This window comes from Paraburkholderia panacisoli (assembly GCF_008369935.1).
In the GTDB taxonomy this organism is placed as follows: Bacteria; Pseudomonadota; Gammaproteobacteria; order Burkholderiales; family Burkholderiaceae; genus Paraburkholderia; species Paraburkholderia panacisoli.
Genome location: NZ_VTUZ01000008.1, coordinates 115344 through 173014, shown reverse-complemented (window position 1 = coordinate 173014; position 57671 = coordinate 115344). Strand labels below are relative to the sequence as shown.

At 63.6% G+C, this 57671-nt stretch carries 47 protein-coding genes (1 of these 47 only partly in view); 35 read left to right on the top strand and 12 right to left on the bottom strand.

Annotated features, from left to right (window positions below; genetic code table 11):
- The 4 genes from FVF58_RS14465 to FVF58_RS14450 all read right to left on the bottom strand — a co-directional run.
- Window positions 1-1282, bottom strand: partial view of a methyl-accepting chemotaxis protein gene (locus FVF58_RS14465; protein ID WP_149670593.1) — the 5' portion only. 692 nt of this gene lie to the left of the window's left edge; 1282 of the gene's 1974 nt are visible here — the first part of the coding sequence; it begins with the start codon at window positions 1280-1282; its stop codon lies off the left edge, out of view.
- Window positions 1283-1486: 204 nt separating this feature from the next.
- Window positions 1487-4165 carry a heavy metal translocating P-type ATPase gene (locus tag FVF58_RS14460; protein ID WP_149670592.1) on the bottom strand — a complete coding sequence of 893 codons (2679 nt, stop codon included), beginning with the start codon at window positions 4163-4165 and terminating at the stop codon, window positions 1487-1489.
- Window positions 4166-4308: 143 nt separating this feature from the next.
- On the bottom strand, window positions 4309-5025 hold the full coding sequence (locus FVF58_RS14455; protein ID WP_149670591.1) for an FMN-binding negative transcriptional regulator: 717 nt from the start codon (window positions 5023-5025) through the stop codon (window positions 4309-4311).
- A gap of 38 nt (window positions 5026-5063) precedes the next feature.
- Window positions 5064-5342: a hypothetical protein gene (locus tag FVF58_RS14450; protein WP_149670590.1), complete on the bottom strand. Its 279-nt coding sequence runs from the start codon at window positions 5340-5342 to the stop codon at window positions 5064-5066.
- A 28-nt stretch (window positions 5343-5370) separates the two neighbouring features.
- Here FVF58_RS14450 and FVF58_RS14445 point away from each other — a divergent pair, with 28 nt between their 5' ends.
- Complete coding sequence (locus FVF58_RS14445; RefSeq protein ID WP_149670589.1) at window positions 5371-6798, top strand: DUF1254 domain-containing protein; 1428 nt, start codon at window positions 5371-5373, stop codon at window positions 6796-6798.
- 268 nt (window positions 6799-7066) lie between these two features.
- A complete protein-coding gene (locus tag FVF58_RS14440; protein WP_149670588.1) occupies window positions 7067-10849 on the top strand; it encodes a DUF748 domain-containing protein in 3783 nt (1260 codons plus the stop codon).
- A gap of 3 nt (window positions 10850-10852) precedes the next feature.
- Here FVF58_RS14440 and pdxR read toward each other — a convergent pair whose 3' ends face one another.
- The gene (gene pdxR / locus FVF58_RS14435; protein WP_149670587.1) at window positions 10853-12400 is read right to left on the bottom strand and encodes a MocR-like pyridoxine biosynthesis transcription factor PdxR; all 1548 of its coding nucleotides are present in this window, start codon (window positions 12398-12400) and stop codon (window positions 10853-10855) included.
- 283 nt (window positions 12401-12683) lie between these two features.
- Here pdxR and FVF58_RS14430 point away from each other — a divergent pair, with 283 nt between their 5' ends.
- From FVF58_RS14430 to FVF58_RS14395, 8 genes are all read left to right on the top strand, one after another.
- Window positions 12684-13781 carry an ABC transporter ATP-binding protein gene (locus tag FVF58_RS14430; protein ID WP_149670586.1) on the top strand — a complete coding sequence of 366 codons (1098 nt, stop codon included), beginning with the start codon at window positions 12684-12686 and terminating at the stop codon, window positions 13779-13781.
- Between the two features lie 109 nt (window positions 13782-13890).
- Entirely contained in the window at window positions 13891-14940 is a 1050-nt protein-coding gene (locus FVF58_RS14425) for an ABC transporter substrate-binding protein (protein WP_149670585.1), read from the top strand.
- Window positions 14941-15251: 311 nt separating this feature from the next.
- Entirely contained in the window at window positions 15252-16520 is a 1269-nt protein-coding gene (locus tag FVF58_RS14420; protein WP_188130823.1) for an ABC transporter permease, read from the top strand.
- Between the two features lie 15 nt (window positions 16521-16535).
- Window positions 16536-17375 (top strand): ABC transporter permease, encoded by an 840-nt coding sequence (locus FVF58_RS14415; RefSeq protein WP_149670583.1) that lies wholly within the window; start codon window positions 16536-16538, stop codon window positions 17373-17375.
- 166 nt (window positions 17376-17541) lie between these two features.
- A complete protein-coding gene (locus FVF58_RS14410; RefSeq protein ID WP_149670582.1) occupies window positions 17542-18621 on the top strand; it encodes an OmpA family protein in 1080 nt (359 codons plus the stop codon).
- Between the two features lie 95 nt (window positions 18622-18716).
- A complete protein-coding gene (locus FVF58_RS14405) occupies window positions 18717-19352 on the top strand; it encodes a response regulator transcription factor (protein WP_149670581.1) in 636 nt (211 codons plus the stop codon).
- A gap of 12 nt (window positions 19353-19364) precedes the next feature.
- On the top strand, window positions 19365-19781 hold the full coding sequence (locus FVF58_RS14400) for a hypothetical protein (RefSeq protein WP_149670580.1): 417 nt from the start codon (window positions 19365-19367) through the stop codon (window positions 19779-19781).
- Entirely contained in the window at window positions 19778-20734 is a 957-nt protein-coding gene (locus FVF58_RS14395; protein WP_149670579.1) for a hypothetical protein, read from the top strand. The genes FVF58_RS14400 and FVF58_RS14395 overlap by 4 nt, the downstream gene beginning before the upstream one ends.
- A gap of 105 nt (window positions 20735-20839) precedes the next feature.
- Here FVF58_RS14395 and acnA read toward each other — a convergent pair whose 3' ends face one another.
- The 6 genes from acnA to FVF58_RS14365 all read right to left on the bottom strand — a co-directional run bounded on the left by acnA (window position 20840) and on the right by FVF58_RS14365 (window position 29090).
- Window positions 20840-23557 (bottom strand): aconitate hydratase AcnA, encoded by a 2718-nt coding sequence (acnA, locus tag FVF58_RS14390; RefSeq protein ID WP_149670578.1) that lies wholly within the window; start codon window positions 23555-23557, stop codon window positions 20840-20842.
- Window positions 23558-23598: 41 nt separating this feature from the next.
- Entirely contained in the window at window positions 23599-25050 is a 1452-nt protein-coding gene (locus FVF58_RS14385) for a bifunctional 2-methylcitrate dehydratase/aconitate hydratase (protein ID WP_149670577.1), read from the bottom strand.
- A gap of 25 nt (window positions 25051-25075) precedes the next feature.
- On the bottom strand, window positions 25076-25582 hold the full coding sequence (locus FVF58_RS14380) for a hypothetical protein (RefSeq protein WP_149670576.1): 507 nt from the start codon (window positions 25580-25582) through the stop codon (window positions 25076-25078).
- Window positions 25583-25686: 104 nt separating this feature from the next.
- Complete coding sequence (prpC, locus tag FVF58_RS14375) at window positions 25687-26856, bottom strand: bifunctional 2-methylcitrate synthase/citrate synthase (protein ID WP_149670575.1); 1170 nt, start codon at window positions 26854-26856, stop codon at window positions 25687-25689.
- A 52-nt stretch (window positions 26857-26908) separates the two neighbouring features.
- Complete coding sequence (locus tag FVF58_RS14370; RefSeq protein WP_149670574.1) at window positions 26909-27925, bottom strand: HpcH/HpaI aldolase/citrate lyase family protein; 1017 nt, start codon at window positions 27923-27925, stop codon at window positions 26909-26911.
- Window positions 27926-28106: 181 nt separating this feature from the next.
- Complete coding sequence (locus FVF58_RS14365; protein ID WP_149670573.1) at window positions 28107-29090, bottom strand: malate dehydrogenase; 984 nt, start codon at window positions 29088-29090, stop codon at window positions 28107-28109.
- Window positions 29091-29673: 583 nt separating this feature from the next.
- On the opposite strand from FVF58_RS14365, the gene FVF58_RS14360 reads away from it, so the two are divergent.
- The 7 genes from FVF58_RS14360 to gltA all read left to right on the top strand — a co-directional run bounded on the left by FVF58_RS14360 (window position 29674) and on the right by gltA (window position 35585).
- The gene (locus FVF58_RS14360) at window positions 29674-30474 is read left to right on the top strand and encodes a GntR family transcriptional regulator (protein ID WP_149670572.1); all 801 of its coding nucleotides are present in this window, start codon (window positions 29674-29676) and stop codon (window positions 30472-30474) included.
- Between the two features lie 155 nt (window positions 30475-30629).
- The gene (gene sdhC, locus FVF58_RS14355; RefSeq protein ID WP_149670571.1) at window positions 30630-31046 is read left to right on the top strand and encodes a succinate dehydrogenase, cytochrome b556 subunit; all 417 of its coding nucleotides are present in this window, start codon (window positions 30630-30632) and stop codon (window positions 31044-31046) included.
- A gap of 3 nt (window positions 31047-31049) precedes the next feature.
- Entirely contained in the window at window positions 31050-31418 is a 369-nt protein-coding gene (sdhD, locus tag FVF58_RS14350; protein WP_149670570.1) for a succinate dehydrogenase, hydrophobic membrane anchor protein, read from the top strand.
- A gap of 4 nt (window positions 31419-31422) precedes the next feature.
- Window positions 31423-33198: a succinate dehydrogenase flavoprotein subunit gene (sdhA, locus tag FVF58_RS14345; protein ID WP_149670569.1), complete on the top strand. Its 1776-nt coding sequence runs from the start codon at window positions 31423-31425 to the stop codon at window positions 33196-33198.
- Window positions 33199-33222: 24 nt separating this feature from the next.
- Window positions 33223-33927 (top strand): succinate dehydrogenase iron-sulfur subunit, encoded by a 705-nt coding sequence (locus FVF58_RS14340; protein WP_054034792.1) that lies wholly within the window; start codon window positions 33223-33225, stop codon window positions 33925-33927.
- Window position 33928: 1 nt separating this feature from the next.
- Window positions 33929-34201, top strand: coding sequence for an FAD assembly factor SdhE (locus FVF58_RS14335; RefSeq protein WP_042329019.1), 273 nt, complete (start codon window positions 33929-33931; stop codon window positions 34199-34201).
- 82 nt (window positions 34202-34283) lie between these two features.
- Window positions 34284-35585, top strand: a complete 1302-nt coding sequence (gltA, locus tag FVF58_RS14330) for a citrate synthase (protein WP_149670568.1) — start codon at window positions 34284-34286, stop codon at window positions 35583-35585.
- A 156-nt stretch (window positions 35586-35741) separates the two neighbouring features.
- On the opposite strand, the gene FVF58_RS14325 is transcribed toward gltA, so the two are convergent.
- The gene (locus FVF58_RS14325) at window positions 35742-36842 is read right to left on the bottom strand and encodes a helix-turn-helix domain-containing protein (RefSeq protein ID WP_149670567.1); all 1101 of its coding nucleotides are present in this window, start codon (window positions 36840-36842) and stop codon (window positions 35742-35744) included.
- A gap of 145 nt (window positions 36843-36987) precedes the next feature.
- Between FVF58_RS14325 and FVF58_RS14320 the strand changes: the two genes are divergently transcribed.
- The 18 genes from FVF58_RS14320 (at window position 36988) to FVF58_RS14235 (ending at window position 57668) form a co-directional block, all read left to right on the top strand.
- On the top strand, window positions 36988-38238 hold the full coding sequence (locus FVF58_RS14320; RefSeq protein ID WP_149670566.1) for a DUF1479 domain-containing protein: 1251 nt from the start codon (window positions 36988-36990) through the stop codon (window positions 38236-38238).
- Window positions 38239-38435: 197 nt separating this feature from the next.
- The gene (gene leuC, locus FVF58_RS14315; RefSeq protein WP_149670565.1) at window positions 38436-39845 is read left to right on the top strand and encodes a 3-isopropylmalate dehydratase large subunit; all 1410 of its coding nucleotides are present in this window, start codon (window positions 38436-38438) and stop codon (window positions 39843-39845) included.
- A 5-nt stretch (window positions 39846-39850) separates the two neighbouring features.
- Complete coding sequence (locus tag FVF58_RS14310; protein ID WP_149670564.1) at window positions 39851-40009, top strand: entericidin A/B family lipoprotein; 159 nt, start codon at window positions 39851-39853, stop codon at window positions 40007-40009.
- An 83-nt stretch (window positions 40010-40092) separates the two neighbouring features.
- Window positions 40093-40746, top strand: coding sequence for a 3-isopropylmalate dehydratase small subunit (gene leuD / locus FVF58_RS14305; RefSeq protein ID WP_149670563.1), 654 nt, complete (start codon window positions 40093-40095; stop codon window positions 40744-40746).
- A 72-nt stretch (window positions 40747-40818) separates the two neighbouring features.
- A complete protein-coding gene (leuB, locus tag FVF58_RS14300; protein ID WP_149670562.1) occupies window positions 40819-41886 on the top strand; it encodes a 3-isopropylmalate dehydrogenase in 1068 nt (355 codons plus the stop codon).
- Between the two features lie 357 nt (window positions 41887-42243).
- Window positions 42244-43365, top strand: coding sequence for an aspartate-semialdehyde dehydrogenase (gene asd / locus FVF58_RS14295; protein ID WP_149670561.1), 1122 nt, complete (start codon window positions 42244-42246; stop codon window positions 43363-43365).
- A gap of 169 nt (window positions 43366-43534) precedes the next feature.
- Complete coding sequence (locus FVF58_RS14290; protein WP_246217054.1) at window positions 43535-45910, top strand: motility hub landmark protein FimV; 2376 nt, start codon at window positions 43535-43537, stop codon at window positions 45908-45910.
- Window positions 45907-46719 (top strand): tRNA pseudouridine(38-40) synthase TruA, encoded by an 813-nt coding sequence (gene truA, locus FVF58_RS14285; protein ID WP_149670559.1) that lies wholly within the window; start codon window positions 45907-45909, stop codon window positions 46717-46719. The genes FVF58_RS14290 and truA overlap by 4 nt, the downstream gene beginning before the upstream one ends.
- Window positions 46716-47429: a phosphoribosylanthranilate isomerase gene (locus FVF58_RS14280; RefSeq protein ID WP_149670697.1), complete on the top strand. Its 714-nt coding sequence runs from the start codon at window positions 46716-46718 to the stop codon at window positions 47427-47429. The genes truA and FVF58_RS14280 overlap by 4 nt, the downstream gene beginning before the upstream one ends.
- Window positions 47430-47488: 59 nt before the next feature.
- Window positions 47489-48682, top strand: coding sequence for a tryptophan synthase subunit beta (gene trpB / locus FVF58_RS14275; RefSeq protein WP_149670696.1), 1194 nt, complete (start codon window positions 47489-47491; stop codon window positions 48680-48682).
- An 11-nt stretch (window positions 48683-48693) separates the two neighbouring features.
- A complete protein-coding gene (locus FVF58_RS14270; protein WP_149670558.1) occupies window positions 48694-49602 on the top strand; it encodes a DNA-methyltransferase in 909 nt (302 codons plus the stop codon).
- Window positions 49603-49648: 46 nt separating this feature from the next.
- Window positions 49649-50461 (top strand): tryptophan synthase subunit alpha, encoded by an 813-nt coding sequence (gene trpA / locus FVF58_RS14265; RefSeq protein ID WP_149670557.1) that lies wholly within the window; start codon window positions 49649-49651, stop codon window positions 50459-50461.
- Window positions 50462-50539: 78 nt separating this feature from the next.
- The gene (gene accD / locus FVF58_RS14260) at window positions 50540-51412 is read left to right on the top strand and encodes an acetyl-CoA carboxylase, carboxyltransferase subunit beta (RefSeq protein WP_149670556.1); all 873 of its coding nucleotides are present in this window, start codon (window positions 50540-50542) and stop codon (window positions 51410-51412) included.
- A 279-nt stretch (window positions 51413-51691) separates the two neighbouring features.
- On the top strand, window positions 51692-53002 hold the full coding sequence (gene folC, locus FVF58_RS14255; protein ID WP_149670555.1) for a bifunctional tetrahydrofolate synthase/dihydrofolate synthase: 1311 nt from the start codon (window positions 51692-51694) through the stop codon (window positions 53000-53002).
- A 29-nt stretch (window positions 53003-53031) separates the two neighbouring features.
- Entirely contained in the window at window positions 53032-53955 is a 924-nt protein-coding gene (locus FVF58_RS14250) for an SPOR domain-containing protein (RefSeq protein ID WP_149670554.1), read from the top strand.
- Window positions 53956-53962: 7 nt separating this feature from the next.
- A complete protein-coding gene (locus FVF58_RS14245; RefSeq protein ID WP_149670553.1) occupies window positions 53963-54457 on the top strand; it encodes a CvpA family protein in 495 nt (164 codons plus the stop codon).
- 173 nt (window positions 54458-54630) lie between these two features.
- On the top strand, window positions 54631-56181 hold the full coding sequence (gene purF / locus FVF58_RS14240) for an amidophosphoribosyltransferase (protein ID WP_149670552.1): 1551 nt from the start codon (window positions 54631-54633) through the stop codon (window positions 56179-56181).
- A 296-nt stretch (window positions 56182-56477) separates the two neighbouring features.
- Window positions 56478-57668 (top strand): O-succinylhomoserine sulfhydrylase, encoded by a 1191-nt coding sequence (locus FVF58_RS14235; protein ID WP_149670551.1) that lies wholly within the window; start codon window positions 56478-56480, stop codon window positions 57666-57668.
- The last annotated feature ends 3 nt before the right edge of the window (window positions 57669-57671 follow it).

Here is a 57671-nt window from a genome sequence, read left to right as displayed (position 1 = left end):
CGGCGATATTGCCGCTGCCGGTGGCGATCTTCTCGGTGCCCTCCGACATATCCGCCGATGCATTACGCACCTGCGAAACGATGCGCGCGAGCCCTTCGCCGATGCCATCGATCGACTGCATCAGGCGGCCGATTTCATCGGCGCGCGCGTTGCCGTGCTTCGCCACGCGCACACTCAGATCGCCCGACGCGAAACGCTCGGAGGCGCGTGCCGCTTCGTCGAGCGGGCGGCTCACGAGACGCCGCACCGCGATCAGGAAAACGATCGCGAATACGCCGACCAGCGCGAAGCCGATCAGCAGGAATTGATTGCGGCTCGCGACGACCTCGGCCATCACCTCGTCGCGCGGCGCGACGCCGCCCACCAGCCATTGCCATTCCGGCACCGTGATGAAGGACACGAATTTGTCGCGCGCTTCGTGCTCGCCGAGCGTCGCGTCGGCAGAGCGGTAATCGAACTGGCCTTGCTTCATGTCGAGCATTTGCTGATATGGCGCGCTGGCGTCGTCCGCCTTCTGGCCGGCGGCGGCCGGATGCACGATCAGCTTGCCGCGATCCACGCCCTTCGACGCGTCGAGCACGAAGTAGTAGCCGCTTGCGCCGATCTTCAGATTGCGGATGCCGTCCTGCACCGACTGGATCTCCTGGTCCACGTTCACGCCGACGAACAGCGCGCCGATCACGCGGCCGCTCGCGTCGGTGATCGGCCGGTACTGCGTGATCAAACGTTTGCCGAACAGCGCGGCCAGTCCCGTATAGGACCGGTTCGCGAGCAGCGGGGCATAGGCCGGCCCCTTGCGGTCGAGCAGCGTGCCGATCGCGCGGGAGCCGTCCTGTTTCTTCAGCGAGGTCGTCACGCGCACGAAGTCGTCGCCGCTGCGCGCGAACACGGTGGCGACCGCGCCGCTGCGTTCGAGAAACTGGTCGGGGATCGTGAAGTCCAGGTTCAGGAGTTTGTCCCCGGCCTTGATGGTCGGCGTCGCGATGCCGCCGATGTCGACCTTCTGCGTGTCGTCGAGCGAGTAGTCGGCGGGCAGGAAGCTCGCGAACAGCGACATCGAGCGGTCCACTTCAGCCGACAGCGCCTTGTCGAACAGCGTGATCATCGCGGCGATCGAGCGGTCTTTCTCTGCCATGCGTTCGAGCACCTGATCGCGGACCTGCACGCCGGCCGCGCGCGTGAGCGCCCACGTGAACCCGGCGAAAAGTAACGCCACCAGCACGCACGAGAGAACGGCTAGCCGGGCGCCAACGCTGACGCGGCGTGAAGAGAGAAAATCCATGGGCAGTCGCAGAGTAGAGGGGACAGGCGAGTGCGCGGGCCATGCGTAGGCATGGCCCGCTTCGATATCTCGTTTACGGCTGCGGCGGCTGCCACCTTTAGGGGCACTGAAAGTAGTTCGTAATTGGACGTGGCGCTTTCAACGCTTAACGCGGCGCGATGCGGGCTTGCTTGACGCTCGGGTCTTTTGATGCCCGAAGCGCCCTTAACGCTGCGAGCGCTCCGACGCGCCGCTCCACGTGCGCAGCAGCAGCGCATTGGTCACGACGCTGACGCTCGAAAACGCCATCGCCGCACCCGCGAGCATCGGATTCAGCAAACCGAAAGCGGCCAGCGGAATCCCGATCAGGTTGTAGACGAACGCCCAGAAAAGGTTCTGCTGGATCTTGCGCCAGGTCTTGCGCGAGATGTCGATGGCATCGGCCACGAGCGCCGGATCGCCGCGCATCAGCGTGATGCCCGCCGCGTGCATCGCGACGTCGGTGCCGGTCGCCATCGCGATGCCGATGTCGGCGGCGGCGAGCGCGGGGGCGTCGTTGATGCCGTCGCCCGCCATCGCGACGATGCCCGCGCGGCGGATTTTCAGATCTCGGATCACGCGGGCCTTGTCGTCGGGCAGCACTTCGGCGTGGAATTCGTCGATGCCGAGCGCCTTCGCGACGCCCGCCGCGCTGCCGCGGTTGTCGCCGGTAATGAGCACGCTCTGGATGCCCATCCGCGCCAGCCGCTCGATGGCGGCGCGTGCGGTTGGTTTGACGGTGTCGCCGAAAGCGATCAGTGCGAGCGCCTGCGACGCCTGCGGACCGCGCTGCATCAACCACGAGACGGTGTTGCCCGCGGCTTCGAGTTCGTGAGCGCGCTCGGCCAGCGCGGGCGGCAGATCGATGCCGAGTTCGTTGAGCCAGCGCGTGCTGCCGAGCGCAAGCGTGCGGCCCTCGACGTCCGCTTCGACACCACGTCCGGCGACCGCTCGGGCGGCCGTGGCTCGAGGCGCGTGTGGATGAGCGAGTGCGGTCGCGCCGCTGTCATGCATGGATGACATGTCGGTGACGATCGCTGTGGTTTCCGCTGTCAGTGACGCGTGCGTTGCCGCCGCCGTCACCCCGCCTGCCGCAACCGGCTGCGCTGCTTCATACGCGTGCACCACCGCGCGCGCCAGCGGGTGATCGCTGTGCCGCTGCACCGCGGCGGCCAGCGCCAGCGCGTCGTCGCGACCCATCGCGCCGACCGGCTCGAACGCCGTCACCGACGGCTGGCCGAGCGTGAGCGTGCCGGTCTTGTCGAACGCGACGATCGCCACCCGATGCGCGGTTTCCAGCGCCTCGGCGTCCTTGATCAGCACGCCGTGCCGCGCCGCGACGCCGGTGCCGGCCATGATCGCCGCCGGCGTCGCCAGCCCGAGCGCGCACGGGCAGGCGATCACCAGCACGGCAACCGCGTTCAGGATCGCGGTCTCGCCCCCTGCTCCGGCGATCAGCCAGCCGATCAGCGTCAGCGCGGCGATCGCCAGAATCGCCGGCACGAAGATTTCGCTGACCCGGTCGACCAGCCGCTGGATCGGCGCCTTCTCCGCCTGGGCGCTTTCGACAAGCCGAATGATCCGCGCGAGCGTCGTTTCGGCGCCGATCGCGGTGGTCGTCACGGTAATCGCGCCTTCGCCGTTGATCGAGCCGGCAGTGACCGCATCGGCGGGCTGTTTCGGCACCGGCAGACTTTCACCGGTGATCAGCGATTCGTCGATATGCGTGCGGCCTTCGAGCACTGCGCCGTCGACCGGCACCCGTTCGCCCGGACGCACGATCACCACCGTGCCGACCCGCACTTGCGCGAGCGGCACCTCGCGCTCGCCGCCGCCGTCGGCGCGAATGCGCGCGCGCTCGGGGCGCAGCGCGTTCAGTGCGCGGATCGCGTCCGTAGTCTGGCGCTTGGCGCGCGCTTCGAGCCACTTGCCGAAGCGCACCAGCGTAATCACGACCGCGGATGCTTCGAAGTACAGATGCATCGTGTCGCCCGGATGCATTGCGAGTTCGTAGAGGCTGATGCCGTAAGCCGCCGACGTGCCGAGCGCCACCAGCAGGTCCATGTTGCCTGCGCCGGCCCGCACGGCGCGGTAAGCCGCGCGATAGAAGCGCGCGCCGAACACGAACTGCACGCCCGACGCGAGCGCGAATTGCAGCCATGGCGGCAGCATCGCGTGCATGCCGAACCATTCGCCGACCATCGGCGCAACGAGCGGCAGCGTCAGCGCTGCGCAAACGAGTACGGCTGCCAGTTCGCGGCGCGACTCGTTGCGTTTGCGGTCCGCAGCGCTCGGGGCGGTGGCGGCGGTCGCGGTGGTGACGTGGCCGGCTGCGTCGGCGGCCACCGCTGTGTCTGGCGGTGCGATCGAGGTCGCGTCGTAGCCGGCTTTCTTGACAGCGGCGATCAGCGCATCCGCACCGGAAGTCGCGTCGTTCAGATCGACGCTGGCGGTTTCGGTCGCCAGATTCACCGATACGCGCGTGACGCCCGGCACTTTGGCGAGCGCCTTTTCGACGCGCAGCGCGCACGATGCGCAGGTCATTCCGCCGATCGCCAGTTCCGTCGTGCGCGCGGCTTGAACCGGCGCGGCATCGGCGGGGGCGGATGGCGTGGCTTCATAGCCCGCCTTGCGCACGGCGGCTGTGAGCGTTTCGGGCTCGACGGAGGAGTCGCTTTCGACGCGCGCACGCTCCGTGGCGAGATTCACCGACGCACGCGTGACGCCCGGCACTTTGGCCAGCGCCTTTTCAACACGCAGCGCGCACGACGCGCAAGTCATCCCGCCAATCTCGAGTTCGGCGAGTCGGGCGGGGGCGGGAGAGGCGGCGGCGTCGGCGCGCCGCGGATCAGCAAGGTCGGGCATGGTGGGTAAGGCTCTTGGCGGCATTGGGCCGCATCGCGAATCCAGTATCGACCTTCCCATCGCTGGAAGGTCAAGAACGGAAGATGCGGTGACGATCCATCACGCGACGCGGGCCGCCGACCCGGCGTCGCGAACGCATTCGTTCAGAAAGCCGGCGGCGCGTCCAGCATGGCCTGGCCGACTGCCTGCTGCTGTTCGCCCGCGCGCGCCAGCAGCGTGTCGGCCGCGCCGCGACGGTCGGCGGCGTCCTTGTTCTGGCCGAGCTTCCATTTGCCGACCAGCCGCGTCACTTCGATCTCGATGCCGACGATCGCGCCGAGCATCTGCGTGATGAAATCGGCGGGTGCGTCGCCCATCTTCCAGGGCACCGGCTCGCCGGCTTCCATCCTGCGGGTGAGCCGCGCGACGAGGCCGCGCACGAACGACTCGTCGTCGCGCACGACGATCCGGCCGTGCGCGTGCACCACCATGTAGTTGTAGGTCGGCACCTGCCGATGTGTTTCATGCTTGCTCGGATACCACGTCGGCGATATGTAGGCGGCCGGCCCCTGGAAGATCACGAGGGCGTCGGGATGCAGGGCGGCTTCCTTCCAGACCGGGTTCGCGCGGGCGACATGGGCGCGCAGGATGCAGCGGGTGCGGAGTGTTGCGTCGGCCCCTACGGGGACAGCCTGCGCGTCGCCGCCTTCGCGGTCCGGCTGTGCGTCGCTCACTTCGGGGACTAGCTGCGCGTCGAATGGCAAATGATTCGCGTCGAGCCCATTCGGGCCGATCGTAATCAACGCGCCGAACGGATGCTCGACGATCAGGCGATGGAGAACCTCTGGACGGTTCTCTTCGAAAGGGACGGGCATATACATTGACGCGCTCCGGATGCGAAAGGCGAAAGGGCGAAAAGTTAAAAGGCCAAAAGAGCAAAAGGACGCAACGGCGTCGACGAGTCGGCAAACCTGGCCCGCGCCACGCGAGCCCCAGCACGAATGTGTTTAAAAATGTCGACCGTACCGCAAATAGACCCCGTGCGTGCGCGATAAAGCGTCATCGCATCCTTTGCGCTTGCCTGGTGAGCAAGGATACGATACAACCCGAAGTTGTCGGCATCGCGAACCGCGGACTGGCTGCGCTGGGCTTTGGGAGGCCACGCATGCAGGCATCGCTGCGCGTCGGCATCTCCCATAGGACCGCACGTTCCGCCACCCGAACGAATGATAAAAAATCGCCGAAAACCGCTTTCGATTCACTGGACCTGCGGATCGCTCGCAGGCCTCGCATTTCTGGCCGGTTGCGCGTCGATCCCGTCCGCGACGCCAAAGACCACCGGCTGGATCAAGGATGAAGTCGCCGATTCTTACGTATTCGGTTATCCGCTGGTGCTGATGGGCGTCGCGCGCGACGCGGCGGTCGGCACCGAGCCGGGCCAGGCGCCCCTCAACACGTTGCGTCACGCGCAGGCATTGCCGCCGATCGGCGCTGCCAATCCCCCGCAGCCGGGCGTCGACACGCTCGATTCGACCGGCTGGCTCGACCTCGGCAGCGAGCCGGTGATCGTCGCGTTGCCGGATTCGCACGGCCGCTATGTCGATGCCCGCGTGCTCGATATGTGGACCAACGTGGTGTGGTCGACCAGCTCGCAGTTCGCGGCCGGCGCGAAGGGCATCAAGGCGCAAGCCATCGCGTTCGTCGGCCCGGGCTGGCAAGGCGATTTGCCCAAGGGCGTGAAGCGCGTGGACGTGCCGACCCGCAATGCATGGGTGAGCGTGCGCGTCCAGTCGAGCGGCGCGCGCGACCTCGCGGCGATCCGCAAGTTGCAGCGCGCGATTCGCGTCGAGCCGCTGAGCGTCTACACGAGCGACACGGGCGACACGGGCGCGGCGCCGGGTGCGCCGCCGCGCGGCAACGCCGCCAATACCGCGACGGGCACCAACGGCACGCCGGCCGCGCAAGTTGCCGCGCTCGACGCGAAGGGCTTCTTCAGCCGTCTCGCGGACGCGTTGCCTGACAATCCGCCGACGCCAGCCGACCCGCACGCGCTGACCATTCTCTCCGACCTCGGTGTGATGCCCGGCGAGCCGGTGAAGCTGCCGAGCGCGTCCGCCGCCATCGCGGCGGGTCTCGCCGACGGTCATGAGCGCGTCGCCACCGCGCCCCCGAATTTGCTGACCGGCAATGGCTGGAGCTGGTTCGGCGACGGCGTGGGCAACTACGGTCCCGACTACGCGCTACGCTCGTATGCCGCGAGTGCGCAGCTGGGCATGGGCACGCGGGACGACGAAGTGCGCGCGGTCGTCACGCAGGACAGCGACGGCCATCCGCTGAACGGCGCCAATCGCTACGTGATCCACTTCGCGCCGAACCAGTTGCCGCCGGTGCGCGGCTTCTGGTCGATCACCGCCTACACCAGGGACGGCGCATTGGGCGAAAGCGCGCCGTCGCGTCTCGCAGTCGGCGACCGCAATGGCGCGCACCGCAATCGCGACGGCTCGCTCGATGTGATCGTGTCGTCCACGCGCGCGCGCAACGGCAACTGGTTGCCGGCGCCGCGCACCGATCTGCAACTGGTGTTGCGTCTCTACGCACCGAAGCCGCAAGCCACCGACGGCAGCTGGCAACCGCCGGCCGTCGTGCGTCAATGAAATGTGTCAATGAAATGTGCCGGCCAATGCGTGGCGGTGCATTGCGCGTCAGTGAGATGACAGCCACGCGCGCATGACGTATCGAATGTCGCATTTCCGCGCGTGCCGCTGCGACGGAAATGCGCAGGAAATGCGGCGCTATCGCGCGGCCCGAATTCTTAAGCGCAGCTGACATTCCTATCCGCCACCACGTTCACGACTTATACTGCCGCTTTACGGGATTTTCGTTTTCGCGGCGGGCTTGCCGCCGCATTACCCAATACCGAGCATGGCAAGCCTTAATAGAGCATCACTCGTTTCTTCCATGCAGACCGTGCGCGAGGTGGCGCAGTCACGCCGTACCCGGCGTGTCCTGATAGGTCTGCTGATCTTTCTCCTTCTGTTCGGTCTGCTGGGTTTTTTCGCGGCACCGCCGCTGATTCGTCACGTCGCCGAGCAACAGCTCAGCAAGCAACTCGACCGCCCCGCCACGATTGGCCGCATTGCGCTCAATCCCTATACGCTCAGATTCGAAGCCGACAACGTGCATATCGGCGAGCGCGGCGGCGCGGGCGATTTCATCGACATCTCGCGGCTTATCGTCAAGCCGTCATGGAGTTCGCTGTTTCGCGGCGCGCCGATCGTCGACGAAGTGCAACTCGACTCGCCGCGCTTTCATATCGTTCGCTACGACGCGCAGCGCTTCAACTTCACCGACCTGATCGAGAAGTTCGCGAAGCAGCCGGCCAAGCCCGAAAGCAAGCCGACGCTGTTCTCCGTGTCGAACATTCGTCTCGAGAACGGCCAGATCACGTTCGACGACAAACTGCTCGGCGCGACTCACGTGATCGATCAATGGAAGCTCGGCATCCCGTTCATCGCCACGCTGCCTTCGAAAACCGATATCTTCGTCGAGCCGTTGCTGCGGGCACGCATCGACGGCAGCCCGCTTGCAATCGACGGCAGGACCAAGCCGTTCGCGGCGTCGCGCGAATCGGAAGTGTCGTTGCGTTTCGACGGGCTCGATGTGCCGCGCCTGATGTCGTATGCGCCGGCCAAACTGCCGGTGATCGTGCAATCCGGCAAGCTGTCCGCCGATCTCAAGCTCAACTTCGTGATGTCCAACGACGCGCCTACGCTGCGCGTGGCGGGCACCGTCGACATGAACGAGGTGGACGTGCGTGATCAGGGCAAGGCGCCGTTCTTCGCGGCGCGCGCGGTGCACGTGGACGCCGCGATGCTGGAGCCTCTGAAGAGCCTCTATCGCTTCGACGAGATTCGCATCGACGCACCGAACGCCAGCCTCGCGCGTGACAAGGACGGTGTACTGAGCGTCGAGCGGATGTTCGCACCGGCGCCTGCCGCAGGGGGCGCGGCGGCTGCTGCGGCAAAACCGGCGGCGAGCACACCGGCCGCTGCATCCGGCGCGAAGGCGAACGCCAACGCTAACGAAAAAGCCGCGGCGCCTCTAGACGTATCGATCAAACGCTTTGTGCTCAACGACGGCACGGTCAACGTGCACGACGCCGCGGCTTCGCGCCCAGTCGATGTCGGCCTGCAAAAACTCGCGGTGACGCTGAACGATTTTTCGACGCTCGCCAGCGCGCCCGCGCACTACACGCTGAACACCGACTTCAAGGACGGCGGCGGTTCGCTCGGCGTCGACGGCCAGGTGGGTCTCGCCGCGAAGACGGCCAGCGCGAAGCTCGATCTGAAGTCGTTGAAGCTGCCGCTATTGCAGCCTTATCTCGACACCGCGACCGCCGCGCAAGTGACGGACGGCGCGCTGTCCGTGACGACGAACATCGACGCGAACTGGGCGAAGTCGCCGGTGGCCGTGATGGTCGCCGATACCCAACTGGACCTGCAATCGCTGAAGCTGGCCGCGCGCGGCGACAAGCAGCCGGTGATTTCGCTCGCGCAAGGCAACGTGGTGGTCAAGCAGGTGGACGTGACCGCCCGCACGGCGGATGTCACTAGCGTCGCCACGACCGGCCTGGCAGTCGACGCGCAGCGCCTGAAGGACGGCAGCATCAACTTCGCGTCGCTCGCGGGTCCGCACGAAGCCGCGCAGCAGCGCACCGCGATTCACGCGGCCAAAAAGGCCCACGCCGAAGGGCCCGCCTGGCACTACACGATCGGCGAGTTGACGCTGAAGGACGCGACCGCCAATTTCACCGACAACACCACGCCGCAGCCGGTGAAGCTGAGCATCACGCCGCTGCAACTGAAGGTGCAGCAGATCAGCGACGACTTGAGCCGTCCGCTGCCGGTCGATCTGCAAGCCACGCTGAACAAGAAGGGCACGCTCGGCGTGAAGGGCGACGTCACCGCGACGCCGCTCAAGCTGGCCGTCAAGGTGAACGCGAACCGCCTCGACGCGGCGGCCTTCGAACCGTACTTCGGCAGCAAGCTGAATGCGGTGATCGCGAGCGCGCTGCTCAATGCGAACGGCGATCTCGCGGTGACTCAGGCAAAGACGTTGAAGGCGAGCTATCACGGCGACATGGCGCTCGTCGACGTGCGGATGCTCGACAAGGCGACCTCGGACCCGTTCGCGGGCTGGGGCTCGCTCGCGTTGTCCAACCTGAAGGCCGACTACGATGAGCACGGCACGGCGGTAGACGCGGGCCGCGTGACCTTCACGAAGTTCTATGGCCGCGTGCTGCTCGACGCGCAAGGCAAGCTCAATCTGAAGGACGTGGTCGCGCATGAAAGCGGCGCCGCGCAATCGCTCACGCGCGACAAGAGCGGCGCCGAGCCGGTGCCGTTGACGCCGCCTGCGGCATCGGCGGCGGCCGAGGCGTCCGCGCCCGCGCAAGCTTCTTCGGCGACGCCCGCCGCGCCCGCCACCGTTACGGCCGCCACGCCGCCGCAAAGCCCGGTCAAGCTGCACTTCGGCCAACTGGTGCTGCAACAGGGCCGCGTCACGTACACGGACAACTTCATCAAGCCGAACTTCACCGCGAACCTGGTCGGCATTCAGGGCACGGTCGGCGCGTTCGGCACGCAATCGACCACCTCTGCGCCGGTCGACGTCGCCGCGAAGCTGGCAGCCAACGGTCCGCTGTCGATTCGCGGCACCGTCAATCCGCTGATCGCGAAACCGGCGCTCGATCTGACCGCGAGCGCGCACGATATCGAGCTGACCAACCTCACGCCGTATTCGTCGAAATACGCCGGCTATCCGATCACCAAGGGCAAGCTGAACGTCGACCTGCACTACAAGCTCGACAACGATCAGTTGAACGCAGACAACCACCTGTTCATCGACCAGCTCACGTTCGGCGACCACATCGACAACGATACGGCGACCAAGCTGCCGGTGCGTCTCGCGATTTCGCTGCTGAAAAACTCGCGCGGCGAGATCGACGTGAATCTGCCGGTGTCGGGTTCGCTGTCGAATCCCGAGTTCAGCGTCGGCGGCCTGATCTGGCATGCAGTGCTCAATCTGCTGCAAAAGGCGGTGACCGCACCGTTCTCGCTGATCGCTCACGCGTTCGGCGGCGGTGGCGAGGAGTTGGGCTATGTCGAGTTCGAACCGGGCTCGGCCAAGCTCACAGACGCCGATACCACGAAGCTCGACACGATCGTCAAGGCACTCGCCGACAAGCCGTCGATCCGGATGGATCTGATCGGCCGCGTCGATCCGGCAGTCGACGAACCGGCGTTGCGCACCCGCTATGTCGACCGGCTCGTGAAGCAGCAGAAGATCAAGGACGTGGTGGGCAACGGCGAGAGCGTCGATCTGTCGACCGTGACCGTCGATGCCAAGGATTACGACAAATATCTGACGAAGGCCTATAAGTCCGCGGACTTCAAGAAGCCACGCAACTTCGTCGGCCTGACCAAGAGCTTGCCGGACGACGACATGAAGAGCGCGCTCGCCGCCAACGCGCCGATAGACGACGCCAGTTTGCGCGAACTCGCACAACAGCGCGCACAGAGCGTGCAGCAGTATCTGGACGGCAAGATCGACAGCAGCCGCGTGTTTATCGTCGCGCCGAAGCTGAACGCCGACGGCATCCAGGACAAGGGCGCGACCACGCGTGTGGACTTCGGCCTGAAGTAAAGTTCAGGCCGCGCGAGTCGGCGCCTTCAGCGCGGTTTGCTCGATCACGCGCGCGAGCGTGTCGAACGCGGGACCGATCCTGTCGTTCGCCACGCACGCATAGCCGAGCAGCAGTCCGCGCCGCGGCGGCGGGTCGATGCTGTAGTAGCTCGCGAGCGGCCGCACGATCACGCCGGCATCGTAGGCGGCGGCCGTCACCGCGCGATCGTTCGCGTAATCGGGCAGGCCGAGCACCAGATGCAGGCCGGCTTCGTCGCCCATCACCGGCAGTTCGCTGCCGAAGCGCGCGGTGATCGCGTCGATCAGAATCTGCCTGCGTTCTCCATAGAGCGCCCGCATGCGCCGAACGTGCGACGTGAGATGCCCGTCCATGATGAAGTCCGTCATCACCGCCTGCTGCATCAGTTGCCCCTCGCGGTACAGCTCCGCGACGCCGGTGCGAAATGTATCCACCAGATGTTCCGGCGCGATCATGTAGCCGATCCGCAATCCGGGAAACAGCATCTTGCCGAGGCTGCCCACGTAGATCACCTGGCCTGCGTCGTCGAGTCCCTGCAGCGACGCGAGCGGACGGCTGCCGTAGCGGAACTCGCTGTCGTAGTCGTCCTCGATGATCCACACGTTGTGCTGACGCGCATATTCCAGCAGCGTGCGGCGGCGCGCGAGGCTCATCACCATGCCGAGCGGATATTGATGCGACGGCGTGACGAGCGCGAGACGCGGCGGCTGTTGCAGATCCTGCTCGCGCGGATTCAGGCCTTCGTCGTCGACCGGCACCGGCACCAGCGTCACCCCCGACGATTGCAGCACGCTGCGCGCGCCCCAATAGCACGGCTCCTCGACCCACGCGCGATCGCCGACATCGGTCAATAGACGCACCGCGAGGTCGATCGACTGATGGATGCCCGTGGTGATGATGATCTGGTCCGGCGTGCAATTCACCGAGCGCGCGACGCGCAGATAGTCCGACAACGCTCGCCGCAAGGGCCGGTAACCGCCGCCGGGCGCGTAGGTGAGCAGATCGGGATTGGCTTCTTTCCACAGCCGCGCTTGCAGGCGGCTCCACGTGCGCGCCGGAAATTCGGCGACATCGGGCACGCCCGGCATGAACGCGCCCCACTGTTTGGCGGACACGCCGGCCTTGTCGATCAGGCGTCGCCCGCGAGCGGACAGGTCGCCCAGGCCGCGTTTGGACGCCCTGGGGATTTCCCCAGTCACCTGGCCTCGCGCGTCGACACACGCCACCGCCGGTTTCCTGCGCGCGTTCACCGCGGCGGTGTCCGGCCGCGTGTCGGCGACATACGTGCCGCTGCCGGTGTTCGACATCACATAACCCTCGGCGGTCAACTGGTCGTAGACGTGCAGCACCGTATTGCGCGCAATGCCGAGGTCCGCGGCAAGCGTGCGTGAGCTGGGCAACTTGGTGCCCGGCGGCAGTTGGCCGGTCAGGATGGCCTGCTGCATCAGCCGCAACGTCTGCCGGTACAGCGGTTCGGCGGCGCTGCGGTCGAGTTGCGCGGCGAGCCAGTCCGACAAGATCACAGTGTCCAAGTGGTTCTATCCGGAATAATGAAATGGTTCCATATTGTAGAACCGTAACGGTCTATAGTGAGCCACGCAATGGATGCAATCCCGCTGCCTGGCAGTGGGGGGGTGCCGGACCGCAACAATGATTTTGCATGGGACCGGAGTAAGTGCTGAAGCGCTAACTCCAGTCGACCGCTTTGCATGGGATCGGAGTAAGTGCTGAAGCATGGGACCGGAGTAGGCGCTAAAGCGCCAACTCCGGATCGACACGCTAAAGCGCTAACTCCGATCGACAGGAGACGAGGGCATGAAAACCGATGACGTGATCGTCAGCTTTCGAGGCGTTCGCAAGACCTACGACGGCGAAACGCTGGTCGTCAAACAGCTCGATCTGGATATCTATCAGGGCGAATTCCTGACGCTGCTCGGGCCATCCGGCTCAGGCAAGACCACCTGCCTGATGATGCTGGCGGGCTTCGAATTTCCCACCGGCGGCGAGATCTGGCTCGACGGCACGCTGCTCAATACCGTGCCGCCGCACAAGCGCAACATCGGCATGGTGTTTCAGAACTACGCGCTGTTCCCGCATCTGACGGTCGAGCAGAACGTCGCGTATCCGTTGACGGTGCGCAAGCTTTCGGCCGAAGAGCGCGCGCATCGCACCAGCAACGCGCTGAAAATGGTGCGCATGGAAAGCTTCGCGAAGCGCTATCCGGCGCAGCTGTCCGGCGGCCAGCAGCAGCGCATCGCGCTCGCGCGGGCACTGGTGTTCGAACCGAAGCTCGTGCTGATGGACGAGCCGCTCGGCGCGCTGGACAAACAGCTGCGCGAACACATGCAGTACGAACTTAAATCATTGCACGAGAAACTCGGCGTCACGTTCGTGTACGTCACGCACGATCAGGGCGAGGCGCTCACCATGTCCGACCGCGTCGCCGTGTTCGACAAAGGCATCGTGCAGCAGCTCGATACCGTCGACAGGCTGTACGAATCGCCGTGCAACGAGTTCGTCGCGAACTTCATCGGTGACAGCAACAAGCTGCGCGGCACGATCGCGAATGTCGAAGGCGAGTATTGCGAGTTTCACCTGAGCGACGGCACGCGTTTGACGGGGCGCAATATCGGCGGCGCGCGGGCGGGCTCGCCGGCGATCGCCTGCATCCGACCCGAGCGCATGAAGCTCGCGAACGGTGCGAGGCGGCCCGGCGCCAACGCGCTCAGCGGTGAAGCGCGCGGGCTGATCTATTTCGGCGACCACGTGCGCATGCGCTGCGGCGTGCGGGAGCAGGACGAGTGCTTCGTCAAGGTGCCGCTCGGCACCGACGCGCTCAATACCTTCGCGCCCGGCGCGCCGGTCGCGCTGGAGTTCGCGCCCGAGCATCTGCGGGTGTTCGCGGGAGCATGAATGCGCCGAAAACGCGTAGCGGTTCGACGCAGGCAGGGTAAGTCAGCAGCACATAACAAGTCGCACTGTACTCAGCTTGATGTACACCACCAAAGGAGAGCAACACACCATGAACAAGATCGGGAAATCGCGCTGCGCCATCGCTGTCGGTGCTGTCGCGCTCGCGCTGGGCGTCGCGCAGGTCAATGCAGCCGAACTGACGGTCGTCAACTTCGGCGGCGCGAATAGCGACGCGCAGAAGGCCGCGTTCAACCAGCCGTTCGAGTCGCAAACCGGCAACAAGGTGACGGTCGTCGAATACAACGGCGAACAGGCCAAAGTAAAGGCGATGGTCGAAGCCAAGCATGTGAACTGGGATGTGGTGGAAGTCGAGTCGGGCGATCTCGGCCGCGGCTGCGATGAAGGGCTGTACGAGAAGCTCGACTGGTCGAAGATCGGCAAGAAGTCGGATCTGATTCCCGAGGCTCCGCAAACTTGTGGCGTCGGGTTCTTCGTGTGGTCGACGGCGCTCGCGTATAACGCCGACAAACTGAAAACCGCGCCGAGCGGCTGGGTCGATTTCTGGGACGTGAAGAAATTCCCCGGCAAGCGTGCGATGCGCAAGGGTGCGCGCTACAACCTCGAATTCGCGCTGATGGCCGATGGCGTGCCGCCCAAGGATGTCTACAAGGTGCTCGCCACCAAGGAAGGCCAGGACCGCGCGTTCAAGAAGCTCGACGAGCTGAAGCCGAACATCCAGTGGTGGGAAGCGGGCGCGCAGCCGCCGCAGTTTCTCGTCGCGGGCGACGTGGTGATGTCCACTGCGTACAACGGCCGGATCGATGCGGCGCGGCGGGAAGGGAAGAACCTCAAGGTGGTGTGGAACGGCAGCATCTACGACCTCGACTACTGGGCGATTCCGAAGGGCTCGCCGAACAAGGCGCTGGCCGAGAAGTACATCGCTTATTCGTTGTCGCCGAAGCCGCAGCAGGATTACGCGCATCACATCGCCTATGGTCCGGTGAATGAGGCGGCGATCAAGGCGCTCGATGCGAAGACGCTCGCGGATCTGCCGAATTCGCCGGCCAATGGTAAGAACGCGGTGCTGCAGAATCTGACGTTCTGGACCGATCATGGCGATGAGCTGGAGCAGCGGTTTTCGTCGTGGGCTTCGAAGTAAGTGGGTGGGGGCGCGGCTTTGCGGTTGGCGGGGCCGCGCTTTAGCGATGCAAGGAGACGCGCGCGCAGGTGGGAAGGTGGGCGCGCACTTGTGATGCATGGGGCTGGAGTTAGCGCTGAAGCGCTAACTCCGGTTGAGAGCTTTGCATGGGACCGGAGTAAGTGCTGAAGCATGGGACCGGAGTAGGCGCTAAAGCGCCAACTCCGGATCGACACGCTAAAGCGCCAACTCCGGTCGACAGCTTTGCATGGGACCGGAGTAAGGCGCTAAAGCGCCAACTCCGGTCGACAAAGGAGACAGGTGTGACCACGATGACGATCGCCGCCGACTCGACGCCTGATTCAACCGGCCGGCTCAAGCGCGAACTGAAGGCCGCGGAATCCAGAAAGCGCGCAATGGCGCTGCTGCTGATCGCACCGCTCGCGATTTTCCTGCTGCTGATCTTCGTCGTGCCGATCGGCGCACTGCTGACCCGCGCCGCACAGAATCCCGAAGTCGCCAACGCGTTGCCGCATACGCTCAGCGCATTGAGCGGCTGGGACCGCAAAACGCCGCCGCCGGATGCCGCGTTCGCCGCGCTCGCCACCGACCTCACCGCGGTCGCCGACAGCGACGGCTTGGGCGCGCTCGCGCGGCGCCTGAACGTGGAAATTCCGGGCTATCGCTCGCTGGTCGCGAAGTCCGCGCACGCAATGCCGTTCGTCGACGACAACAGCAAGCCCCTGCAACTGACGCCCGCCCAGGTGCGCGCGAAGTTCGTCGAAGTGGACGACCGCTGGAACGACATCGCGTACTGGCAGGCCATTGCGAAAAACGCCGGCACGTTTTCGCCGTTCTATCTGCTGGCTTCACTGGATCACAAGCAGGACGCGTTCGGCCGCATCATTCCGACCGATCCCGATCAGCAGATTTATCTGAAGGTGTTCAGCCGCACGTTCGTGATCGGCGCGGTCGTGACCTTGTTCACGCTGCTGCTCGGCTATCCGCTCGCGTACTGGATCTCGACGCTGTCTGAGCGTCGCGCGAATCTGGTGATGATTCTCGTGCTGATTCCGTTCTGGACGTCGATCCTCGTGCGCGTGGCCGCGTGGATCGTGATTCTGCAAAGCGAAGGCCTGGTGAACAAGGCGCTGATCGCGAGCGGCCTGCTGCACGATCCGCTTGCGCTGCTGTTCAACCGCACCGGCGTGTACATTTCGATGACGCACATTCTGCTGCCGTTCATGATCCTGCCGCTGTATAGCGTGATGAAGTCGATTCCGCCCACCTATCAGCGCGCCGCAGTGTCGCTCGGCAGCCATCCGTTCGCCGCGTTCTGGCGTGTGTACGTGCCGCAAACCTATCCGGGCATCGGCGCGGGCGCGCTGCTGGTGTTTATTCTGGCGATCGGCTACTACATCACGCCCGCGTTGCTCGGCGGACCGAACGATCAGATGGTCAGCTACTACGTCGCGTACTTCACCAACGTGACCATCAACTGGGGCATGGCGTGCGCGCTCGGCGGCTTGCTGCTGGCCGCGACGCTCGTGCTGTACGTGATCTATGGACGCTTCACGCGTTCGTCATTGAGCCTCGGCTGAACGGAGCGCACTGCGATGAAACTTGCCAAGCCCCTGTTCGCACCGCATACGTCGCTGGTCGAGCGCGTATGGTATTTCGCGCTGCGCGTGCTCGTCGTGCTGACGCTGCTGTACCTGATCCTGCCCGTGCTGGCGATCGTGCCGCTGTCGTTTTCGTCGAGCACGTTTCTGGTGTATCCGATTCCGGGCTGGTCGCTGCGCTGGTATCAGAACCTGATCGCGTCCGACGAGTGGCGCATGGCCGCGAAGAACAGCTTCATCGTCGCGCCATCGGCGACGGTGGTCGCGACCGTGCTCGGCACGCTGGCGGCGATCGGGCTGACCAAGGCCAACTTCCGCGGCAAAGGCCTGTTGATGGCGATCCTGATCTCGCCGATGATCGTGCCGGTGGTGGTGGTCGGCGTCGGCATGTATCTGTTCTTCGCGCCGCTGGGACTCGCCAATACCTACATTGGCCTGATCCTCGCGCATGCGTCGCTCGGCGTGCCGTTCGTCGTGACGACGGTGGCCGCCACGTTGCAGGGTTTCAACTACAACCTGGTGCGCGCGAGCCTGTCGCTAGGTGCGAATCCGGTCAAGACGTTTTTCCGCATCACGTTACCGGTGATCGCGCCGGGCGTGATTTCGGGCGCACTGTTCGCGTTCGCGACTTCATTCGACGAAGTGGTGGTGACGCTGTTTCTCGCGGGCGCGGATCAAACCACGCTGCCGCGGCAAATGTTTACCGGCATCCGCGAGAACATCAGCCCGACCATCGCCGCGCTGGCCACGATCCTGATCATTTTCTCGACCTCTCTATTGCTCGCGCTCGAATGGCTGCGCGGACGCAATGCGGCACGGGCGGTCAGGGTTTGAGCGGCGTCGGAGCGGGGTCCAGGCGGGGATGACAGCCGGTTCCCGTCCGGCGTCGTAACCGGCAAACTCGCTGACGCGATTCTAAGAATGTTCCCATTCCCCGCGGGTTCGCGGGTCTGCATACTCTGAGCCTTCTTTAGAAAGATGCGCTCGACGCACCCAGCTCATGAAATTCCAGCTAACGGCGCTTGCGTGCGCGTTGGCCTTAAGCGGTTGCGCGGACCATGCCGCGCGTGAGCGGCTCGGCATTGAAGATGCGAGCGTGCTGAAAACCGGCCTCGGTGCCCTTCAAAACGAGGCGGCGGGCGCGGTCAATCCGCAATGGGTCAACACCTACGCATCGATCAAGGGCAGCCGCGCCACGCTGGACTCGTTACAGGCGCAGCTCGATCAAACGCCGGGCGAGCAAGCCGACTACTTCCACGCGAAGGCCCAATGCTGGATCAATGCCGCTCGTCAGGCGCGCGACGCGCACGACGACTGGGGTTTCGTCGAAGAGGCGATCGGCCAGGCGGCCTACATCACGATGAACCTCGCGCGCGGCACATCCCTCTCCGCAGTCAATCCCGCGCTACGCACCGTGTCGATGGTGCGCCCCGATCTGTGGAAGATCATCAACACAATCAAGGCCGACTCCGCGGTGGTCCACTGTGAGCCGGCGCAAGCGCCGCTCGCGTGCGCCGAAGTCGCGCTGATGCAAGCCGGGCACGACGCGTGGATACGCAGCTTTTCCAACGCCGAGAAGCGCTTGCCGGAAGTGCGGGAGGGCCTGCGCAAGTCGGCGCAAGCCGCGCTGCAATGTAAAGAGGCGCAGCAGAGCGCGTCGTCCCAGGCTACGCCAACACCGCAAGCAATCACGCTGCGAGCCGATTCCCTGTTCCGCTTCGACGGCGCCGACGCCGCAGCGATACTGCCCGGCGGCAAACACCGGCTCGATGCACTGGCAGTCGATCTGAAGAAGCAGCCCGCCACACACACGCTAAAGATCACCGGCTACACCGACCGCCTCGGCGACGACGCCTACAACCTGCGTCTGTCGTCGTCGCGGGCGCGGACCGTCGAGCGGTATCTGCGAACACGTGGTGTGACACAACCGGTCATTGCGCAGGGTCAGGGCAGTGCGAATCAGCAGGTCAACTGTCGTCAGGCGAATCGCGACGAGTTAATACGGTGCCTTGCGCCGAACCGGCGGGTGGTCATCGAGCTTGCAGACGAAGCCTCGTCGGACCGCTCTGCCGACAATTAAATTGAGCAGGCGCGCCGCGACGCTCGACACAACTTCAAACCGCGCGATGACAAGAGCCAATGCGGCGGGGAATGGTTTCAAGGGGGAGGCACAACATGTCAACTATTCTGGTTATCGATGACCACCCGGCATTCCGGATGGTCATCAAGATGCAGCTCATGCAATTGCTGGGTGTCGAGGAAGTCATCGAGGCCGACAACGGACAGACCGCCGTCGAAATGGCCCGGCAACACACGCCGAGTCTGGCGATACTGGATCTCGACATTCCGCGTATCAGCGGGCTCGACGTGATTCCACGGCTCAAGCTCGTGCATCCGGCGATCCGCGTGCTGGTGCTGTCAGGGCACGACCCCGCCACGTTCGCGCCGCGCGCGATGCGCTCCGGCGTCCACGGTTTTGTCGGCAAGTCGCAGGAAATGAAAGAGATCATGCGGGGCGTGGAGGCCGTCCTCGCCGGCTATACCGTGTTCCCGGTGACGGCCACCGGCGGCATGGTGCCTACGGTCAACGCCGCGGCAGATGAAGCGGAGCGGGTGAGACTGCTGTCCGACAAGGAACTGGTGATCCTGCAGATGCTCTCGAAAGGCATGTCGAACAAGGCGATTGGCAATGCGCTGTTCGTCAGCGACAAGACCGTGAGCACCTACAAAAGCCGTATTCAGGAAAAGCTCGGGCTTTCGTCGTTGGCGGCGCTGATCGAGTTTGCTTCGCTGCATAAGCTGATCGATTAAATTTTGCGGGCTATGAACGATATGGGCCTGCAGTCTCTTCACATTGCTGTGGATGTTTTCGACACGCGCACCGACCCCACCCACCCCGAACCCTTCGAACAAAGCTATCTAGACGCACTATCCGGAGAAGGCATCGACCTTCCCGCGTTCCTGACCGGCTGGCGCCGTGCGATGGACGACGACCTATACGCGTTGGCTAGCGCATTGCATTGCCAGCGTGATCCGATCCATGTGCGTGGCCTGCTGCACCGATTGAGCGGCGCGGTCGGGCTCGTCGGCGGGCTTGGTTTGATGGAGGCGCTGCGCCGCGCGAGTGTTTCCCCACTGGACCATGACACCGGCTTGATCGAGGCATTGATCGACCGCGCCAGGAACCTGGTCAAGCAACTCGAAACGACACCTGTCGCACATCGGGATACCCAGCCATGAATCGACCGCTGGCCTTGATTCAAGGCAATCTGGCGCTCCCGAATGCGCGGTCGCTGCGTGGTTTGCCGCCGCCTTACGGCGTGTACCGCTGGCCGCCGGGCAACGCGGCGCAACGTCGGCCGCAGTCGGCGGTGGTCACCGCGGCGCATCAGGTGATCCGGGACGTTGCGCGGCGCAACTCGCTCGAGGAGCGTCGCATTCCGTTTGCGCCGGGACAAAACCCCCGCTTCTTCTACAAGCTGCCGAAGCCATTCGACAATTCCTCCTGTTTCGATGCGCAGATGGCCGAATCCAGGCACTACCTCGAGATGGGGATGACGCGCTGGTACTCATCCCGTGCCGATCGAATGCTGGGGGGAATGATCTTTTTGGCTGGCAGCATTGCGCTCGCATGGCTGTTGACGGCAACGGCAACGGCAACGGCGACGCGCGACGCCGATAAGACGGCCACGATGGCGATCGCGCAGCCGTCTGCGGCGATGCCGGGCGCGACGCAGCCGTCCGTTGAAGTCGCGCTGAAGCCAGCGCGGAGCGCGCGCGTAGCGGCGGCCGCGACGCCAAAGTCCGCGCTCCGAAGCGAGTCCAAACCGTGGCTGCAAGCGCTGCTCCCGGGCAAGCCTCACGCCAACAGCAAATCGACATCCACGCGTCCACGCGAATCACAGTTCGACGAACATCGCGCAGCAACCCACGCGATTCGCCCGGCCATACGTTCTGTCGCCTCCATGCAACCCGAATGGCCCCAGCACTCATCGCCTGACGCCGACGCCATCGCCCAGCCCGCATGGCTCGACTGGACCATCGCGCAGCAGCAGCACCGCCGCGCGAGCGTCACCACGCGGGCAAACACAAGCGCGCCCGCACCAAATGACACCGACTGGAACGCCCACATGACGCAGCGCCGGATCACCGACAACCCATCCGTCTTTGCCGCGCCCAGCGCTCAAAACTGAGCGACAAAAAAAAGCCCGACCAAAGGTCGGGCTTCAAAATCGGCTGCGCCCTCCACAGGACGCAGCCCCTGCAAAACAGCCAAGCCGTTTGCTTTACCGCCGAGCTTAAGCGGCCAGCAGCGAACGCAGCACGAACGGCAGAATCCCGCCGTGCTTGTAGTAGTCGACTTCGATCGGCGTGTCGATACGCAGCAGCACTTGCACGCGCTTCTCGCTGCCGTCCTTGCCGCGAATCACCAGCGTCACTTCCTGTTGCGGCTTGAAGTCCTCGCCCAGGCCTTCGATGTCGTACGTCTCTTCGCCGGTGATGCCGAGCGACTGCACGCTATCCGAGCCCTTGAACTGCAGCGGCAGAACGCCCATGCCGACCAGGTTCGAACGGTGGATCCGCTCGAAGCTGCGTGCGACCACGGCCTTCACGCCCAGCAGTTGCGTGCCCTTCGCAGCCCAGTCACGCGACGAACCCGTGCCGTACTCTTCGCCCGCGAACACGACCGTCGGCGTGCCGGCGTCGATGTACTTCATCGCTGCGTCATAGATCGACTGCTGTTCGCCGCTCGGCTGGTGAATCGTCAGGCCGCCTTCGACGCGCGAGCCGTCTGCCTTCGCCGGGATCATCAGGTTCTTGATCCGGACGTTCGCGAACGTGCCGCGCATCATCACGTCGTGGTTGCCGCGGCGCGAGCCGTAGCTGTTGAAGTCGGCCTTCTGCACGCCGTTTTCCTTCAGCCACTTGCCTGCCGGCGAGTCTTCCTTGATCGAGCCTGCCGGGCTGATGTGGTCGGTCGTGACCGAGTCACCGAAGATGCCCAGTGCGCGCGCGTTCTTGACCGGTGCGATGCTGTCGGCCGGCGTCATCGAGAAGTCGCTGCCGAAGAACGGCGGCTCGGCGATGTAGGTCGACTTCGGCCAGTCGTACACCTGACCTTCTTCGCCTTCGATCTTGCTCCACAGGTCGCCCTTCTTGGTGAGCTGCGCGTAGTTCTTGCGGAACGCTTCCGCGTCCAGTGCGAACTTGAGCAGGTCGTTGACTTCTTCGCTGGTCGGCCAGATGTCGCCCAGGTAGATGTCCTTGCCGCCCTTGCCCTTGCCGACCGGTTCGGTCATCAGGTCGCGCGTGATGTTGCCGGCGATCGCGTAAGCGACGACCAGCGGCGGCGAGGCCAGGAAGTTCGCGCGGATGTTCGGGTGAATACGCGCTTCGAAGTTACGGTTGCCCGACAGCACCGCTGCCGCGACGATGTCGTTCTTCGTGATCGCTTCGTTCAGTTCCGGCGTCAGGTCGCCGGCGTTGCCGATACAGGTCGTGCAACCGTAAGCGGCCAGCGTGAAGCCGAGCTTGTCGAGGTACTTCAGCAGGTCGGTCTTGGTCAGGTATTCGGTGACGATGCGCGATCCCGGAGCCAGCGAAGTCTTGATGTGCGGAGCGACCGTCAGGCCGGCTTCGACAGCCTTCTTCGCCAGCAGGCCAGCAGCCAGCAGCACGCTCGGGTTCGACGTGTTCGTGCACGACGTGATCGCGGCGATCAGCACGTCGCCGTTCTTCACGTCCACGCCGTTGCTCGTTGTGTATTGCGCATCCAGATCGGCTGCCTTCTTCGCAAAGCCATTCTCTGCGACCGGCTTCGAGAACAGGTCGCTGAAGGTCGACTTCACATTGCCGATTTCGATACGGTCTTGCGGACGCTTCGGACCGGCCAGCGACGGAGCGACCGTGCCCAGATCGAGCGTGACGACCTTCGTGTAGTCGATGTCGCCTTCTTTCGGAACGCCGAACAGGTCCTGCGCCTTGAAGTAGTTCTGGAACGCGGAGATTTCCGCGTCGGTGCGGCCCGTGCCCTTGAAGTAGTCGATGGTCTTTTCGTCGACCGGGAAGAAGCCCATCGTTGCGCCGTATTCCGGCGCCATATTGCCGATCGTCGCGCGGTCCGGCAGCGACAGCGAACGCGTGCCTTCGCCGAAGAACTCGACGAACTTGCCGACGACCTTTTCCTTGCGCAGCAGTTCGGTGATGGTCAGCACCAGGTCGGTGGCCGTCACGCCTTCGCGCAGCTTGCCCTTCAGGTTCACGCCGACCACGTCCGGCGTCAGGAAGTACACCGGCTGGCCGAGCATGCCGGCTTCAGCTTCGATGCCGCCCACGCCCCAGCCCACCACGCCGATGCCGTTGATCATCGTGGTATGGCTGTCGGTGCCGACCAGCGTATCCGGGTAGTACACCGTGTCCGCGCCGTCAGCCTTCTTGTGCACGCCGCGTGCGAGGTATTCCAGGTTCACCTGGTGAACGATACCGACGCCCGGCGGCACGACCTTGAACGTGTCGAATGCCTGCATGCCCCACTTCATGAACTGGTAGCGCTCGTTGTTGCGCTGGAATTCCAGTTTCATGTTCAGGTCGAGCGCGTTCTTTTCACGGAAGTGATCGATCTGCACCGAGTGGTCGACGACCAGATCGACCGGGACCAGCGGCTCGATAGACTTCGGGTTCTTGCCCGCGCGTTGCGCGACACCGCGCATTGCAGCGATGTCGGCGAGCAGCGGCACGCCGGTGAAGTCCTGCAGCACGACGCGCGCCACGACGAACGGAATCTCGTCGACGCGGGCGGCGGTCGGCTTCCAGTTCGCCAGTTGCGTGATGTGTTCTTCGGCGACTTTCTTGCCGTCGTAGTTACGCAGCACCGATTCCAGCACGAGACGGATCGAAACCGGCAGGCGGTCGATCTTGATGTTCAGCGCCTTGCCGAGTTGCGGCAGCGAGTAGAACTTGCCTTTGCCGGAACCGCTGTCGAATTCCTTGAGCGTTTTGTGGAGGTTGTGGGCCATGGTGTTTTCCTTGGTTTGATCGCGGAACTACAGTACTTGAACTAGATGACGTAGAGATCGACGTATTCATTGACCGGCATGGCTTCGAGCCTTGCCTGATCGAGCGACACGTCGAGAATCGCCAGTTGTTGCTTGACCGGAAAGCGCCGCGCGAGGTTGGTCCTGAACTTCTCGACCAGCAACGGAATCCCGTCCTCGCGACGGCGCTTATGACCGATCGGGTATTCGACTACGACTTCATCGAACTTCGATCCATCGTTGAATTCGATCGTCAGTGCATTGGCGATCGACCGCTTCTCCGGATCGTGGTAATCCTTGGTGAACTGCGCGTCTTCGACACATTCCATCTTTGCGCGCAGCACATCGATACGCGCGTCCTGCGCAATCGAATCTTCGTAATCCGCTGCCGTCAGGCGGCCATGGATCAGCGGCACGGCGATCATGTACTGGATGCAATGATCGCGGTCGGCTGGATTGTTCAGCGGGCCTTTCTTGTCGATGATGCGGATCGCGGCTTCGTGGGTGCGGATTGTGATCCTGCGGATGTCGTCCACGCGCTTGCCCGCCGCGTTCAATTGCGCATGCAGCGCGAGCGCGGCTTCCACGGCGGTTTGCGCGTGGAACTCGGCCGGAAACGAGATTTTGAACAGCACGTTCTCCATCACGTACGAGCCATACGGACGCTGAAATCTGAACGCGTTGCCCTTGAACAGCACGTCGTAGAAGCCCCACGTCTTCGCGCTCAGCACCGACGGATAGCCCATCTCGCCGGTCTTCGAAATCAGCGCGAGGCGCACGGCGCGCGAGGTCGCATCGCCCGCGGCCCACGACTTGCGCGAACCGGTGTTCGGCGCGTGGCGATAAGTGCGCAGCGCGTGCCCGTCGACGAACGCCTGCGACACCGCATTGATCAGTTCGTCGCGCGTGAGGCCGATCAGCTGGCCGGCCACGGCCGTCGACGCCAGTTTCACCAGCAATACATGATCGAGCCCGACCTTGTTGAAGGAGTTTTCGAGCGCGATACAGCCTTGAATTTCGTGCGCCTTGATCATTGCGATCAACACGTCTTTCATCGTCAGCGGCGCTTTGCCTGCTGCGATGGCACTGCGCGAGAGCCAGTCGGCTGTCGCCAGAATTGCGCCGAGGTTATCCGACGGATGACCCCATTCGGCGGCGAGCCACGTGTCGTTGAAGTCGAGCCAGCGGACCATCGCGCCGATGTTGAAGGCGGCCTGAACGGGGTCCAGCTGGAACGACGTGCCCGGCACCTTCGCGCCGTTGGGGACGATCGTGCCCTGCACGATTGGTCCCATCAGCTTGGTGCAGGCCGGGTAGGTGAGCGCCTCGAGTCCACAACCGAGCGTATCGATCAGGCAGTGACGCGCGGTTTCCAGCGCGAGCGTACTGTCGATCTGACAATCCAGAACGTAGTCGACGAGATCGACGAGGACGGAGTCCGGGTCGGGTCGCACGTTGGAAATCGGAGCGGACATCGGGGAGCTTTCCTGGTGGCGGTGATTAGTTGCCGGTCTTGTTGATCGCGTTCGATTGCGTCGGAGCCGGCGCGCCTTGCTCCATCGCTGCCGTCTTGCATTCGTCTGCCAGACGCGAGCTGTCCTTGTCCTGGAACAGCATGGCCTTGGTCGGGATCACGACGAGATCCATGCCGGTTGCGGCGTCGTGGAAACGGTCCGCACCCGTGGTGGTCGCTTCGCGCGGCAGATTGTAGTTTTTGTTCGCCCAGTGAACCGTGACGATCTGGTCACGCTTCATGTCGCCCTTCATTTCGAAAGCGAGACCGTCCTTGCACGACCACTTTTCCGCGCCTTCCGGTACCGGATCGACCTTCGCTTCCTTGGCCGGATTTTCCTTGCGCTTGATCAGGCGGCGCGGCTGCGGCCGTTTTGCGACAGCCTTGGCAGCAGGCTTCGTGGTGGTCGCCGTTTGTGCGGCGGCGTCAGTCGAGACGGACAGCATCGTCGTGGACAGGGCGCCAATCACGGCAGCGATCATCAGCTTTTTCATGGAGAAAACCTTTCTATCTAGTTTCAGTTAAACATTGCGCGGGCTACCGGTCCTGGCGACCGCGCGGGTTGAACTGCACGCGCTCAGAAAGCGCACAGCGACCACTATTTTCTCCTATTTAGCGGCAGGTACTTCAAATTCTCGGGGCCGGTGTAATTCGCGCTCGGCCGGATGATCTTGTTGTCGATGCGCTGCTCGACGATGTGCGCGCTCCAGCCGGCCGTGCGCGCGATCACGAAAATCGGCGTGAACATCGCCGTCGGCACGCCCATCATGTGATACGAAACCGCGCTGAACCAGTCCAGATTCGGGAACATCTTCTTCGCTTCCCACATCACCGATTCGAGCCGCTCCGCGATCGAGAACAGCTTGCTGTTGCCCGCTTCCTTCGAGAGCTTCTGCGCGACTTCCTTGATCACCTTGTTGCGCGGATCGGAGATCGTGTACACCGGATGGCCGAAGCCGATCACCACTTCCTTGTTCTCGACGCGGCGGCGGATGTCCGCCTCGGCTTCGTCAGGCGTCTGGTAGCGCGACTGGATCTCGAACGCGGCCTCGTTGGCGCCGCCGTGCTTCGGGCCGCGCAGCGCGCCGATCGCGCCGGTGATTGCCGAGTAGATGTCCGAGCCCGTGCCCGCGATCACGCGGCCGGCGAAGGTCGAGGCGTTGAATTCGTGCTCGGCGTACAGGTTCAGCGACACGTGCATCGCGTCGACCCACGACTTCGACGGCTCGACGCCGTGCAGCAGATGCAGGAAGTGGCCGCCGATCGAATCGTCGTCGGTTTCCACCTCGATGCGCCTGCCGTTGTGCGAGTAGTGGTACCAGTACAGCAGCATCGAGCCGAGCGAGGCCATCAGCTTGTCGGCGATGTCGCGCGCGCCCGCCAGGCTGTGATCGTCCTTCTCCGGCAGCACGGTGCCGAGCACCGACACGCCGGTGCGCATCACGTCCATCGGATGCGCGGCGGCGGGAATCCATTCGAGCGCCGCCTTGACGTTCGCGGGCAGGCCGCGCAGGCCCTTGAGCTTCGTCTTGTAGGCGGTCAGTTCGGCCTGGGTCGGCAGCTTTTCGTGGACCAGCAGATAGGCGATCTCTTCGAATTCGCACGCGCTCGCGATGTCGAGAATGTCGTAGCCGCGGTAGTGCAAGTCATTGCCGGTCTTGCCGACCGTGCACAGCGCGGTGTTGCCCGCCGTCACGCCTGATAGCGCGACGGATTTCTTCGGTTTGAAGCCGCCTTGTGCACCTGCGGCTTGGGTCGTCTCGCTCATCTCCCGCCTTCTCCTGTGTGCCTGCTCGTAGCTGCTGCGTGGATCATGACGCTCATGATCCCGACTGTCCGTTAGCGCCCGCTCCCGCGAACAGCGGCGCGGCCTCTTGCGGAACGGCGCGGCCGGTGGTTTGCGCGCGGCGCAGCACCGACCAGTAATAGCGGTAGCTCGCGCGGTCGTGCAATGTGTCGTGATGGCGCGTCGGTCCCCAGTGCGCGGATTGCGCAGCCAGCAGGATTTCGGTCGCCGTGGCGATTTCTTCGTCGCGCGGCGCGAATGCGGCGACGATCGCCTCGATCTGCGCCGGGTGAATGCTCCACATCCGCGTGTAACCGAATTCGTTGCGGGCGCGCGCGGCGTCGTTCGCGACCACGCTCATGTCGCGCACTTCCGTGCTGACATTGTGCGACGGCACTTTGCCGTGTGCATGGCAGGCCGCCGAGATTTCCAGCTTCGCGCGCCGCACCAGCGGATGATCGAACTGGCCCGGCGAGCGCATTGCGGTATCGGGGATCGCGCCGTCGTGCGCGGAGACGAAATCCATCAGGCCGAAGCTTAGTGCTTCGACGCCCGGCAGTGCGGCCAGGTCGAACACGCGCGTAAGCGCGCCGTGGGTTTCGACCAGCAGTTGCACCGGTACCGGTTGCGCGATGCCCAGCTCGCGCCGCGTCGCCTCGATGAACGCGACCATTTCGGCGGCGTCGGGGAGGTTGCGGATTTTCGGCAGTGTGATGTAAGCAGGTGCTCGCTTCGCGGCGCGCAGGATCAGGCGCACGTCGTCACGCCAATGCGCGTGGTCGAAGTCGTGAATGCGCACGCCGACGCGGCCAAGGCGGTCATGCTCGCTGCCGAGCAGCGACGCGACCAGTTCCGCATGTTCCGCCTCGCGGCCGACTTGCGCGCCGTCTTCGCAATCGAGCGTGATATCGAATACCGGCCCCAGTTGCTGCTGCAACGCGAGCGATTTCAGCATCAGCTTTTCGCTACCGGCGTAGTGATCGCAGGCAGGCAGCACAGCGGGCGGCACTTCGCCGTCAAACAGCACTTCGGCGGGTGTGAGGGCGCGCATCTTCGGCGTCAGGGGTGTGGGTGGTGATTAGACAAAATCTGATTCGGTCGCGTTCTGTCCGGCCACCGCGGGGTGGCCGCAAAACGCGTTCGGATCAGCGGTGAAACGCTGCATTCGCACGAAAAAAACCGGAACCCGCTGCGGTGACGCTACGGAGTTCCGGTTCATCGGCATCTAGTGCTTAGCCGAGCAGGTGCTGAACGCCTTCGCGCTCTTCCAGCAGTTCCTGCAGCGTGCCGTCCATCTTTTCGCGCGAGAACGCGTCGATTTCCAGACCTTCGACGCGCTTGTACTCGCCGTTTTCGCACGTGACCGGCACACCGTAGATGATGTCTTCCGGAATGCCATACGAGCCGTCCGACGGAATGCCCATCGTGACCCACTTGCCGTTCGTGCCGAGGACCCAGTCACGCACGTGGTCGATTGCAGCGTTAGCCGCCGACGCCGCCGACGACAGGCCGCGCGCTTCGATGATCGCCGCACCGCGCTTGCCGACGGTCGGGATGAACGTGTTGCGGTTCCATTCTTCGTCGTTGATCAGCTTGGTCAGGTCTTGACCTTCGGCCGTTGCGACGCGGAAGTCCGGGTACATGGTCGGCGAGTGGTTGCCCCACACAGCCAGCTTTTCGATCGACGCGACCGGCTTGCCCGACTTGGCGGCCAGTTGCGAGAGCGCGCGGTTGTGGTCCAGACGCAGCATCGCGGTGAAGTTCTTCTTCGGCAGATCCGGCGCCGACTTCATGGCGATATAGGCGTTCGTGTTAGCCGGGTTGCCGACCACCAGCACCTTCACGTCACGGCTTGCAACTTCGTTCAGCGCCTTGCCCTGAACCGTGAAGATTTCAGCGTTGGCCGACAGCAGGTCCTTACGCTCCATGCCTTTCGAACGCGGACGCGCGCCGACCAGCAGGGCCACGTCTGCATCCTTGAATGCGACCTTCGGGTCGTCGGTGATCACGACGCCCGACAGCAGCGGGAATGCGCAATCATCCAGTTCCATCACGACGCCTTTGACGGCGCCTTGCGCTTGCGGCAGGTCGAGCAGTTGCAGGACGACCGGTTGATCCTTGCCGAGCAGGTCGCCATTGGCGATGCGGAACAGCAGGGAGTAAGCGATTTGACCTGCGGCGCCGGTGACGGCAACGCGCTTTGCGGGCTTAGCCATTGAGAAATCTCCAGGACGATGCGTTAGACGCTAGGGAAAACGCCATTCTATATGCGCGTTCAGCGAAGCGTTATGAAACACGGCGGAATTCACCGTTCGCGCACGGACTCGTAATGTGCCGAGGCCGGGTGGCGCACTGCGGCAAGACCGCCATGCCGGAAACCTGTACTGCCGAGCGTCCTCAACCGGTGCTTCACGTCAGCCCCCGAGGGGGCTTCCCGCGCAGCGGAAAACGCCAGACGGCCCGGTGTTTTCTCGAGAGGACGGGGGCGGGACTTCGAAACGCCGGGTAGCCGCTGCACGGTGCGGGCTCCTGCAAACAGCGCGTTTCGGCAAGCGTCTGACCAACGGATGGCGGCGAATCGAAACCTGAACTGCGAGGGAACGGCATGGTGCAGAGTGGCTGCCGGCGCGTCGCGGCACTGCAATAAACAGCCACCGAAAAAACCCGCAAACCCTTGCTCGACAAGGAGTGTAGGAGTCGTCAGACACAAAGTCAACATTATCTTATGTCTTATATAAGACACATCTATTGCGGGGAAAACCCTAGACGCACCCCAGCCCTTTATGATGAAATGCGCGGATGAATTCGAACCCGGCGAACACCACCAACCCGAGCGGCCAAGGGGCTGCGGGAGAGGGTGTATCCACCGCCGCTCCCGCTGCGTCACCTACTTTCAGCCCGTTGTATCAGCAGATCAAAGGGCTGATTACGCAGAGTCTCGAAGGCGGCGAATGGAAGCCGGGTGAGATCATTCCTAGTGAAGTCGAATTGGCGGCAAGATACAAGGTCAGCCAGGGCACGGTGCGCAAAGCAATCGACGAGCTCGCCGCCGACAACCTGCTGGTGCGCCGCCAGGGCAAGGGCACGTTTGTCGCAACGCACAACGAAGACCGCGCCCAGTTTCGATTCCTGAGATTGCTGGCCGATGACGGCGCGGAACATCCGCACGTCAGCCGTCTGCTCGAATGCCGGCGTTTGCGCGCTTCAGCGGACATCGCCCGCCAACTCGATCTGAAGCCGGCCGATCCGGTCGTGCTGATCAAGCGCTTGCTGCAGTTCGACGGCGAAATCACCGTACTCGACGAAATCTGGCTGCCCGGCGCCGTATTCCGCGGGCTCACGCTCGAACGCCTGTCGGAGTACAAGGGTCCCCTCTACGCGATGTTCGAGACGGAATTCGGCACCCGCATGATCCGCGCCACGGAGAAGATCCGCGCGGTAGCGGCGGAGCCGTCCGTGGCCGATCTGCTGCGCGTGCCGGCGGGCTTTCCGCTGCTGTCGGTCGAGCGCGTGTCCTATACATACGGGGACCGGCCGGTTGAAGTCCGGCGAGGTTGGTATGTCACAACCGGGTATTACTATCAGAACGATCTGAGCTGAATCGGGCTGAAGCAAGGTGCGCGTCCCACATGCGCGCCTGTTTGACGGCGCCTTTATCGCGCGCACTGTAACGGACCTGTGGTGGTTTTCGCTGCAGCGCGATATGAAAAGGCGCTAAAATTGCGGATTAGTGTGACTACAAGTAGGGGTCTAGCATGGCTGAAGCCGTAAAAAAACCGAGGCCGGAATTCCGGAACATCGGTATTGGGCAAATATTGACGGCATACCGTCTCCCGCTAGCGGGGCGAGTGTCGATCCTGCACCGCGTGAGCGGTGGTCTGTTGTTTGTTTTTCTTCCGTTCCTGCTGTACCTCTTTGATCAGAGCCTGACTTCCGAATTGAGTTTCGAAGTCTTCAAAGGTTTCCTCTCCAACATCATCGTCAAGCTCATCACGCTCGTTCTCGCGTGGGCTTTCCTGTTTCACTTCTGCGCCGGCGTCCGTCACCTCGTGATGGATACCAACCACAACGCGGTGACGAAGGAAAAAGGCAAGCAGACCTCTATCGTGGTCATCGTCGTGTCGTCGCTGCTCACCATTGCATTCGCGGCAAAACTGTTCGGAGCATTCTAAAAAATGTCAGCTAATAACCGAATTGGTTCGAAGCGTCTCGTCGTCGGCGCGCATTACGGTCTTCGCGACTGGCTCGCACAGCGCATCACCGCCGCCGTGATGGCGGTCTACACGGTGATCCTGCTCGCGTGGTTCTTCGGCGCGCACGATTTCTCGTACGACGGCTGGGCGTCGATCTTCGCGACGCAATGGATGAAGCTCGCCACGTTTGTCACGCTGCTGTCGCTGTTCTATCACGCGTGGGTTGGTATCCGCGACATCTGGATGGACTATGTGAAGCCCGTTGGCGTGCGCCTGTTGCTTCAGGCGCTGACGATCGTCTGGCTGCTCGCATGTGCGGGCTACGCTGCGCAGATTCTCTGGAGAGTGTAAAAGAATGGCTGCAATCAAGAATTCTCTGCCGCGTCGCAAGTTTGACGTGGTTATCGTCGGCGCAGGCGGCTCGGGGATGCGCGCTTCGCTGCAACTCGCGCGCGCCGGTCTGTCGGTCTGCGTGCTGTCCAAGGTGTTCCCGACGCGTTCGCACACGGTCGCTGCTCAAGGCGGCATCGGCGCATCGCTCGGCAACATGAGCGAAGACAACTGGCACTATCACTTCTACGACACGATCAAGGGTTCCGACTGGCTCGGCGACCAGGACGCGATCGAGTTCATGTGCCGCGAAGCGCCGAATGCAGTCTACGAACTCGAACACTTCGGCATGCCGTTCGACCGTAACGCGGATGGCACGATTTATCAGCGCCCGTTCGGCGGCCATACCGCGAACTACGGCGAAAAGCCGGTGCAACGCGCTTGCGCGGCGGCTGACCGTACCGGTCACGCGCTGCTGCACACGCTGTATCAGCAAAACGTCGCGGCCAAGACGCAATTCTTCGTCGAATGGATGGCGCTGGACCTGATCCGCGACGCCGACGGCGACGTGCTCGGCGTGACCGCGCTCGAAATGGAAACCGGCGACGTCTACATTCTCGAAGGCAAGACCACGCTGTTCGCTACGGGCGGCGCGGGCCGGATCTTCGCGGCATCGACCAACGCGTTCATCAACACCGGTGACGGCCTGGGCATGGCCGCGCGTTCGGGCATCGCACTGCAAGACATGGAATTCTGGCAATTCCATCCGACCGGCGTGGCCGGCGCGGGCGTGCTGATTACCGAAGGCGTGCGTGGCGAAGGCGGCATTCTGCGCAACTCGAACGGCGAGCGTTTCATGGAACGCTACGCGCCGACGCTGAAGGATCTGGCGCCGCGCGACTTCGTTTCGCGTTCGATGGACCAGGAAATCAAGGAAGGCCGCGGCGTGGGTCCGAACAAGGATCACGTGCTGCTCGACCTGTCGCACATCGGCGCAGAGACGATCATGAAGCGTCTGCCGTCGATCCGCGAAATCGCGATGAAGTTCGCGAACGTCGATTGCATTAAAGAGCCGATCCCGGTTGTGCCGACCATCCACTACCAGATGGGCGGTATCCCGACGAACATCAATGGTCAGGTCGTCGGTACGGCGAAGGGCCACGAAGAGGTCGTCAACGGTTTCTACGCTGTGGGCGAATGCTCGTGCGTGTCGGTGCACGGCGCCAACCGCCTGGGCACGAACTCGCTGCTCGACCTGGTGGTGTTCGGCCGCGCGGCCGGCAACCACATCGTCAAGCACGTGAAGGACATGAAGGAGCACAAGCCGCTGCCGGCCGACGCCGCCGACTTCGCGCTGTCGCGTCTGGACAAGCTCGACAAGTCGTCGTCGGGCGAGTACGCGCAGTCGGTCGCGAACGACATCCGCGGCACGATGCAGGCGCACGCCGGCGTGTTCCGCACGTCGAAGCTGCTGGCTGAAGGCGTCGAGCGCATCCGTGAAGTGGCTGAACGTGTCGACAACATCCATCTGAAGGACAAGTCGAAGGTCTTCAACACGGCCCGTATCGAAGCGCTGGAAGTGGCGAACCTGATCGAAGTGGCACGCGCCACGATGGTCTCCGCCGAAGCGCGCAAGGAAAGCCGTGGCGCGCACGCGCAGAACGACTTCGAACATCGCGACGACGAAAACTGGCTGCGCCATACGCTGTGGTTCAGCGAAGGCGATCGCCTCGACTACAAGCCGGTTCACATGAAACCGCTGACCGTCGAATCGGTGCCGCCGAAAGCGCGTACCTTCTAAGGCACAAGTCAAAGGAATTCAGAAATGGCAAAGCGTACATTTGAAATTTACCGCTACGATCCGGACAAGGACGCAGCGCCGCGCATGCAAACGTACGAGATCGAAATCGACTCGCACGAACGCATGCTGCTCGACGCGCTGCTCAAGCTGAAAGCAATGGACGAGACCTTGTCGTTCCGCCGCTCGTGCCGCGAAGGCGTGTGCGGTTCGGACGCGATGAACATCAACGGCAAGAACGGTCTCGCCTGCTTGCAGAACATGAACGACCTGCCGCAAAAGATCGTGCTGCGTCCGCTGCCGGGCCTGCCGGTCGTGCGCGACCTGATCTGCGACTTCACGCAGTTCTTCAACCAGTATCACTCGATCAAGCCGTACCTGATCAACGATACGCCGCCGCCGGAAAAGGAACGCCTGCAGTCGCCGGAAGAACGCGACGAGCTGGATGGCCTGTACGAATGTATTCTGTGCGCTAGCTGCTCGACCTCGTGCCCGAGCTTCTGGTGGAATCCGGATAAGTTCGTCGGCCCGGCTGGTCTGTTGCAAGCCTACCGTTTCATCGCGGACAGCCGCGACGAAGCGACGGGCGAACGCCTCGACAACCTGGAAGATCCGTACCGTCTGTTCCGTTGCCACACCATCATGAATTGCGTCGACGTTTGCCCGAAGGGCCTGAACCCGACCAAGGCGATTGGCAAGATCAAGGAATTGATGGTTCGCCGCGCTGTCTGAGATGGACGAAACATCGCATCAGTCCGACCCTCTCCGCCGCGCGCGCCTTCGCTGGCGTGCGCGGCGGGGCCTGCTGGAAAACGATCTGATCTTTGAACGTTTTTTCGGCCGATATGAGCATGACCTCAGCGATGCCGATGTGGGCGCACTCACGCGCCTGCTCGAGCTGAGCGATAACGACCTGATGGACTTGCTGCTGGTGCGCAAGGAACCGGAAGGCGAGCTTGCCGACCCGGATGTGATCCGGGTGCTGGAGCTGCTGCGCAACGCTTGAGCGCCGCCAGTCCTCGGCCAGTTCGTTGTCCAGGCGTGCGATTATCGAAAACCTGTATCCATACTTCGATTGAGGATGTGCTATGACCCCGTCAGATGTTAAAGCCACGCTATCGTTCAGCGACAATTCGCCGAGCGTTGAAATGCCGATTTACAAGGGCACGCTCGGCCCGGATGTGATCGACATTCGTAAACTTTACGGCCAGACCGGCAAGTTCACGTACGACCCGGGCTTCATGTCGACGGCGGCGTGCAATTCGGCGATCACCTACATTGACGGCGACAAGGGCGAGCTGCTGTATCGCGGCTACCCGATCGACAACCTCGCTGAAAACGCCGACTTCCTCGAAAGCTGCTATCTGCTGTTGAAGGGCGAACTGCCCAACGCAAAGCAGAAAGACGAGTTCGTCGACACCGTCACGAAGCACACGATGGTGCACGAGCAGATGCAGTTCTTCTTCCGCGGCTTCCGTCGCGACGCGCACCCGATGGCGATTCTGGTCGCCGCGGTCGGCGCGCTGTCGGCGTTCTATCACGACTCGCTCGACATCAACAATCCGCGTCACCGTGAAGTGTCGGCGATCCGCATGATCGCGAAGCTGCCGACGCTGGTCGCCATGGCGTACAAGTACAGCATTGGTCAGCCGTTCGTTTATCCGAAGAACGACCTGTCGTATAGCGCGAACTTCATGCGCATGATGTTCTCGAACCCGTGCGAAGAATATCAAGTCAACGACGTGCTGGTGCGCGCGCTCGACCGCATCCTGATCCTGCACGCGGACCACGAGCAGAACGCGTCGACCTCGACCGTGCGTCTCGCGGGTTCGTCGGGTGCGAATCCATTCGCGTGTATCGCAGCGGGCATCGCGTGTCTGTGGGGCCCGGCCCACGGCGGCGCGAACGAAGCCGCGCTGAACATGCTGGAAGAAATCGGCTCGGTCGACAACATTCCCGAGTTCATCAGGCAGGTGAAGGACAAGAACTCGGGCGTGAAGCTGATGGGCTTCGGTCACCGCGTGTACAAGAACTACGATCCGCGTGCGAAGCTGATGCGCGAAACCTGCCACGAAGTGCTGGAAGAGCTGGGCCTGCACGACGACCCGCTGTTCAAGCTGGCAATGGCGCTGGAAAAGATCGCGCTGGAAGACGAATACTTCGTGTCGCGCAAGCTGTACCCGAACGTCGACTTCTACTCGGGCATCGTGCAGCGCGCGCTGGGCATCCCGACGTCGATGTTCACGTGTATCTTCGCGATGGCACGTACGGTCGGCTGGATCGCGCAGTGGAACGAAATGATCGCCGATCCTGAACAGAAGATTGGCCGTCCGCGTCAGCTGTTCATTGGCGAGACGCAACGTGAAGCGAAGCCGATCGCGCAACGTTGATTGATTTGGAGTCTGCGCAGTTCGTAGCGGTTGGTTTGTTGCGAACGAGCGTAGAATCTGCGCCGAGAGGAAAACGCCCCAACGGGTTTTATCGTTGGGGCGTTTTGTTTTTGCGACGCAGCGCGTCACGTGTTGTGGCGATGCGGCGTCGACGCGTCAGCCAGGCATGCTGCCCTGGCGCGTGCGCCGTCGTGGCCGTTCGAGCGAAGGCGGACGCGTCTCCAGATTGGGCGGCGCGGCGGCCGCATCCTTCGGCGGATGGCCGTGTGTTTCGAAAAAGCGCCGGTAGGCACTCGGCGTCATGCCACGCGCAGTCAGGAACTGTCGATTGAAATTGGCGAGATTCGGAAAGCCGGCCTTCGTGGCGATCAGTGCGATGGGCCAGGCTGTGTCCGTCAATTGCCGCGTCGCGTAGCCGATGCGCAGCCGGTTCAGATAGCGTCCGACGCTTTCGCCCACATGCCGCAAGAAGTAGCGGTGCAAGGAGCGCTCCGAGAGGTTAGCCACGTCACATAGTTCGGCGACGCGCAGCGGTTCGTGGAAACGCCGGTCGAGCAGATCGAGCACGCGATTCAGACGCTCGGCTTCCGATGCGCTGCCGCCTTGCTCGACAGTCGACGCACCGATGGCTCGTTGCGCTGCCAGCGCTGACGGCACTGAAAGCGTAGACGACCCACCAGGCACCGTCTGCACCGCGCCACCTTGCCGAGTATCAGGAACACCTGTGCGTCGCGCTCCGCGCCGATGCGCAGCCGGCGACGCCAACGGCTCCGCTTCCGCCTCCGCCAGATACGCGAGCACGTCCAGCACCGCGCCCAGCCGCACACGCGGCGACTCATCCAGCAACGCATCCTTCTGCGCGCGCATCATCGTTGCGGCTTCGTTCGCAAACCGGAGTCCCGGCGCGCCGCGCCTGAGCAGCGTGCGCAGCGCAGCGAACTCCGGGCAGCAATCCGCCACCCGTCGCGCCCAATCGCCACTGAACCAGACCACGATCGCCACCTGCGGCTCGCGCGCGTCGATCGGCTCCGTGGACGCCCACGTGTGCGGCATGTCCGGCGGCACGAGCACGAGATCGTCGCCGCTGTAATCGGCGATATGGTCGCCGATGAAGCGGCGGCCGCGGCTGTTCAGCGTCAGCGTGAGTTCGTATTCGGGATGGTGGTGCCATTCGAACGGGATCTGCGCGAGCTGGCGGTGGTAGACGCGAATCGAGCAGCCGTCGGGGATAGTGACGCGTTCGTATTGGGGTTTCACGGGACGCCCCCTTGCCGCGTGGAAGGAGTGGCGGCGAATGTCCGGATTGTATCGGCAATTGGCCGGGAAAGATGCGTTTAGCCCGTCGAAGCGCCGTACTCTGGGCACAGGTCAGGCCCATACAGAATCCATAGGAGACAGCATCATGCCGCTCGTCATCGACAATATTCCGGCAGCAATCCGCGCCACCAAACGCGCCTTGCGTGCAGCATTGCCCAACTACGCGCAAGTCTTCAACGAAGTCGAAGACGCGATCCGGCTGCAGGTCGACGCGATTCGCCGCGACCGCGAGCAAGGACGAGATGCGATTCCGGTGCTGGATTACGCGTCGATTGTTTCCGGCGAGGTCGATCCGCGGACCATCGCCGGCATCAAAACGCGCGGTGCATGCGTGGTCCGCGGCGTCTTCGACCGGCAGCAGGCGAGCGACTGGAACGACGAAATCGCCGACTACGTGCAGCGCAACAACCTCGACGACAAGCTCGCGCATCGCGCCGAGGACAAATACTTCGGCAACCTGTCGTCGAGCAAGCCGCAGATTTACGGCGTCTACTGGTCGAAGCCGCAGACGGCCGCGCGCCAGTCCGAGCAACTGACGAACACGCGCGTGTTCCTGAATCGCCTGTGGACCTCGGAGAGCGACGGCAAGCAGCACTTCGACCCCGAGCGCGTGCCGGTCTACGCGGACCGGATTCGTCGCCGGCCGCCGGGCTCGGAGTCGTTGGGCTTGTCGCCGCATGTCGATGGCGGCTCCGTCGAGCGCTGGCTCGATCCGAATTTCCAGAAGGTCTACCGGCATGTGCTGTCGGGCAACTGGCGCGCCTACGATCCGTTCGATGCTGCTCACCGCCCTGACGTGCAGGAGATTCCATCGCCGGCGGTGTGTTCGATGTTCCGCACCTTCCAGGGCTGGACCGCGCTGACGCCGCAAGGCCCGGGCGACGGCACCTTGCAGTTGATCCCGATCGCCAACGCAATGGCCTACGTGATTCTGCGCGCGCTGCAGGACGACGTTCCCGACGAGGACCTCTGCGGTGCGCAACCGGCGCGCGCGCTGTCGATCCAACCGGCCTGGCACAGCCTGCTGCTCGAAGCGGTCACGCCGATCCCGCACATGCAGCCAGGTGACGCCGTGTTCTGGCACTGCGACGTCGTGCATTCGGTCGAGGACGCGCATCGCGGCAGCGGCTACAGCAACGTGATGTACATCTCGTCCGCGCCGTGGTGCGCGAAAAACGACGCGTATCTGAAGCGCCAGTTGCCGAGCTTCCTGCGCGGCGAAAGCCCGCCGGATTTCCCCGCCGATCACTTCGAGACGGACTTCATCGGCCGCGCTCAGGAGAGCGATTTGACGCCGCTCGGGCGTGCGCAACTCGGCTTCGATCTCTCACGTTGAACATGCGTGCGCGTGACGGCGCATGATGCCGCGATCACGCGCACCGTTTCCGGGTAACCTCGATACAGGTATCGACACTACCACCCAACCCCATGTTTTTTATCGGTTTTTTAGCGGATTGAAGGGCCCACGGCGGGGCGCTGCGTGGCATAATCGACCGACACAGTCAGCCCGCAGTCACTACTACCCCGCATACCATGGCACAGACTCTCTACGACAAATTGTGGAACACGCACGTGGTCCACACGGAAGAAGACGGCACGACGATTCTCTATATCGACCGTCACCTGCTGCACGAAGTGACCAGCCCGCAGGCGTTCGAAGGCCTGAAGCTGGCCGAGCGGCCGGTGTGGCGCATCAGCGCGAACCTGGCGGTCTCGGACCACAACGTCCCGACCACGGACCGCACTCACGGCATCGCCGACCCGGTGTCCAAACTGCAAGTCGACACGCTCGATTCGAACTGCGACGCGTACGGCATCACGCAGTTCAAGATGAACGACATGCGTCAAGGCATCGTGCACATCATCGGGCCGGAACAGGGCGCAACGCTGCCGGGCATGACGATCGTCTGCGGCGACTCGCACACGTCCACGCACGGCGCGTTCGGCGCGCTGGCGCATGGTATCGGCACGTCGGAAGTGGAGCACGTGCTGGCCACGCAAACGCTCTTGCAGAAGAAAAGCAAGAACATGCTGATCAAGGTCGAAGGCCAACTGCGGCGCGGCTGCACCGCGAAAGACATCGTGCTTGCGATCATCGGCAAGATCGGCACGGCGGGCGGCACCGGCTACGCAATCGAGTTCGGCGGATCGACGATCCGCGCGTTGTCGATGGAAGGCCGCATGACGGTCTGCAACATGGCGATCGAAGCGGGCGCGCGCGCCGGCATGGTCGCGGTCGACGACACCACCGTCGAATACCTGAAGGGCCGCCCGTTCTCGCCGCAGGGTGTGGAGTGGAATCAAGCGGTCGAGTACTGGAAGCAGTTCAAGTCGGACGACGGCGCGCAATTCGATCGCGTGGTCGAACTGAACGCTGCGGAAATCGTGCCGCAAGTCACGTGGGGCACGTCGCCGGAAATGGTCACGGCCGTGGACGGCCGCGTGCCGGACCCGGAACGCGAAAAGGACCCGGTCAAGCGCGATGCGATGGAACGCGCGCTGAAGTACATGGCGCTCGAGCCGAATGCGCCGATCGAATCGATCAAGCCGGATAAAATCTTCATTGGGTCGTGCACCAACGCGCGCATTGAAGACATTCGCGCCGCGGCTTACGTCGTGAAGAAACTGGGCCGCCGCGTCGCGCCGAACATCCGTCTGGCGATGGTAGTGCCGGGTTCGGGGCTCGTGAAGGCGCAGGCCGAGCGCGAAGGCCTCGACAAGGTCTTTACCGACGCGGGTTTCGAATGGCGCGAGCCGGGCTGCTCGATGTGTCTCGCGATGAACGCCGACCGGTTGGACCCGGGCGAGCGTTGCGCTTCCACGTCGAATCGTAATTTCGAAGGTCGTCAGGGCGCCGGTGGCCGTACCCACCTCGTGAGCCCCGCGATGGCCGCGGCTGCGGCGATCGAAGGGCATTTCGTCGATATTCGCAAGCTTGGATAAATCGCATGATGAAGAACATGAATCGCACCACTCTATGGCGCCGCTTCGCACTCGGTACGCTGGCCGGGCTATTGCTCGGTCTGGCCGGCTGCAATACGGTGCACGGATTCGGCCAGGACATGTCTCACCTCGGCAATTCGATCAGCAATCACGCTGAGAAATAAGCGGTTTTTGATTGTTGCCGGCGATGCGGCGAGCGGCTTTCCGGCCGCCCGCGTCGCCCGGTCTTGAAACAGGCGCAAGCGTCATGGATAAATTCATCGTACACACCGGCGTCGTGGCGCCGCTCGATCGCGAGAACGTCGACACGGACGCGATCATTCCGAAGCAATTCCTGAAGTCGATCAAGCGCACGGGCTTCGGTCCGAATGCATTCGACGAATGGCGTTACCTCGATCACGGCGAACCGGGCCAGGACAATTCGAAGCGTCCGCTGAATCCGGATTTCGTGCTCAATCAGCCGCGTTATCAGGGCGCATCGGTGCTGCTGGCGCGTAAGAACTTCGGCTGCGGCAGCTCGCGTGAGCACGCGCCGTGGGCGTTGCAGCAATACGGCTTTCGCGCGCTGATCGCGCCGAGCTTCGCCGATATCTTTTACAACAACTGCTTCAAGAACGGCCTGCTGCCGATCGTGCTGACTGAACAGCAGGTCGATCACCTGTTCAACGAAACGTATGCGTTCAACGGCTTCAAGCTGACCGTCGACCTCGACGCGCAAGTCGTGCGCACGGCGGACGGCAGCGTCGAATATCCGTTCGAAGTCGCGGGGTTCCGCAAGTACTGCCTGCTGAACGGTTTCGACGATATCGGCCTGACGCTGCGTCACGCGGACGAGATTCGCCAGTTCGAAGCGGAGCGTATCGCGAAGCAGCCGTGGCTGAATCACCGCATCGTCGGATAAGCGCGTGAGGGCCGACGGCCCGCGCGCTGATTCACGCTCAACAGTCTCGAAGAAAATCATCAAGGAATTCGCATGAAGATCGCAGTGTTGCCGGGCGACGGCATCGGTCCCGAAATCGTCAAGGAAGCCGTGAAGGTCCTGAACGTGCTCGGCGAAAAGTTCGAACTCGAAGAAGCGCCGGTTGGCGGCGCGGGCTACGAAGCGAAGGGCCACCCGCTGCCCGATTCGACGCTGGCGCTCGCGAAAGAAGCCGACGCGATCCTGTTCGGCGCCGTCGGTGACTGGAAGTACGACAAGCTCGAACGCGCGCTGCGTCCGGAGCAGGCGATTCTCGGCCTGCGCAAGCATCTGGAGCTGTTTGCGAACTTCCGTCCGGCAATCTGCTATCCGCAGCTCACCGGCGCGTCGTCGCTGAAGGAAGAGATCGTCTCGGGTCTCGACATCCTGATCGTGCGCGAACTGAACGGCGACATCTACTTCGGCGCGCCGCGCGGCGTGCGCGCCGCGCCGGACGGCCCGTTCGCCGGCGCGAAGGAAGGCTTTGACACGATGCGTTATTCGGAACCCGAAGTGCGCCGCATCGCGCACGTCGCGTTCCAGGCAGCGCAAAAGCGCGGCAAGAAGCTGACCTCGGTGGACAAAGCCAACGTGCTCGAAACGTCGCAGCTCTGGAAAGACGTGATGATCGACGTGTCGAAGGAATACGCGGACGTCGAGCTGTCGCACATGTACGTCGACAACGCCGCGATGCAACTCGTGAAGGCGCCGAAGTCGTTCGACGTGATCGTCACCGGCAACATGTTCGGCGACATTCTGTCCGACGAGGCGGCCATGCTGACGGGCTCGATCGGCATGCTGCCGTCGGCGTCGCTCGACAAGAACAACAAGGGCTTGTATGAGCCGTCGCATGGCTCCGCGCCGGATATCGCCGGCAAGGGCGTGGCCAATCCGCTGGCCACCATCCTGTCGGCGGCGATGATGCTGCGTTATTCGCTGAACAAGGCGCAGCAGGCCGATCGCATCGAAAGCGCGGTGAAGAAGGTGCTCGAGCAGGGCTATCGCACCGGCGACATTCTCACGCCGGGTTGCAAGCAGGTGGGTACCGCAGCGATGGGCGACGCCGTCGTCGCAGCGCTGTAAAGGGCGTTGGACTGAACGCGGTAAAGGGGTCGTCAAACGGCCTTTAAAACGCAAATCGGCCTCGAAACAGGTCGATTTGCGCGCAATACGGACGGCAGCGGCGAATGACGTCGCCAGATTTCGGTTTTCGTGTATATTGTAGCGATGGCGCAGATCTCCCAAATCTCCTCGATTTCCAAACTGCACGGCAAAACGGCCCGTGCGGTTGAGCTCGCCATTATCACCAAAGCTCTCATTAAAGCGACTACCCCGAAAACGATCACGAAACGCTGATCGTCCGTCGTGCCCGCTCATCTTCCCCGCGCGGTCACTGCGGGCAAAGATGCGGGGAAGTTTCCACTCGAAGGGTATGAAGTCATGAACGTAGGTCTCGTAGGTTGGCGCGGCATGGTCGGCAGCGTCCTGATGCAACGCATGCAGCAGGAAGGCGATTTCGACTTGATCGAACCGGTGTTTTTCAGCACCAGCAACGCGGGCGGCAACGCGCCGTCGTTCGCCAAAAACGAGACCAAGCTCAAAGATGCGACAAGCATCGAAGACCTGAAGAAGTGCGAAGCGATCATCTCCTGCCAGGGCGGTGACTACACCAACGAAGTGTTCCCGAAGCTGCGCGCGGCGGGCTGGAACGGCTACTGGATCGACGCGGCTTCGTCGCTGCGCATGAAGGATGACGCGGTCATCATTCTCGATCCGGTCAACCTCGACGTGATCAAGAACGCGCTGGTCAAGGGCCAGAAGAATTTCATCGGCGGCAACTGCACGGTCAGCCTGATGCTGATGGCGCTCGGCGGCCTGTTCCGCGAAAACCTCGTCGACTGGATGACGGCCATGACGTACCAGGCCGCTTCGGGCGCGGGTGCGCAGAACATGCGCGAACTGCTCCAACAAATGGGCACGCTGTACGGTGCGGCCAAGGAAGACCTGGCTGATCCGTCGTCGGCGATTCTCGACATCGACCGACGCGTGCTGAGCGCGATGAACAGCGATCGCATGCCGACCGACCACTTCGGCGTGCCGCTCGCCGGCTCGCTGATTCCGTGGATCGACAAGGACCTCGGCAACGGCATGTCGAAGGAAGAGTGGAAGGGCGGCGCCGAAACCAACAAGATTCTCGGCAAGCCGGCCATGGGCACGCCGGGTTCGATCCCGGTCGACGGTCTGTGCGTGCGCATCGGCGCGATGCGTTGCCACTCGCAGGCGCTGACCATCAAGCTGAACAAGGACGTGCCGCTCGACGAGGTGAACAGCATCCTCGCGTCGGGCAACGACTGGGTCAACGTCGTGCCGAACGAGCGCGAAGCGTCGATGCGCGATTTGTCGCCGGCGGTGGTGACGGGCACGCTGACGGTGCCGGTCGGCCGGGTGCGCAAGCTCGCGATGGGTGGCGAATTTCTGTCGGCCTTCACGGTCGGCGATCAGTTGCTGTGGGGCGCGGCCGAACCGCTGCGTCGTATGCTTCGCATTGTGCTCGACAAGTAAAGTAAACTACGCGCTCACGACGCGTAGAAAACTCAAGAAGCGTCGCGCTTGCGCGGCGCTTTTTTCATTGTGTGCTCCGACTATCTTGTCTCTTTCAAACCGCAAAAAAGGGCTGCGCGCTGACGCGCCAGGAGTCCCGGTGAACCTTCGACTCTCATCCCTTCGGGCTATGACCAATCATCAAGATAAAGGCCGTTTGACGGGCCGCCCGGTGGCCGCGGCCGCTTTGGCTTTGGCGCTGGCCGGCGCTGGCATGGGCAGCGCGCTTGCGGCACCCGGCGATGTCGCGAGCGCGCCGGACGCCGCGTCCGTTTCGTATGCGGCCGGCAGTCAATACACGGTGCGGCCTGGGCAATCGTTGAACGACGTGGCGATTGCAGTCACGCAGTCGCATGACCGTGCGACGCTCGCACGCGCGACGCGCGCATTGTTCGATGCGAATCCGAACGCGTTCATGAGCCATGATCCGAGCCGGCTGCGCGTGGGGGCGGTGTTGACGGTGCCGGCGCTGGACGCGTCCGGGGCTTTGGCCGCTTCTTCGGCGGCAGCGCAAGCGGCTGCGGGGGCGTCTGCGCTGAGTACGGCGGTGGAGGCTGAGGCGACGAGCGGCGCCGCGCAGGTCAATGCGGCGGCGAGTGCGGCCAGCGCGGCAAGTGCGGCGGCTCATGCTGCTGCGCCGGCTGTACCGGGGACGGCCAGCAGCCCGGCCGAGGCAAGCTCGGCACCGGCCGGCGCGGCTGCAGGCGGCGCGGTTTCGTCGGCGCCGGCAGGGGGCTCGCAGGCGGCGGCATCGTCTTCGGCCAGCGACGTGCACGAATGGTCGGGTGCGATACAACCGACGGCGAGCGAGCCTGCCGCTGGCGCTCAGCCTCAAGCCCCCGGAACGGCTCCGGCGACGGCGGGTGCACAGCCGGCATCGCAGCCGCGTGCGCAGGTCTCCAGCTTGCAGCAATTGCTCGCGCTGAAGAACCGCGTGCTGATGGAGTTGCAGAAGCATGGCATCGGTGGTGCGCCGGTGGCGACCAGTGGCACTGCGTCTACGGGCGTGGCCAAGCCGGTGGCGGGTGCGTCATCGGCGGGGCCGGCTGGGACGGGGCAGGGCGCTGCGCCTGTGGTTCCCGCGCCGAATAGTGGCGGCTTATCGCAAGTGGAGTTGAGCATCGCGGCGGCGGTTGGCGCGGCGTTGGTTGTGCTGCTCGCGGCTTTGCGCATGGGTCGTCGCAAGCGTGAGGCGCGTGCGGCGGCGGAGGCTGTGTCAGCGGATCGCGATATGGCGGCGTCGGCGCGCGAAAGCGACCCGCAGCGCAGCGTCGCGACACACGGACAAACGCTTGCGAGCGAGGTAGCGGGCGCGGATGACGATCAGTCTGTGCGCGATGCGGCGGCGCTGGCGGCGGAGCGTGCGGCAGCCGAGCAGGCAGCAGCAGAGCGCGCGGCGGCCGAACGCGCAGCAGCCGAAGAACAAGCCGCAGCGAACCGCACGGCAGCAGAGACAGCAGCGCAACAGGCGATGGGCGAGCCAGTCGCAGAACGCCAAGCTCGCACAGACTCTTTCACCCAAGACCACACTTCACCCGAACAAAGCGGGCAAGAACTTCCCGCATCGCCCGCATACGTCGAACCAGCGCAACCAGCCGCGAACGCCCCTGAGGCCGCCGAAAGCGCTTTCCCATCAGAACCTCTCCCTGCAGTTCATCAAGAGAGCATCCACGGCGCGACGACGGCGGCAAGCCTCGCCGCCGCCGCGGAACTCGGCGCCGATGCGTTGCCGCTGGCTCCGCTCGAACCGGTCGACGAAACCCTGCAACAGGACGACCCCGCTCGCCACCCGCAATCGAACGACGAGCCGGCGCATGGCGCGCCGGCCGTGCAACAAGAACCGGCAACCGAGCTACGGAATCGTCCGGATACCCCAGTACCCGTGATCAATTTCACGCAGCAAATCATCGAGCCGCGCACGGCTCCCCCGTTCGTCCCGCCGTCCGACGATGCGTTGTCGAGCACGTTCCCCGAAAGGTCGACGCAAGCTCAGCCTGCTTCCGCCGTCCCAAGCGAATTCCCGCGCGATGCCGTCGACGCGTTCGGCAGTCTCGACATGCCGCTGCCGCCGAGAATCGAGTCGCCTGCCGGCTCCGAGCATGCCGCGACATCTCTGACCACGCAGCCGGTCGTGTCGCCGGAAACCACCGCGCAGCAAGCGTTCGCGCCGTACGAATCGGACGACGCCCCGCATGTCGCCGATGAAATCGCCACCGGCACGGCCGGCCACGCGGCCATTGCGGGCTTGGGCGCGGCTGGCTTCGGCTCGCTGAACCTCGACTTCGACCTCGAACTGCCGCCGAGCCCGGCCCAGCCGCTGCCGGCGTTTACGCAGACCGATCTGATCCGTATCGCCCGCAACAAGCTCGATCTGGCCTCCGAGTACATCGAACTGGGCGATTTGTCGGGCGCACGCGCGCTCATCAACGAAGTGATCGAAGCGGACGATCCGGCCACGCGCACCGAGGCCCGCGCGTTGCTCTCGACGCTGGCGCCGTTGTCGTGAAACGGATCGCATTAGGCGTCCAGTACGACGGCGCGGCATTCGGCGGTTGGCAGGCGCAACCGCACGGCAAGACGGTACAGAACGAACTCGAACGGGCACTGCGCGAATTCGCGCAGACGCCCGTGCACACCGTGGTGGCGGGCCGCACGGATGCGGGTGTGCATGGGCTCGGGCAAGTCGTGCATTTCGACACCGAACTCGACCGTCTGGATATTTCCTGGGTGCGGGGCACCAACTCGTTTCTGCCTAAGACGATCGGCGTGCAGTGGGCCAAGCCGATGCCCGACGACTTTCATGCGCGCTTTTCGGCGTTCGAGCGGACCTATTACTACGTGCTGTACGTCAGTCCGGTGCGCTCGCCGATGCTGGCGACGCGGGCCGGCTGGGTGCATATGCCGCTCGACGTCGACGCGATGCGAGCCTGCGTCGTCCATGTGCTCGGCGAGCGCGACTTTTCGGCGTTCCGCTCGTCGCAATGCCAGTCGAAAACGCCGGTGAAACACTTGTACCAGATCGACGTTCGGCCGCAGGGCGACTTCATTCATTTCCGCTTCCGGGCGAATGCGTTCCTGCATCACATGGTGCGCAACCTGATGGGCTGTCTGATCGAAGTCGGTCGTGGCCGCCGGCCGCCCGAATGGCTGGCCGAGGTGCTCGCGAGCCGCAGCCGCGACTGTGCCGCGCCGACTTTCATGCCGGACGGCTTGTATCTGGCGCAAGTGGGCTATCCTGAGAAATTCGCGGTGCCCGCGCCGCAAACGGGCAGCGTGCCGTGGAGTACCGTATGGACCGAGCAACCCGAAACATGAAAGCAAGCGAAGACCTGGCTCACCCGGCCGATGCCGCCGCGCAGCAGCGCACCGTGCCGCATCGCACGCGCATCAAGCTATGCGGACTGTCGAAACCGGCGGACCTCGCCCACGCGATCGACCTCGGCGCCGACGCAATCGGCCTCGTGTTCTATCCGCCGAGCCCGCGCTCGGTCAGCGTCGCCCAGGCGGTCGAACTGGTACACGATGTGCCGCCGTTCGTGTCGGTGGTCGGCCTGTTCGTCAACGCGACGCCGGACTGGATTCGCGAAGTGGCGAGCAATGTCGGGCTCACCCTGCTTCAATTTCACGGCGACGAGACCGCCGAGCAGTGCGAATCGCTCGCGGGCGTTGCGGGTTTGCCATGGTTGCGAGCGTTGCGCGTCGCGGCGGACACTCGACCGGCCGATTTGGTAAAATCGGCTCTCAACTATTCAGCGGCCAGTGGTCTTCTGTTCGACACCCATGTCGAAGGCTATGGCGGCGGCGGGAAGGTTTTCGATTGGTCACTTATTCCAGCAGAGCTCGCGCGTCGGGCCGTTTTGAGTGGTGGGTTGAACGCGCAAAACGTCAGTGACGCGATCCATCGCGTGCGCCCGTACGCGGTCGATGTCTCGAGCGGCATCGAAGTCGCGGGCGCCAAGGGCGTGAAGGATCACGCCCGGATGGCGGCATTCGTGCGCGCGGTGCGCGCAGCAGATGCCGAATGATTCAGGCCAGCGGCTTTCTCATACGCGAGCCGTTCGCCACACTGAGAAGAGTGATCACCATGTATAACTTGCCTGACGAAAGAGGCCATTTCGGCCAATTTGGCGGCGTGTTCGTCGCCGAAACCCTGGTTCATGCGCTCGACGAGTTGCGTGAAGCGTACGAGAAATATCAGAAAGATCCCGACTTCGTCGCCGAATACGAGCGCGAATTGAAGCATTTCGTCGGCCGCCCATCGCCGATTTATCACGCGCAGCGCTGGAGCGAACTGCTCGGCGGCGCGCAGGTTTTCTTCAAGCGGGAAGACCTCAACCACACTGGCGCGCACAAGATCAACAACGTGATCGGCCAGGCGCTGCTCGCCAAACGCATGGGCAAACCGCGCGTGATCGCGGAAACCGGCGCCGGTCAGCACGGTGTGGCCACGGCGACCATCGCCGCGCGTTTCGGGATGGAATGCGTGGTCTACATGGGCGCAGAGGACGTGCGACGCCAGGCCGCCAATGTCTACCGCATGAAGCTGCTCGGCGCGACCGTGGTGCCGGTGGAATCCGGCTCGCGCACCCTGAAGGACGCGCTGAACGAAGCCATGCGCGATTGGGTGACGAATGTCGAAAACACGTTCTACATCATCGGCACGGTGGCGGGTCCGCATCCTTACCCCATGATGGTGCGAGATTTCCAGCGCGTGATCGGCGATGAATGCAAGGTGCAAATGCCGGAAATGGTCGGACGCCAGCCTGATGTCGTGATCGCGTGCGTTGGCGGCGGTTCGAACGCAATGGGCATCTTTTATCCGTACATCGACGACAGTTCCGTGCAATTGATCGGCGTCGAAGCGGCTGGCGATGGCATCGAAACCGGTCGTCACGCGGCTTCGCTGATCGGTGGCAGTCCAGGCGTTCTGCATGGCAACCGCACGTATCTGCTTCAGGACGAAAACGGTCAGATTATCGAGACTCATTCGGTATCGGCCGGCCTCGACTATCCGGGCGTCGGTCCCGAGCACGCGTGGCTAAAAGAGAGCAATCGCGCGCAATATGTCGGTATCACCGACGAAGAGGCGCTCAAAGCATTCCACGATTGCTGCCGCATCGAGGGCATCATTCCGGCGCTCGAGTCCAGCCACGCGCTGGCCTACGCCGCGAAGCTCGCGCCCACGCTGCCGAAGGACAAGGTCCTGCTGGTCAATCTGTCGGGCCGAGGCGACAAGGACATGCACACGGTCGCCGAGCGATCGGGCATCCAGTTCTGAGCGCCCCGACGATGCGCGACGAGTTCGACGAGCCGCAGCCGGCGAGTGAAATCCAGAATCCGGCCGCCGAGGTAGCGGCGGCCGCGGCACCTGCCCCGTTGCTACCGCAAGTGCCGGCCGGCATTCGGCTGTTGAACCGCGATTTTCTGACCGATGTAGCGAACATTCCCGACGCGTCGATCGACCTGATCGTATGCGATCCGCCTTACGGGCTCGGCAAGGACTACGGTAACGACTCCGACATGCGCACAGGCGAGGATTTTCTCGTCTGGACGCGGAGCTGGCTGGAGTTGGCTATTCCGAAGCTCAAGCCGACGGGGTCGCTCTACATTTTCTGCACCTGGCAGTATTCGCCGGAAATCTTCAGCTTCCTGAAGACAAAACTCACGATGATCAACGAAATCATCTGGGACCGGCGCGTACCGAGCATGGGCGGCACCGTGCGCCGATTCACCTCGGTGCACGACAACATCGGTTTTTTCGCGGTGTCGAAGGATTACTTCTTCGACCTCGATCCCGTCCGCATCCCGTACGATGCCATCACGAAGAAGGCGCGTTCGCGTAAGTTGTTCGAAGGCAGCAAGTGGTTGGAGCTTGGCTATAATCCCAAGGATGTCTGGTCGGTATCGCGGCTGCATCGGCAACACGCTGAACGCGTCGCTCACCCCACCCAGAAGCCGCTGGAGATCGTCGAGCGGATGGTGCTCGCCAGTTGTCCGAAGGGCGGCCGCGTGCTCGACCCGTTCATGGGCAGTGGTACAACCGCAGTCGCTTGCGCCCGTCAGCAGCGCGAATTCGTCGGCTATGAGATCAATGAAAGTTACTGCGCGATAGCGCGCGAGCGCGTCAGCGCCGCCGCTTCTCATCCCGTGCCTCGCCGCGCCAAAGCCAAGCCGCAACGGCAGACTGAAGTGCAATGAGTGACCTGCGATAAGCGCGCAGTAGCCAAAATTCCGAGAATATTCCATGTCCCGTATCAAGAACACGTTTGCCGCGCTGTCCGCCGAGGGTAAAAAAGGCCTGATTCCGTTCATGACCGCTGGCGATCCGGACCCCGCTCGCACGGTCGAATTCATGCACGCGCTCGCTGCCGGCGGCGCGGATGTGATCGAAATCGGCGTGCCGTTTTCGGACCCGATGGCCGACGGTCCGGTGATCCAGCAGTCGTCCGAACGCGCGCTGGCGCAGGGTGTGTCGCTGCGCCACGTGCTCGCCGACGTCAAGCGCTTTCGCGAAACCAACGATAAAACGCCCGTGGTGCTGATGGGCTACGCCAATCCGATCGAACGGATGGGTACCGAAGCCTTCGCGAAAGCGGCCAATGAGGCCGGCGTCGATGGTGTGCTGGTTGTCGACTACCCGCCGGAAGAGTGTGCGAATTTCGCCGAACAGATGCGATCTGCTGGCATCGATCCAATCTTTCTGCTTGCGCCCACGTCGACGGACGAGCGCATCGCGGAAGTCGGCAAGATTGCCAGCGGTTACGTCTACTATGTGTCGTTGAAAGGCGTGACCGGGGCGGCAAATCTGGACGTTTCCAGCATCGCGAGTAAAATCCCGGCGATCAAGTCGCGAGTTCCCCTGCCGGTGGGCGTCGGTTTCGGCATCCGTGACGCGCAAACTGCGCGTTCGGTAGCCGAGGTGTCCGATGCCGTCGTGATCGGCAGCCGTATCGTCCAACTGCTCGAACAGGCAGCACCCGACACCGCCGCTGAGACGCTGACACGTTTCGTCGCGGAAGTGCGCGAGGCGCTCGATAGCGTCGCGACTGCCCGATAACAGTTATTTTTGTCGCTGTAGTGTGAACGGCGGGCTTGTCCCGCCGTTCGCGCGACCGTGACCCCAGAAGGATTCAATATGAGCTGGCTCGACAAGCTGCTGCCGCCGAAAATCAAACAAACCGACCCGAAGAGCCGCAAGGGGATTCCGGAAGGCCTGTGGATCAAGTGCCCGTCGTGCGAAGCCGTGCTGTACCGCAACGACGTCGAGGCCAATCTGCATGTTTGCCCGAAGTGCGACCATCACATGCGCATCGGCGCGCGTGAGCGGCTCGATGGCCTGCTCGATCCGGAAGGCCGTTACGAGATCGGCCAGGAAATCGTCCCGGTCGACGCGCTGAAGTTCAAGGACAGCCGCAAGTATCCGGAGCGCCTGAAAGAGGCGATGGACGATACCGACGAAACCGATGCCATGGTTGTGATGGGCGGCGCAATCCATACTTTGCCGGTGGTGGTCGCGTGCTTCGAGTTCTCGTTCATGGGCGGCTCGATGGGTTCGGTAGTCGGTGAACGCTTCGCGCGCGGCGCGCAGAACGCGCTCGAACAGAAGGTGCCGTTTATCTGCTTCACCGCTTCGGGCGGCGCGCGGATGCAGGAAAGTCTGCTGTCGCTGATGCAAATGGCGAAGACCACGGCCATGCTGACCAAGCTCGCTGAAGCCAAGCTGCCGTTCATCTCCGTGCTGACCGATCCGACCATGGGCGGCGTGTCCGCGAGTTTCGCGTTTCTCGGCGACGTGGTGATCGCCGAGCCGAAGGCACTGATCGGCTTCGCCGGCCCGCGCGTGATCGAACAAACCGTCCGCGAAAAGCTGCCGGAAGGCTTCCAGCGCGCCGAATTCCTGCTGACCAAGGGCGCGATCGACATGATCGTCGACCGTCGCAAGCTGCGCGAAGAACTGGCGCAATTGATGGCGCTGTTGAGCCATCAGCCAGCGGACGCCGTCGCGTAAGCAGAGGCCGTACAGAGCGATAGACCGCCGCGTCGCCGTTCGTAGATCGGGCGTTGCGGTCCGAAGAGCAGCAAGAAACAGCGCGCCGCGTGAGTGATCAAGCGGCGCGCTGTCATTTCCGGGATAATCACGGTCTCGCAACGCAGCGGCGTTAGCCAGGCTGCCCGCGCGGCTTTCTGCGCATAAAGTGCCCGCCGCGCTGCGTTCTGCCGGCCGCAGTGGCCCCGCCCGCGCACTTTCGCCAGACTGCCTAAAACCGATTCACTCGCGATTCACCCCATGACCACATTTCCCACCCTCGACGCGTGGCTCACGCACCTTGAATCCGCGCATCCGGTCGGCATCGACATGGGTTTGGGCCGTATCTCCCAGGTGCACGACGCGATGCAACTGTCGTTTGCCTGCCCGGTCATCACGGTCGGCGGCACGAACGGCAAGGGCTCGACGTGCGCGATCCTTGAATCCATCTTGCTGCGCGCCGGTTTTACGGTCGGCTGCCACACGTCGCCGCATCTGCTCTCGTTCAACGAGCGCGCGCGCGTGAACGGCGAAATGGCGAGCGACGCGGATCTGCTGCCGCATTTCGAGGCCGTCGAAGCTGCACGTCTTAGCCTCGCAGAGCCGGTCACGCTGACCTACTTCGAATTCACGACACTGGCAATCATGAGCCTGTTCGCTTCGCGGGGACTCGACGCGGTGATTTTCGAAGTCGGCCTGGGCGGCCGCCTCGACGCGGTCAACATCCTCGATACGGACTGCGCGATCATCACCAGCATCGATCTCGACCATACGGACTATCTCGGCGACACGCGCGAGAAGATCGCCTTCGAAAAAGCCGGCATTTTCCGTCCGGGCAAGCCGGCGATCTGCGCGGACCCGGTGCCGCCGCAATCGCTGATCGACCATGCTGAGAAGATCGGCGCCGAACTGTGGCTATTCGGCCGCGATTTCCGCTACGAAGGCCAAGCGGGCAGCGAGCGTCAGCAATGGAGCTACGTCGGTCCGACAATGCGGCGTTCGGCGCTCGCTTATCCCGCGTTGCGCGGCGCGAATCAGTTGATCAACACGTCGGCGGCGCTGGCCGGTCTCGAAGCGCTGCGCGACCGGTTGCCGGTATCGGCGCAGGACATCCGGCTCGGGCTCGCCAACGTGGAACTGCCGGGACGTTTCCAGGTGTTGCCCGGCAAGCCGGCCATCGTGCTGGATGTCGGCCACAATCCGCACGCGGCCGCGGTGCTGACGCAAAACCTCGGCAACATGGGCTTTTTCCCGTACACCTACGCGGTGTTCGGCGCGATGCGCGACAAGGACATTGCCGGCGTATTGGCGCATCTCAAGGGCGAGATCGACCATTGGTGCGTGACCGATTTGCCGACCCCGCGCGCGGCGTCGGCGAAAGAGCTCGAAACGGCGTTGCGCGAGCAGGGCGTGGGCGAGAGCGCCGATAGCAGCGTGATGCGCTACGCAACACCCGCAGAGGCTTTCCAAGACGCGCTAAAACGTGCGTCAGAGAATGATAGAATCGTGGTTTTCGGCAGTTTCTATACGGTAGCAGGCGTCATGGCCTACCGGAAATCGCAGCAACACTGAACGGGCGCCAGGCTCGAACCAAGCGATTCATGGGAATTTTCTCGTTCGGCAAGAAAGACGACGCGCCCACCCGGCGCGGCGCAAACACCAGTTCCAATCGGGCCGCCCGCGGTGAGCGAGTGGAGCGGCGCACCCGCCGCACGGAGCGCACCGTCGATGCCGATGCGATGCTGCTCGACCCTACGTTGCCGGAAAAGCAGCGCGCGCGGCGCCGGCTGGTCGGCGCGATCGCGCTGGTCGTGGCTGCGGTGATCATCCTGCCAATGGTGCTGGATTCGCATCCCAAGCCAGTCACCGACGACATTTCGATCGACATTCCGAGTCGGCCCGCGCCGAAGGTCGCCCACAAGACCACAGAAGACACCCAGGCCGGTGTGGCACCCGACAACCCGACGCCCGACGCGGGTCTTGCCGCGTCCAGCCTTGCGGCGACGCCGGCAGCCAAGCCAGGCCAGTCCGGTGCGGCAAAGCAAAGCGCGGACACGAACGCTACGCCCGCGCCCGCAGTCAAGCCGGCGCCGAAGCCGCAGGCACCCGCTGTCGCGGCCAATACCGCACCGGCTGCGCCCGCAGCGCCGGCCACGCCAACCAAACCGGTCCGCACGCCGGCCACGCACAGCGCAGAAAGCGCGCCGGCCCCGAGCGACGACGAAATAAACAACGCCGCCGCCCGCGCGGACGCGAATTCCGGCACGCCGGCATCGCCGCCTGGCAGCCGTTTCGCGGTGCAACTCGGCGCGTTTTCGAACGACGCCAACGCGCGTACCTGGGCGACCAAGTTGAAAGCCGCGGGGGTGCCCGCATATACCGAACATCGTAAGCAGGCAGACGGCTCGACGCTCACGCTGTTGCGCGCCGGTCCGTTCGCCGATCGTGCAGCGGCAACCGCCGCGATCGCGAAGGTTCGCGAGGCCGGCTTGACGTCGGGCGCGAACAACGGCGCTGCACAGTAAGCGAGCGATGTTCACGGCCTTCGACTACGCTGTAATGGCGGTGATCGGTTTGTCGGCGTTGCGCGGCACGTGGCGTGGATTTTTGTCGGAGATATTCGGACTGATCGGCTGGATCGCGGCGTTCATCATTGCCTGCGAATTCGTCAGTTACGTCGTGCCGTATATCCCGGCCCATTGGCCGGGCGGCGCGTTGACCCAGTGGCTGCTGGCGTTCGCGCTGCTGGTGATCGGCGTGGTGCTGGTGGCGAGCGTGGTGAGCGCGCTGCTGAGCCGCGTCGTGCAGGCAACTGGGTTGGGCGGCGTGGACCGCTCGCTCGGTTTGATGTTCGGCCTCGTACGCGGGGTCATTCTGGTGCTGATTCTGGTCGCCCTCGCAGGCTTGACCGAACTGCCCCAACAGGAATTCTGGCGCAACGCCCTGCTGAGGCCCTATGCGGTCGAGGGCGTGCACGTAATGAAACCGCTGCTTCCCGAGACGCTTGCTGCCTACGTCCACGTGTGACGATCAGGCAAGCGGTTAGAGGGACGCAGCAGGACTCCGGCGCAAACCGGCTGCCTTAGCGTGACAGCGCGTACCGTCGCGTCGCAACGCGAACTCCCTGAAGGAAGCCTTCCTGGGAACGCCACGCAGGCACCGGCCGCCACGACGAATTTCGTACCTTTGAAGGACATGCCATGTGCGGCATCGTAGGCGTAGTTTCCCACTCTCCGGTCAACCAGCTGATCTATGACAGCCTGCTGCTCCTGCAGCACCGCGGTCAGGACGCCGCCGGTATCGCGACAGCGAACGGCAGCAACTTCCACATGCACAAGGCCAACGGCATGGTGCGCGACGTGTTCCGCACGCGCAACATGCGCAGCCTGCCCGGCACGACCGGTATCGGCCAGGTCCGTTACCCGACCGCCGGTTCCGCGTCGAGCGAAGAAGAAGCCCAGCCGTTCTACGTGAACGCGCCGTTCGGCATCATCCTCGCGCACAACGGCAACCTGACCAACTGGCGGCAGTTGAAAGACGAGATGTTCCGCATCGATCGCCGCCACATCAACACCAATTCCGACACGGAAGTCATGCTCAACGTGCTCGCGCACGAATTGCAGCTGGCTAGCTCCGGTCTGCAACTCGATCCGGCCGCGCTGTTCAACGCCGTGTCGGGCGTGCATCGCCGGGTGCGCGGCTCGTACGCGATCGTGTCGCTGATCGCCGGTTATGGCCTGCTGGGCTTCCGTGACCCGTTCGGCATCCGTCCGCTGTGCCTCGGCAAACTGGAAACGGCTGAAGGCGTCGAGTGGATGCTGGCGTCGGAATCGGTGGCGATCGAGGGCATCGGCTTCGAGTTCGTGCGCGACGTTGCGCCGGGCGAGGCGGTGTTCATCGACATCGACGGCCAGCTGCATTCGCAGCAATGCGCGACGAGCCCGAGCCTGAACCCCTGCATTTTCGAACTCGTGTATCTCGCGCGTCCGGACTCGGTGCTCGACGGCGTGCCGGTGTACAACGTGCGTCTGCGCATGGGCGATTACCTCGCCGAAAAGATCAAGCGCGAACTGCCCGACGTCGCGATCGACGTCGTGATGCCGATTCCCGACTCGTCCCGTCCGGCCGCGATGCAAGTCGCGAAGAAACTGGGCGTCGAATATCGCGAAGGCTTCTTCAAGAACCGCTACGTGGGCCGCACCTTCATCATGCCGGGCCAGGCGGTGCGCAAGAAGTCGGTGCGCCAGAAGCTGAACGCGATGGGCATCGAGTTCAAGGGCAAGAACGTGTTGATCGTCGACGACTCGATCGTGCGCGGCACCACCTCGCACGAAATCGTGCAGATGGCGCGCGATGCGGGCGCGAACAAGGTGATCTTCGCGTCGGCGGCGCCGCCGGTGAAATTCCCGAACGTGTACGGCATCGACATGCCGACGCGCGGTGAACTCGTCGCTCACGGCCGCACGGACGAAGAAGTCGCGCGCATGATCGGCGCGGATTATCTCGTGTATCAGGACGTCGAAGCGCTGAAGCAGGCTGTGCGCGACATCAACCCGGCGCTGAAGGAGTTCGAAGCGTCGTGCTTCGACGGCAACTACGTGACCGGCGACGTGACGACCGAGTACCTCGATCGCATCGAAACCGCGCGTCTCGCACCGTCGTCGCAATCGGATCGCGACGCCGCGAGCGAAGCGATCGACGGCGGCGGGCCGGCGCGTTCGCAATTGCATCTGCAATTGTCGGTAGGTTGAGCGCGGTTTGCTCGACCGGCTCATGGCGCGGCACGCTGCACGCCGCGCCATCAGCGTGTTAGCATGGCGGCTTGCGTCGATTTGATCTCAGCTTGCGGACGCGGGGCAACCCGAAACAGCTAAAGCGAAGGGTGGAAAAGCCGCACTCATCCGCCTCCGCTCCAGCTTTCCCCGCACATGAAGCCCGCTTATGCCGACGCAAAGCGGGCTTTTTTGTTGCTGCTGTCCGGCGTTGCGCTTCGTCACAGGCGAGCCGCGCCGAACGCAGTCATCGAACATTGGAAACCAGAACCAACATGGACGACTCCCTGAACTTCGATACGCTGGCAGTCCGCTCGGGCACGGTGCGCAGCGACTTCAACGAGCATTCGGAAGCCATCTTCCTGACCTCGAGCTTCGTGTTCAAGAGTGCCGCGGACGCCGCCGAGCGCTTCAAGAACTCTGAAGACAACTACACCTACTCGCGTTTCACGAACCCGACCGTGTCGATGTTCCAGGATCGCCTTGCCGCGCTCGAAGGCGGAGAAGCGTGCATGGCGACGGCGTCGGGGATGGCTGCGATCATGTCCGTGGTGATGGCCACGCTGCAGGCCGGCGATCACCTGGTGAGTTCGCAGGCGCTGTTCGGTTCGACGCTCGGCATGTTCTCGCAGATCTTCAGCAAGTTCGGGATCACGACCACCTTCGTCGATCCGACCGACGTGGACGCGTGGAAAAACGCGGTGCGTCCGGAGACGAAGATGTTCTTCCTCGAAACGCCGTCGAACCCGCTGACCGAAGTCGCCGACATCGAAGCGATCAGCAAGGTCGCGAAGGCGGCGAACGCGCTGTTCGTGGTCGATAACTGTTTCTGCAGCCCAGCCTTGCAACAGCCGCTGAAGTTCGGCGCGGACGTCGTGATGCATTCGGCCACCAAGTTCATCGACGGCCAGGGCCGGGTCCTCGGCGGCGCGCTGGTCGGTTCGAAGAAATTCATCATGGAGAAGGTGTTTCCGTTCGTGCGCAGCGCGGGGCCGACACTGTCCGCCTTTAACGCATGGGTGCTCCTCAAGGGCATGGAAACGCTGTCGCTGCGCGTCGAGAAGCAGTCGGCGAATGCGCTCGAAATCGCGCGCTGGCTGGAAACGCATCCGGCTGTGAATCGCGTGTTCTATCCCGGGCTGGAGTCGCATCCGCAGCATGCGCTGGCGATGCGTCAACAGAAGGCGGGCGGCGCGATCCTGTCGTTCGAACTGAAGGGCGACACGCCGGAGCAAATGCGTGAGAACGCCTGGCGCGTGATCGACAGCACGAAGCTGTGCTCGATCACCGGCAACCTCGGCGATACGCGCACGACGATCACGCACCCGGCGACCACCACGCACGGTCGCGTGACGCCGGAGGCGCGCGCGGCGGCGGGCATCAGCGAAGGTTTGATCCGTCTTGCCGTGGGTCTGGAAAACGCCGGCGATATTCGCGCCGATCTGCAGCGCGGGCTGGCCGGCTGAGTC

Bases quoted from the DNA above. Each gene is read 5' to 3' on its own strand.
- leuC (WP_149670565.1), top strand. From the start codon at position 38,436: ATGGCACAGACTCTCTACGACAAATTGTGGAACACGCACGTGGTCCAC.
- FVF58_RS14385 (WP_149670577.1), bottom strand. From the start codon at position 25,050: ATGTCCGCTCCGATTTCCAACGTGCGACCCGACCCGGACTCCGTCCTC.
- FVF58_RS14235 (WP_149670551.1), top strand. From the start codon at position 56,478: ATGGACGACTCCCTGAACTTCGATACGCTGGCAGTCCGCTCGGGCACG.
- sdhA (WP_149670569.1), top strand. From the start codon at position 31,423: ATGGCTGCAATCAAGAATTCTCTGCCGCGTCGCAAGTTTGACGTGGTT.
- FVF58_RS14365 (WP_149670573.1), bottom strand. From the start codon at position 29,090: ATGGCTAAGCCCGCAAAGCGCGTTGCCGTCACCGGCGCCGCAGGTCAA.
- FVF58_RS14445 (WP_149670589.1), top strand. From the start codon at position 5,371: ATGATAAAAAATCGCCGAAAACCGCTTTCGATTCACTGGACCTGCGGA.
- FVF58_RS14380 (WP_149670576.1), bottom strand. From the start codon at position 25,582: ATGAAAAAGCTGATGATCGCTGCCGTGATTGGCGCCCTGTCCACGACG.
- FVF58_RS14440 (WP_149670588.1), top strand. From the start codon at position 7,067: ATGGCAAGCCTTAATAGAGCATCACTCGTTTCTTCCATGCAGACCGTG.
- FVF58_RS14425 (WP_149670585.1), top strand. From the start codon at position 13,891: ATGAACAAGATCGGGAAATCGCGCTGCGCCATCGCTGTCGGTGCTGTC.
- leuD (WP_149670563.1), top strand. From the start codon at position 40,093: ATGGATAAATTCATCGTACACACCGGCGTCGTGGCGCCGCTCGATCGC.
- FVF58_RS14430 (WP_149670586.1), top strand. From the start codon at position 12,684: ATGAAAACCGATGACGTGATCGTCAGCTTTCGAGGCGTTCGCAAGACC.
- FVF58_RS14455 (WP_149670591.1), bottom strand. From the start codon at position 5,025: ATGTATATGCCCGTCCCTTTCGAAGAGAACCGTCCAGAGGTTCTCCAT.
- FVF58_RS14335 (WP_042329019.1), top strand. From the start codon at position 33,929: ATGGACGAAACATCGCATCAGTCCGACCCTCTCCGCCGCGCGCGCCTT.
- FVF58_RS14250 (WP_149670554.1), top strand. From the start codon at position 53,032: ATGGGAATTTTCTCGTTCGGCAAGAAAGACGACGCGCCCACCCGGCGC.
- trpA (WP_149670557.1), top strand. From the start codon at position 49,649: ATGTCCCGTATCAAGAACACGTTTGCCGCGCTGTCCGCCGAGGGTAAA.
- FVF58_RS14320 (WP_149670566.1), top strand. From the start codon at position 36,988: ATGCCGCTCGTCATCGACAATATTCCGGCAGCAATCCGCGCCACCAAA.
- sdhD (WP_149670570.1), top strand. From the start codon at position 31,050: ATGTCAGCTAATAACCGAATTGGTTCGAAGCGTCTCGTCGTCGGCGCG.
- FVF58_RS14460 (WP_149670592.1), bottom strand. From the start codon at position 4,165: ATGCCCGACCTTGCTGATCCGCGGCGCGCCGACGCCGCCGCCTCTCCC.
- sdhC (WP_149670571.1), top strand. From the start codon at position 30,630: ATGGCTGAAGCCGTAAAAAAACCGAGGCCGGAATTCCGGAACATCGGT.
- FVF58_RS14270 (WP_149670558.1), top strand. From the start codon at position 48,694: ATGCGCGACGAGTTCGACGAGCCGCAGCCGGCGAGTGAAATCCAGAAT.
- FVF58_RS14290 (WP_246217054.1), top strand. From the start codon at position 43,535: ATGACCAATCATCAAGATAAAGGCCGTTTGACGGGCCGCCCGGTGGCC.
- FVF58_RS14245 (WP_149670553.1), top strand. From the start codon at position 53,963: ATGTTCACGGCCTTCGACTACGCTGTAATGGCGGTGATCGGTTTGTCG.
- folC (WP_149670555.1), top strand. From the start codon at position 51,692: ATGACCACATTTCCCACCCTCGACGCGTGGCTCACGCACCTTGAATCC.
- FVF58_RS14280 (WP_149670697.1), top strand. From the start codon at position 46,716: ATGAAAGCAAGCGAAGACCTGGCTCACCCGGCCGATGCCGCCGCGCAG.
- FVF58_RS14400 (WP_149670580.1), top strand. From the start codon at position 19,365: ATGAACGATATGGGCCTGCAGTCTCTTCACATTGCTGTGGATGTTTTC.
- FVF58_RS14395 (WP_149670579.1), top strand. From the start codon at position 19,778: ATGAATCGACCGCTGGCCTTGATTCAAGGCAATCTGGCGCTCCCGAAT.
- FVF58_RS14370 (WP_149670574.1), bottom strand. From the start codon at position 27,925: ATGCGCGCCCTCACACCCGCCGAAGTGCTGTTTGACGGCGAAGTGCCG.
- asd (WP_149670561.1), top strand. From the start codon at position 42,244: ATGAACGTAGGTCTCGTAGGTTGGCGCGGCATGGTCGGCAGCGTCCTG.
- prpC (WP_149670575.1), bottom strand. From the start codon at position 26,856: ATGAGCGAGACGACCCAAGCCGCAGGTGCACAAGGCGGCTTCAAACCG.
- FVF58_RS14310 (WP_149670564.1), top strand. From the start codon at position 39,851: ATGATGAAGAACATGAATCGCACCACTCTATGGCGCCGCTTCGCACTC.
- purF (WP_149670552.1), top strand. From the start codon at position 54,631: ATGTGCGGCATCGTAGGCGTAGTTTCCCACTCTCCGGTCAACCAGCTG.
- accD (WP_149670556.1), top strand. From the start codon at position 50,540: ATGAGCTGGCTCGACAAGCTGCTGCCGCCGAAAATCAAACAAACCGAC.
- FVF58_RS14405 (WP_149670581.1), top strand. From the start codon at position 18,717: ATGTCAACTATTCTGGTTATCGATGACCACCCGGCATTCCGGATGGTC.
- FVF58_RS14420 (WP_188130823.1), top strand. From the start codon at position 15,252: ATGACGATCGCCGCCGACTCGACGCCTGATTCAACCGGCCGGCTCAAG.
- gltA (WP_149670568.1), top strand. From the start codon at position 34,284: ATGACCCCGTCAGATGTTAAAGCCACGCTATCGTTCAGCGACAATTCG.
- FVF58_RS14450 (WP_149670590.1), bottom strand. From the start codon at position 5,342: ATGGGAGATGCCGACGCGCAGCGATGCCTGCATGCGTGGCCTCCCAAA.
- acnA (WP_149670578.1), bottom strand. From the start codon at position 23,557: ATGGCCCACAACCTCCACAAAACGCTCAAGGAATTCGACAGCGGTTCC.
- FVF58_RS14340 (WP_054034792.1), top strand. From the start codon at position 33,223: ATGGCAAAGCGTACATTTGAAATTTACCGCTACGATCCGGACAAGGAC.
- FVF58_RS14360 (WP_149670572.1), top strand. From the start codon at position 29,674: ATGAATTCGAACCCGGCGAACACCACCAACCCGAGCGGCCAAGGGGCT.
- leuB (WP_149670562.1), top strand. From the start codon at position 40,819: ATGAAGATCGCAGTGTTGCCGGGCGACGGCATCGGTCCCGAAATCGTC.
- FVF58_RS14415 (WP_149670583.1), top strand. From the start codon at position 16,536: ATGAAACTTGCCAAGCCCCTGTTCGCACCGCATACGTCGCTGGTCGAG.
- trpB (WP_149670696.1), top strand. From the start codon at position 47,489: ATGTATAACTTGCCTGACGAAAGAGGCCATTTCGGCCAATTTGGCGGC.
- FVF58_RS14410 (WP_149670582.1), top strand. From the start codon at position 17,542: ATGAAATTCCAGCTAACGGCGCTTGCGTGCGCGTTGGCCTTAAGCGGT.